Origin of the sequence: Amycolatopsis melonis (assembly GCF_040064235.1) — a bacterium.
Taxonomy (GTDB): Bacteria; Actinomycetota; Actinomycetes; order Mycobacteriales; family Pseudonocardiaceae; genus Amycolatopsis; species Amycolatopsis melonis.
The window spans coordinates 256073-310573 of record NZ_JBDZYD010000013.1 but is presented as its reverse complement, the minus strand read 5'-3'; the positions used below and the strand labels follow the sequence as shown (position 1 = coordinate 310573).

General features: G+C 71.8%; 61 protein-coding genes (1 of these 61 running past the window's edge). 22 read left to right on the top strand and 39 right to left on the bottom strand.

Annotation, left to right across the window (positions count from 1 at the left end; genetic code table 11):
- Both glpK and ABJI51_RS32860 read right to left on the bottom strand, forming a co-directional pair.
- Window positions 1–612 carry the 5' end (the start) of a glycerol kinase GlpK gene (glpK, locus tag ABJI51_RS32865; RefSeq protein ID WP_348954946.1) on the bottom strand. Its footprint begins 903 nt before the window's first position, so only the first 612 of its 1515 coding nucleotides appear in the window; the start codon lies at window positions 610–612; its stop codon lies off the left edge, out of view.
- A gap of 31 nt (window positions 613–643) precedes the next feature.
- Window positions 644–1393 carry an MIP/aquaporin family protein gene (locus ABJI51_RS32860; protein ID WP_348954945.1) on the bottom strand — a complete coding sequence of 250 codons (750 nt, stop codon included), beginning with the start codon at window positions 1391–1393 and terminating at the stop codon, window positions 644–646.
- A gap of 246 nt (window positions 1394–1639) precedes the next feature.
- Between ABJI51_RS32860 and ABJI51_RS32855 the strand changes: the two genes are divergently transcribed.
- Window positions 1640–3379: a glycerol-3-phosphate dehydrogenase/oxidase gene (locus tag ABJI51_RS32855; RefSeq protein WP_348954944.1), complete on the top strand. Its 1740-nt coding sequence runs from the start codon at window positions 1640–1642 to the stop codon at window positions 3377–3379.
- A gap of 300 nt (window positions 3380–3679) precedes the next feature.
- Here the strand turns inward: ABJI51_RS32855 and ABJI51_RS32850 are convergent, their stop codons facing one another.
- The 6 genes from ABJI51_RS32850 to ABJI51_RS32825 all read right to left on the bottom strand — a co-directional run bounded on the left by ABJI51_RS32850 (window position 3680) and on the right by ABJI51_RS32825 (window position 8525).
- The gene (locus tag ABJI51_RS32850) at window positions 3680–4210 is read right to left on the bottom strand and encodes a GNAT family N-acetyltransferase (protein ID WP_348954943.1); all 531 of its coding nucleotides are present in this window, start codon (window positions 4208–4210) and stop codon (window positions 3680–3682) included.
- 91 nt (window positions 4211–4301) lie between these two features.
- Window positions 4302–5321 (bottom strand): hypothetical protein, encoded by a 1020-nt coding sequence (locus tag ABJI51_RS32845; protein ID WP_348954942.1) that lies wholly within the window; start codon window positions 5319–5321, stop codon window positions 4302–4304.
- A gap of 76 nt (window positions 5322–5397) precedes the next feature.
- Complete coding sequence (locus ABJI51_RS32840; RefSeq protein WP_348954941.1) at window positions 5398–5778, bottom strand: DUF1707 SHOCT-like domain-containing protein; 381 nt, start codon at window positions 5776–5778, stop codon at window positions 5398–5400.
- A 6-nt stretch (window positions 5779–5784) separates the two neighbouring features.
- Window positions 5785–6294, bottom strand: a complete 510-nt coding sequence (locus tag ABJI51_RS32835; protein WP_348954940.1) for a DUF1707 SHOCT-like domain-containing protein — start codon at window positions 6292–6294, stop codon at window positions 5785–5787.
- Between the two features lie 58 nt (window positions 6295–6352).
- Window positions 6353–8143, bottom strand: coding sequence for an acetyl/propionyl/methylcrotonyl-CoA carboxylase subunit alpha (locus tag ABJI51_RS32830; RefSeq protein WP_348954939.1), 1791 nt, complete (start codon window positions 8141–8143; stop codon window positions 6353–6355).
- A 106-nt stretch (window positions 8144–8249) separates the two neighbouring features.
- Window positions 8250–8525 (bottom strand): SAV_915 family protein, encoded by a 276-nt coding sequence (locus tag ABJI51_RS32825; RefSeq protein WP_348954938.1) that lies wholly within the window; start codon window positions 8523–8525, stop codon window positions 8250–8252.
- A 129-nt stretch (window positions 8526–8654) separates the two neighbouring features.
- Here ABJI51_RS32825 and ABJI51_RS32820 point away from each other — a divergent pair, with 129 nt between their 5' ends.
- The gene (locus ABJI51_RS32820; RefSeq protein WP_348954937.1) at window positions 8655–9383 is read left to right on the top strand and encodes a hypothetical protein; all 729 of its coding nucleotides are present in this window, start codon (window positions 8655–8657) and stop codon (window positions 9381–9383) included.
- Between the two features lie 69 nt (window positions 9384–9452).
- On the opposite strand, the gene ABJI51_RS32815 is transcribed toward ABJI51_RS32820, so the two are convergent.
- Both ABJI51_RS32815 and ABJI51_RS32810 read right to left on the bottom strand, forming a co-directional pair.
- On the bottom strand, window positions 9453–10805 hold the full coding sequence (locus ABJI51_RS32815; protein WP_348954936.1) for a dicarboxylate/amino acid:cation symporter: 1353 nt from the start codon (window positions 10803–10805) through the stop codon (window positions 9453–9455).
- 103 nt (window positions 10806–10908) lie between these two features.
- Window positions 10909–11538, bottom strand: coding sequence for a Maf family protein (locus ABJI51_RS32810; protein ID WP_348954935.1), 630 nt, complete (start codon window positions 11536–11538; stop codon window positions 10909–10911).
- Between the two features lie 116 nt (window positions 11539–11654).
- On the opposite strand from ABJI51_RS32810, the gene ABJI51_RS32805 reads away from it, so the two are divergent.
- A complete protein-coding gene (locus ABJI51_RS32805; protein ID WP_348954934.1) occupies window positions 11655–13502 on the top strand; it encodes a glycoside hydrolase family 3 protein in 1848 nt (615 codons plus the stop codon).
- Window positions 13503–13563: 61 nt separating this feature from the next.
- Here the strand turns inward: ABJI51_RS32805 and ABJI51_RS32800 are convergent, their stop codons facing one another.
- The 3 genes from ABJI51_RS32800 to ABJI51_RS32790 all read right to left on the bottom strand — a co-directional run bounded on the left by ABJI51_RS32800 (window position 13564) and on the right by ABJI51_RS32790 (window position 17508).
- Window positions 13564–15171 (bottom strand): DHA2 family efflux MFS transporter permease subunit, encoded by a 1608-nt coding sequence (locus tag ABJI51_RS32800; RefSeq protein WP_348954933.1) that lies wholly within the window; start codon window positions 15169–15171, stop codon window positions 13564–13566.
- Window positions 15152–15778, bottom strand: a complete 627-nt coding sequence (locus ABJI51_RS32795; RefSeq protein WP_348954932.1) for a PadR family transcriptional regulator — start codon at window positions 15776–15778, stop codon at window positions 15152–15154. The genes ABJI51_RS32800 and ABJI51_RS32795 overlap by 20 nt, the downstream gene beginning before the upstream one ends.
- 143 nt (window positions 15779–15921) lie before the next feature.
- Window positions 15922–17508 carry a TROVE domain-containing protein gene (locus ABJI51_RS32790; RefSeq protein WP_348954931.1) on the bottom strand — a complete coding sequence of 529 codons (1587 nt, stop codon included), beginning with the start codon at window positions 17506–17508 and terminating at the stop codon, window positions 15922–15924.
- A 435-nt stretch (window positions 17509–17943) separates the two neighbouring features.
- Here ABJI51_RS32790 and ABJI51_RS32785 point away from each other — a divergent pair, with 435 nt between their 5' ends.
- Together ABJI51_RS32785 and ABJI51_RS32780 are read left to right on the top strand one after the other, a co-directional pair.
- Window positions 17944–18837 (top strand): LLM class flavin-dependent oxidoreductase, encoded by an 894-nt coding sequence (locus ABJI51_RS32785; RefSeq protein WP_348954930.1) that lies wholly within the window; start codon window positions 17944–17946, stop codon window positions 18835–18837.
- A 9-nt stretch (window positions 18838–18846) separates the two neighbouring features.
- Window positions 18847–19305, top strand: a complete 459-nt coding sequence (locus ABJI51_RS32780; protein WP_348954929.1) for a MarR family winged helix-turn-helix transcriptional regulator — start codon at window positions 18847–18849, stop codon at window positions 19303–19305.
- On the opposite strand, the gene ABJI51_RS32775 is transcribed toward ABJI51_RS32780, so the two are convergent.
- Window positions 19296–19514, bottom strand: coding sequence for an acyl-CoA carboxylase subunit epsilon (locus tag ABJI51_RS32775; RefSeq protein ID WP_348954928.1), 219 nt, complete (start codon window positions 19512–19514; stop codon window positions 19296–19298). The two genes, ABJI51_RS32780 and ABJI51_RS32775, sit on opposite strands and share 10 nt — an antisense overlap.
- Window positions 19511–21148 (bottom strand): acyl-CoA carboxylase subunit beta, encoded by a 1638-nt coding sequence (locus tag ABJI51_RS32770; RefSeq protein WP_348954927.1) that lies wholly within the window; start codon window positions 21146–21148, stop codon window positions 19511–19513. Before ABJI51_RS32770 ends, ABJI51_RS32775 begins: the two co-directional genes overlap by 4 nt.
- A 54-nt stretch (window positions 21149–21202) precedes the next feature.
- Here ABJI51_RS32770 and ABJI51_RS32765 point away from each other — a divergent pair, with 54 nt between their 5' ends.
- On the top strand, window positions 21203–21346 hold the full coding sequence (locus ABJI51_RS32765) for a hypothetical protein (protein ID WP_348954926.1): 144 nt from the start codon (window positions 21203–21205) through the stop codon (window positions 21344–21346).
- A gap of 204 nt (window positions 21347–21550) precedes the next feature.
- Here ABJI51_RS32765 and ABJI51_RS32760 read toward each other — a convergent pair whose 3' ends face one another.
- From ABJI51_RS32760 to ABJI51_RS32750, 3 genes are read right to left on the bottom strand one after another with little or no spacing between them, the layout of a single operon-like run.
- Entirely contained in the window at window positions 21551–22198 is a 648-nt protein-coding gene (locus tag ABJI51_RS32760; RefSeq protein WP_348954925.1) for a response regulator, read from the bottom strand.
- Window positions 22195–23301, bottom strand: coding sequence for a sensor histidine kinase (locus ABJI51_RS32755; RefSeq protein WP_348954924.1), 1107 nt, complete (start codon window positions 23299–23301; stop codon window positions 22195–22197). Before ABJI51_RS32755 ends, ABJI51_RS32760 begins: the two co-directional genes overlap by 4 nt.
- A gap of 55 nt (window positions 23302–23356) precedes the next feature.
- Complete coding sequence (locus ABJI51_RS32750) at window positions 23357–23773, bottom strand: MarR family winged helix-turn-helix transcriptional regulator (RefSeq protein WP_348954923.1); 417 nt, start codon at window positions 23771–23773, stop codon at window positions 23357–23359.
- Between the two features lie 80 nt (window positions 23774–23853).
- Here ABJI51_RS32750 and ABJI51_RS32745 point away from each other — a divergent pair, with 80 nt between their 5' ends.
- Window positions 23854–24417, top strand: coding sequence for a flavodoxin family protein (locus ABJI51_RS32745; protein ID WP_348954922.1), 564 nt, complete (start codon window positions 23854–23856; stop codon window positions 24415–24417).
- Window positions 24418–24460: 43 nt separating this feature from the next.
- On the opposite strand, the gene ABJI51_RS32740 is transcribed toward ABJI51_RS32745, so the two are convergent.
- Window positions 24461–24820: a winged helix-turn-helix transcriptional regulator gene (locus tag ABJI51_RS32740; protein WP_348954921.1), complete on the bottom strand. Its 360-nt coding sequence runs from the start codon at window positions 24818–24820 to the stop codon at window positions 24461–24463.
- Between the two features lie 82 nt (window positions 24821–24902).
- Here ABJI51_RS32740 and ABJI51_RS32735 point away from each other — a divergent pair, with 82 nt between their 5' ends.
- Complete coding sequence (locus tag ABJI51_RS32735) at window positions 24903–25760, top strand: NAD(P)-dependent oxidoreductase (protein WP_348954920.1); 858 nt, start codon at window positions 24903–24905, stop codon at window positions 25758–25760.
- A complete protein-coding gene (locus tag ABJI51_RS32730; protein WP_348954919.1) occupies window positions 25757–26506 on the top strand; it encodes an SDR family oxidoreductase in 750 nt (249 codons plus the stop codon). Before ABJI51_RS32735 ends, ABJI51_RS32730 begins: the two co-directional genes overlap by 4 nt.
- Here ABJI51_RS32730 and ABJI51_RS32725 read toward each other — a convergent pair.
- A complete protein-coding gene (locus ABJI51_RS32725; protein WP_348954918.1) occupies window positions 26490–27266 on the bottom strand; it encodes an NAD(P)H-dependent oxidoreductase in 777 nt (258 codons plus the stop codon). The two genes, ABJI51_RS32730 and ABJI51_RS32725, sit on opposite strands and share 17 nt — an antisense overlap.
- Window positions 27267–27337: 71 nt before the next feature.
- Here ABJI51_RS32725 and ABJI51_RS32720 point away from each other — a divergent pair, with 71 nt between their 5' ends.
- Together ABJI51_RS32720 and ABJI51_RS32715 are read left to right on the top strand one after the other, a co-directional pair.
- On the top strand, window positions 27338–28336 hold the full coding sequence (locus ABJI51_RS32720; protein WP_348954917.1) for a GlxA family transcriptional regulator: 999 nt from the start codon (window positions 27338–27340) through the stop codon (window positions 28334–28336).
- A 20-nt stretch (window positions 28337–28356) separates the two neighbouring features.
- Window positions 28357–29226, top strand: coding sequence for a transglutaminase-like domain-containing protein (locus tag ABJI51_RS32715; protein ID WP_348954916.1), 870 nt, complete (start codon window positions 28357–28359; stop codon window positions 29224–29226).
- On the opposite strand, the gene ABJI51_RS32710 is transcribed toward ABJI51_RS32715, so the two are convergent.
- The 4 genes from ABJI51_RS32710 to ABJI51_RS32695 all read right to left on the bottom strand — a co-directional run bounded on the left by ABJI51_RS32710 (window position 29183) and on the right by ABJI51_RS32695 (window position 32602).
- Complete coding sequence (locus tag ABJI51_RS32710) at window positions 29183–30082, bottom strand: LysR family transcriptional regulator (protein ID WP_348954915.1); 900 nt, start codon at window positions 30080–30082, stop codon at window positions 29183–29185. The genes ABJI51_RS32715 and ABJI51_RS32710 overlap by 44 nt on opposite strands.
- A gap of 121 nt (window positions 30083–30203) precedes the next feature.
- A complete protein-coding gene (locus tag ABJI51_RS32705) occupies window positions 30204–30806 on the bottom strand; it encodes a TetR/AcrR family transcriptional regulator (protein ID WP_348954914.1) in 603 nt (200 codons plus the stop codon).
- 25 nt (window positions 30807–30831) lie between these two features.
- Entirely contained in the window at window positions 30832–31650 is an 819-nt protein-coding gene (locus ABJI51_RS32700) for a class I SAM-dependent methyltransferase (protein ID WP_348954913.1), read from the bottom strand.
- Between the two features lie 103 nt (window positions 31651–31753).
- Complete coding sequence (locus ABJI51_RS32695; protein WP_348954912.1) at window positions 31754–32602, bottom strand: sigma-70 family RNA polymerase sigma factor; 849 nt, start codon at window positions 32600–32602, stop codon at window positions 31754–31756.
- Between the two features lie 63 nt (window positions 32603–32665).
- On the opposite strand from ABJI51_RS32695, the gene ABJI51_RS32690 reads away from it, so the two are divergent.
- On the top strand, window positions 32666–33715 hold the full coding sequence (locus ABJI51_RS32690) for an alkene reductase (RefSeq protein ID WP_348954911.1): 1050 nt from the start codon (window positions 32666–32668) through the stop codon (window positions 33713–33715).
- On the opposite strand, the gene ABJI51_RS32685 is transcribed toward ABJI51_RS32690, so the two are convergent.
- The 3 genes from ABJI51_RS32685 to ABJI51_RS32675 are packed head-to-tail and all read right to left on the bottom strand — an operon-like array spanning window position 33673 to window position 34796.
- Window positions 33673–34071 carry a nuclear transport factor 2 family protein gene (locus ABJI51_RS32685; RefSeq protein WP_348954910.1) on the bottom strand — a complete coding sequence of 133 codons (399 nt, stop codon included), beginning with the start codon at window positions 34069–34071 and terminating at the stop codon, window positions 33673–33675. The two genes, ABJI51_RS32690 and ABJI51_RS32685, sit on opposite strands and share 43 nt — an antisense overlap.
- 55 nt (window positions 34072–34126) lie before the next feature.
- Window positions 34127–34462, bottom strand: a complete 336-nt coding sequence (locus ABJI51_RS32680; RefSeq protein ID WP_348954909.1) for a VOC family protein — start codon at window positions 34460–34462, stop codon at window positions 34127–34129.
- A 10-nt stretch (window positions 34463–34472) separates the two neighbouring features.
- Complete coding sequence (locus ABJI51_RS32675; RefSeq protein WP_348954908.1) at window positions 34473–34796, bottom strand: DUF6223 family protein; 324 nt, start codon at window positions 34794–34796, stop codon at window positions 34473–34475.
- 150 nt (window positions 34797–34946) lie between these two features.
- Between ABJI51_RS32675 and ABJI51_RS32670 the strand changes: the two genes are divergently transcribed.
- Both ABJI51_RS32670 and ABJI51_RS32665 read left to right on the top strand, forming a co-directional pair.
- On the top strand, window positions 34947–36047 hold the full coding sequence (locus tag ABJI51_RS32670) for a sensor histidine kinase (protein ID WP_348954907.1): 1101 nt from the start codon (window positions 34947–34949) through the stop codon (window positions 36045–36047).
- Entirely contained in the window at window positions 36044–36685 is a 642-nt protein-coding gene (locus ABJI51_RS32665) for a response regulator (RefSeq protein ID WP_348954906.1), read from the top strand. Before ABJI51_RS32670 ends, ABJI51_RS32665 begins: the two co-directional genes overlap by 4 nt.
- Here the strand turns inward: ABJI51_RS32665 and ABJI51_RS32660 are convergent.
- From ABJI51_RS32660 to ABJI51_RS32650, 3 genes are read right to left on the bottom strand one after another with little or no spacing between them, the layout of a single operon-like run.
- Complete coding sequence (locus ABJI51_RS32660; protein WP_348954905.1) at window positions 36664–37233, bottom strand: GNAT family N-acetyltransferase; 570 nt, start codon at window positions 37231–37233, stop codon at window positions 36664–36666. The two genes, ABJI51_RS32665 and ABJI51_RS32660, sit on opposite strands and share 22 nt — an antisense overlap.
- 42 nt (window positions 37234–37275) lie before the next feature.
- On the bottom strand, window positions 37276–38004 hold the full coding sequence (locus ABJI51_RS32655; RefSeq protein ID WP_348954904.1) for a hypothetical protein: 729 nt from the start codon (window positions 38002–38004) through the stop codon (window positions 37276–37278).
- Window positions 37994–39019, bottom strand: coding sequence for a C40 family peptidase (locus ABJI51_RS32650; RefSeq protein WP_348954903.1), 1026 nt, complete (start codon window positions 39017–39019; stop codon window positions 37994–37996). Before ABJI51_RS32650 ends, ABJI51_RS32655 begins: the two co-directional genes overlap by 11 nt.
- 81 nt (window positions 39020–39100) lie before the next feature.
- Here ABJI51_RS32650 and ABJI51_RS32645 point away from each other — a divergent pair, with 81 nt between their 5' ends.
- The 5 genes from ABJI51_RS32645 (at window position 39101) to ABJI51_RS32625 (ending at window position 42744) form a co-directional block, all read left to right on the top strand.
- The gene (locus ABJI51_RS32645) at window positions 39101–39898 is read left to right on the top strand and encodes a biotin--[acetyl-CoA-carboxylase] ligase (RefSeq protein WP_348954902.1); all 798 of its coding nucleotides are present in this window, start codon (window positions 39101–39103) and stop codon (window positions 39896–39898) included.
- 84 nt (window positions 39899–39982) lie between these two features.
- Window positions 39983–40558, top strand: a complete 576-nt coding sequence (locus ABJI51_RS32640) for a PH domain-containing protein (RefSeq protein ID WP_348954901.1) — start codon at window positions 39983–39985, stop codon at window positions 40556–40558.
- Window positions 40558–41487, top strand: coding sequence for a hydroxymethylglutaryl-CoA lyase (locus tag ABJI51_RS32635; protein WP_348954900.1), 930 nt, complete (start codon window positions 40558–40560; stop codon window positions 41485–41487). The genes ABJI51_RS32640 and ABJI51_RS32635 overlap by 1 nt, the downstream gene beginning before the upstream one ends.
- 103 nt (window positions 41488–41590) lie before the next feature.
- Window positions 41591–42484: a TNT domain-containing protein gene (locus ABJI51_RS32630; protein WP_348954899.1), complete on the top strand. Its 894-nt coding sequence runs from the start codon at window positions 41591–41593 to the stop codon at window positions 42482–42484.
- On the top strand, window positions 42484–42744 hold the full coding sequence (locus tag ABJI51_RS32625) for a hypothetical protein (protein WP_043786532.1): 261 nt from the start codon (window positions 42484–42486) through the stop codon (window positions 42742–42744). Before ABJI51_RS32630 ends, ABJI51_RS32625 begins: the two co-directional genes overlap by 1 nt.
- Before the next feature lie 33 nt (window positions 42745–42777).
- Here ABJI51_RS32625 and hisN read toward each other — a convergent pair whose 3' ends face one another.
- Complete coding sequence (hisN, locus tag ABJI51_RS32620; protein ID WP_348954898.1) at window positions 42778–43563, bottom strand: histidinol-phosphatase; 786 nt, start codon at window positions 43561–43563, stop codon at window positions 42778–42780.
- Window positions 43564–43605: 42 nt separating this feature from the next.
- Between hisN and ABJI51_RS32615 the strand changes: the two genes are divergently transcribed.
- Together ABJI51_RS32615 and ABJI51_RS32610 are read left to right on the top strand one after the other, a co-directional pair.
- Window positions 43606–44301 carry a response regulator transcription factor gene (locus ABJI51_RS32615; protein ID WP_348955015.1) on the top strand — a complete coding sequence of 232 codons (696 nt, stop codon included), beginning with the start codon at window positions 43606–43608 and terminating at the stop codon, window positions 44299–44301.
- Window positions 44302–44304: 3 nt separating this feature from the next.
- Complete coding sequence (locus tag ABJI51_RS32610) at window positions 44305–45588, top strand: ATP-binding protein (protein ID WP_348954897.1); 1284 nt, start codon at window positions 44305–44307, stop codon at window positions 45586–45588.
- Here ABJI51_RS32610 and ABJI51_RS32605 read toward each other — a convergent pair.
- From ABJI51_RS32605 to ABJI51_RS32570, 8 genes are all read right to left on the bottom strand, one after another.
- Entirely contained in the window at window positions 45585–45977 is a 393-nt protein-coding gene (locus ABJI51_RS32605; RefSeq protein WP_348954896.1) for a Pvc16 family protein, read from the bottom strand. The two genes, ABJI51_RS32610 and ABJI51_RS32605, sit on opposite strands and share 4 nt — an antisense overlap.
- Before the next feature lie 3 nt (window positions 45978–45980).
- Entirely contained in the window at window positions 45981–46613 is a 633-nt protein-coding gene (locus ABJI51_RS32600) for a helix-turn-helix transcriptional regulator (protein WP_348954895.1), read from the bottom strand.
- 292 nt (window positions 46614–46905) lie between these two features.
- Window positions 46906–47556 (bottom strand): response regulator, encoded by a 651-nt coding sequence (locus ABJI51_RS32595; protein ID WP_348954894.1) that lies wholly within the window; start codon window positions 47554–47556, stop codon window positions 46906–46908.
- An 18-nt stretch (window positions 47557–47574) separates the two neighbouring features.
- Window positions 47575–48423, bottom strand: a complete 849-nt coding sequence (locus ABJI51_RS32590) for an NAD(P)H-binding protein (protein WP_348954893.1) — start codon at window positions 48421–48423, stop codon at window positions 47575–47577.
- A gap of 10 nt (window positions 48424–48433) precedes the next feature.
- On the bottom strand, window positions 48434–49720 hold the full coding sequence (locus tag ABJI51_RS32585) for an MFS transporter (protein ID WP_348954892.1): 1287 nt from the start codon (window positions 49718–49720) through the stop codon (window positions 48434–48436).
- Window positions 49721–49956: 236 nt separating this feature from the next.
- Window positions 49957–50484 carry a GtrA family protein gene (locus tag ABJI51_RS32580; RefSeq protein WP_348954891.1) on the bottom strand — a complete coding sequence of 176 codons (528 nt, stop codon included), beginning with the start codon at window positions 50482–50484 and terminating at the stop codon, window positions 49957–49959.
- 38 nt (window positions 50485–50522) lie between these two features.
- Window positions 50523–51023: a GtrA family protein gene (locus tag ABJI51_RS32575; protein ID WP_348954890.1), complete on the bottom strand. Its 501-nt coding sequence runs from the start codon at window positions 51021–51023 to the stop codon at window positions 50523–50525.
- Between the two features lie 10 nt (window positions 51024–51033).
- Entirely contained in the window at window positions 51034–53235 is a 2202-nt protein-coding gene (locus ABJI51_RS32570) for a sigma-70 family RNA polymerase sigma factor (protein ID WP_348954889.1), read from the bottom strand.
- Between the two features lie 270 nt (window positions 53236–53505).
- Between ABJI51_RS32570 and ABJI51_RS32565 the strand changes: the two genes are divergently transcribed.
- On the top strand, window positions 53506–54354 hold the full coding sequence (locus ABJI51_RS32565) for a GGDEF domain-containing protein (RefSeq protein ID WP_348954888.1): 849 nt from the start codon (window positions 53506–53508) through the stop codon (window positions 54352–54354).
- The last annotated feature ends 147 nt before the right edge of the window (window positions 54355–54501 follow it).

The following is a 54501-nucleotide window of genomic DNA, read 5'->3' as shown; positions in this document are numbered from 1 at the left end:
GGCGTCCCACTGCAGGGTGTCGAGGTCCATGAGCATGGTGCGGGACGCGTTGGTCGGGTCGGTGACGTGCACGCCGCCGTCCGGGCCGCCGGTCATGTTCCACAGCACCCAGGTGTCCATGTTGCCGAAGATCAGGTCACCGGCTTCGGCCTTCTCGCGCGCGCCTTCGACGTTGTCGAGGATCCACTTGATCTTCGGCCCGGAGAAGTACGTCGCGAGCGGGAGGCCGACCTTCGCGCGGTAGCGTTCCTGGCCGCCGCCGAGGTTGCCGAGGTCGGTGACGATCTTGTCGGTGCGGGTGTCCTGCCAGACGATCGCGTTGTAGACCGGCTTGCCGGTCCTGCGGTCCCAGACGAGCGCGGTCTCGCGCTGGTTGGTGATGCCGACCGCGGCGATGTCGCGGGCGGTCAGGTCGGCCTTGGCCAGCGCACCCGCGGCGACGCGGCGCGTGTTCTCCCAGATCTCCTCGGCGTTGTGCTCGACCCAGCCTGCCTTCGGGAAGATCTGCTCGTGCTCGCGCTGGTCGACCGAGACCACGCGGCCCTCGTGGTTGAAGATCATGCACCGGGTCGAGGTGGTGCCCTGGTCGATCGCGGCTACGTACGAAGTCATGTCTGCTCCAGGAATTCGGAAGGGAGGGCGATCAGGTCAGGTTGTGCACGCCGAGGTAGAGCAGCGCGGCGAGGGCGCCGCCGGCCAGCGGGCCGGCGACGGGGATCCAGGAGTAGCCCCAGTTGGCGTTCGCCTTGTTGCGGATCGGCAGCAGGAACGCGTACGCGATCCGCGGGCCGAGGTCGCGGGCCGGGTTGATGGCGTAGCCCGTCGGCCCGCCGAGCGAGGCACCGATCACGAGCACCACGAACGACACGCCCGCGTAGCCCAGCGCGGAGTTGCCGAAGTTCGGGATGCCGCCGTCGCCTGCCGCGTAGGTCGGGCTGAGCAGGATCCACGCGACCAGCACGAAGGTGCCGATGATCTCGGTGACGAGGTTCCACGCCGTGTTCTGGATCTGCGGCCCGGTGGAGAAGATGCCGAGGGTGTTCTCGGGCTCGGGGTGGTCGTCGAACTGCAGCTTGTAGGTCGCCCAGCAGAGCACCGCGCCGATGATGGCGCCCGCCATCTGCCCGATGAAGTAGAAGGGCACGTCGCCCCACGGCGTCTTGTCGGCGATGGCGAGCCCCAGCGTCACCGCCGGGTTGAGGTGCGCGCCGCTGGGCGCGGCGATGCTGGCGCCGGTGAACACCGCGAAGGCCCAGCCGAGGTTGATGAAGAGGAAGCCCGCGTTGTGGCCGTTGTTCTTGCGCAACACGTGGTTCGCCACCACGCCGTTGCCGAGCAGGATCAGCGCTGCCGTTCCCAGCAGTTCCCAGACGATTATTGCCCCAGCACTCACCGCTGCACCTCCACACTGGACACTCTGCGCAGGGTCGATCACGGCGTGCCACGGCACCGTTGCCGACCCACGTCCGCGCGACGTTACCGGGGCGTAGAAGCTCCTTCCAAGCACCGGGCAGCCGAATTCTTTCAAGATCGCGGTCAAGATCGCGGAGGGTTACGCCACAAGTGTCATCCGTGGACGGGCGGATGATCACCTGGTCGTGCGATGCTGGAAGCCTCGCAGCACGAGGAGGAGTGTCACGTGGCCAGCGCCCAGCACGCAGCGGAGACGAACCCGGCCCGACTCGGCCCGCGCAAGCGGGAGGAAACGTGGCAGCGGCTCGGCAGCGAAACGTTCGACCTCGTGGTCATCGGCGGCGGCGTGGTCGGCGCGGGCACCGCGCTCGACGCCGCGACCCGTGGCCTGCGGGTCGCGCTCGTCGAGGCCCGCGATCTCGCGTCGGGGACGTCGAGCCGGTCGAGCAAGCTCTTCCACGGCGGCCTGCGGTACCTGGAGCAGCTGGAGTTCGGGCTGGTCCGCGAGGCACTGCGCGAGCGCGAGCTGATGCTGACCACGATCGCGCCGCACCTGGTGAAGCCGGTCAGCTTCCTCTACCCGCTGACGCACCGCGTGTGGGAGCGGCCGTACACCGCGGCGGGCCTGCTGATGTACGACACGATGGGCGGCGCGCGCAGCGTCCCCGGCCAGAAGCACCTGACCCGCGCCGGCGCGCTGCGGATGGTGCCCGCGCTCAAGCGGTCCGCGCTGATCGGCGGGATCCGCTACTACGACGCGCAGGCCGACGACGCCCGCCACACGATGACCGTGGCGCGCACCGCCGCGCACTACGGCGCGGTCGTGCGGACCTCGACCCAGGTCGTCGGGTTCCTGCGCGAAGCCGACCGGGTTTCGGGCGTGCGCGTGCGCGACGTCGAAGACGGCCGCGAAACGGAGATCTCGGCGGCCGCGGTGATCAACTGCACCGGCGTGTGGACCGACGAGCTGCAGCGGCTGTCCGGCGGGCGCGGCCGGTTCCGGGTGCGCGCGAGCAAGGGCGTGCACATCGTCGTCCCGCGCGACCGGATCGTCTCGGAGTCGGGCCTGATCCTGCGCACGGAGAAGTCGGTGCTGTTCGTGATCCCGTGGCGCAACCACTGGATCGTCGGCACCACCGACACCGACTGGAACCTCGACCTGGCGCACCCGGCGGCGACGAAGCATGACATCGACTACATCCTCGAGCACGTCAACACGGTCCTCGCGACGCCGCTGACGCACGCCGACATCGAAGGCGTGTACGCGGGCCTTCGCCCGTTGCTGGCGGGGGAGAGCGAAGAGACGTCGAAGCTGTCGCGCGAGCACGCGGTCGCGCGGGTGGCCCCGGGCCTGGTGGCGATCGCGGGCGGCAAGTACACGACGTACCGGGTGATGGCGGCGGACGCGGTCGACGCGGCGGCGGTGGACCTGCCCGGCCGCTCGCAGCCGTCGATCACGGACAAGGTGCCCCTCCTCGGCGCGGACGGCTACCACGCACTGGTCAACCAGGCCGACCACCTGGCCGCCGAGCACGGCCTGCACCCGTACCGGGTCCGCCACCTCCTCGACCGCTACGGCTCACTGGTCCACGAAGTCCTGGCCGCGGCCGAGGGCCGCCCGGAGCTGCTGAAGCCGATCGAGCACGCCCCGGACTACCTGGGTGTCGAGGTGGTGTACGCGGCTTCGCACGAGGGGGCGCTGCACCTGGAGGACGTCCTGGCCCGCCGCACCCGCATTTCGATCGAGTACGCCCACCGTGGCGTCGAGTGCGCGGAGCAGGTGGCCACCCTGGTGGGTGAAGTCCTCGGCTGGTCACCCGAAACGGTGAAGCACGAGATCGAGGTCTACCGAGCCCGGGTCCAGGCGGAGCGAGAATCCCAGTCCCAGCCCAACGACGAAGCGGCCGACGCCCTCCGCTCGGCGGCCCCGGAGGCCCGGGCGGGCATCGTGGAGCCGGTGAGCTGACCTTGTCCACAGCCGGGCCGAGTTGTGGACAACCGCCGCCGGCGAGGGGCTGGAAACCCGGTTTCGCCGGTGGGCGCCGATAGACTGGCCTCGGGGCCGCCCCCCTGGGAGTGGCGGGGGCTGTGGTTGGGGGCTGGGGGCTGTGGTTGCGGGCGCAGCTGGCTGTTGGGTGGCTCGGTGGATGTCATGAACGACTCGTTCATGTCCTCAGACGAGGTGAACGAGTCGTTCATGACGTCGCGGCGCAAGGACGAAAGGGCGGTCCAGTACATCGCGGCGCGAGGACGAAAGGCGGTCCGGTCAGGAAGTCCGGTGCCAGCGGATCAGGCGCTCGCCCGTCGGGGCGGGCTCCGGCTCGGGGCCGATCAACGTGAATCCGCAGCGCTGGGCCACCGTTGCCGAGGCCGTGTTGCTCTCTTCGTACCGGTAGCTCACCTCGGTCAGGCCCAGGCCTCCGAAACCGAAGCGCAGGGCCGCGTTCAAGGCCGTTGTCGCTATTCCCTTGCCTCGCTCGGCCGGGTGGACCCACACCGTTGCCTCCGCGTACGCCGCGTCCAGGTCCAGTTCGCGGAGGCCCACTTCGCCCAGGAGCCTGCCCGATGTCGGCTCTGCTATCGCCCAGGAACAGCGCTCGTCGCCTGCCCACTGGGCCGCTCGCAGCGCTACGTACTCCGTTGCCTCGTCCAGGGTGCGTAGGCGGTAATTGAGCACGTACTTGCGGTGCGTCGGGTCGGCGAACGCCTCCATCAGCGCCGGGCGGTCGTCGATGTGCCGGTCGGCGCGCAGCTGGCGCAGGTAGTACGTGCCCGCGTTGATCTCCACCGGTTCCACTCCGCCCAGCCTAGCCAGGCCGGGAACGTGCCGCTCCCGGCCTGGCGATCAGAGCGCGATCAGAGCGCGATCAGAGCCTGATCAAGGCACGTCAGGCCGGGGACAGGCGCCAGATCACCGGTACCCCGCCCGCGTCTCCCGTTCCGTTGGTCGCGAAGCCGGCGAGGGTGCCGTCGTCGGCTGCCACGTGGGTTTCGTACCTCGTGTAGCCGCTGGGGCCGCGGACCACGCCCGGTGCCGTGCCGCGCCACACCACTCCGTTGCCGTAGATCACCGGGCCCGACGGGGTCGACTCCAGGCCTACCGTCAGGCCCGCCTTGTTGACGCTCAGCGCGATCCCGCCGCCTTCGAGGCCGGTCGGCGGCGAGTCCGGCGTCGACCACCGCGCCGCCTGGTTGCCGCCCCACGAACGGGCGCCGACCACGACGCCGTTGCGGATCGCGTAGCCGGCCGCCCAGGCGGACGAACCCGGTGACAGCGGGCGGATCACGCCGTCCTTCCACAACGTCGAGCTGTTGCCCGTCGTGAACAGGATCGTCCCGTCGTCGTCGAGGTCACGTGCGTAGTACGTGTCCGGTCCCTTCGGGATGACCACCGGCTCGCTGCCGTCCGCCCGCCACAGGACCGCCGCTTCCGGGGCGGTGCTGGACCCCCACGCCTTTCCGAGCACGTCGCCGCGGGTGTTGATCGCGATGCCCTCGACCACGGTGTAGCCCGCCGGGAGAGCCTTGAGGTGATATCCCGTCGCGTCCAGCGTGTACGTCTGGCTGCGCATCGAGTCGTAGTCGTGGATCGTGCCGACCACGACGCCGGACGAGTTCTCGTCGTTGGCGTCCACGCGCTCGTAGCCGCTCGGCACCCCGCGCAGGACCGGCTGCCCGTTGCGCCAGCTCACCACCTGCGTGACGTCGTTGACCCGGAACGTGCCCGTGTACTCGCCCTTGCCGTCCGACCCGGTCAGGAAACCCGTGGTCGCGCCGGGTGGCAGCGGCAGGACCGTCGGCCGCCACGCGATGCGGATCGCCGCCGCGTCCGCGGGCTGGACCAGCACCGCCACGGACAGCGCGGCGACGACCGGCGTCAGCACACGCCCCCAGAAACCAGTTCTCATCGAAACTCCTTCTTCCCGACCTGCGTGATCACCACGCCGCGGGACGCCGGCCGGTTGCCCGGCGAACGGAGCAATCTCAGCGGCGGCGGACCCGTGCGAGCGCCGCGACCACCAGCGGCAACGCGACCGAGATGATCAGCAGGCGGCCGCGGGAAAGGATCAGGACCGCGATCGCCAGGACGATCGCGATCGGCACCGCGCTCCTGGTCAGGAACGTCGCCAGCGCGTTGTCCCCGGACGGCGCCACGGGCGCGGACACGCTGCCGAGCAGCGCGCTCGGCCGCGGCGACGGCAGGTCGTCGAACAGCGGGACCAGCTCGCTGACACGCTTGGCGGCGGTCACCTTCGCCGAGCGGGCGCCGTACTCGTCGAGGTCGAGCCGCCCGGTGCGGACGTGCTCTTCGAGGACGTCCAGTGCGTCCTGGCGCTCGGCGTCGCTCAGCCGCATGTCGCCCACGGCAGGTCAGCGGCCCAGCTCGCGACGGCGTTCCCGGTCGCGCAGGTGGTGCTCGTGGCGGCGGCGGTGGTGCTCGTCGTGGTTCCAGTCGTGGCCCCACATCGACTTGCCCAGCACCGTCAGCCCGATCGGGACGAAGACGATCGGCCAGCCCAGGGTGCCGGTGGCGATCAGCGCGATCGCCGCGATCCACGCCAGCGGCACGATCGCGGCGAGGAACCGCTGCGGCGGCGACCACGAATCCGGCGTGCCCGGCCGCTTCGGCTCGGGAACCGGCGCCGGTCCGGGCGTCGCGACGGCCTTGGGAGCGTCGTCGTACTGCGGGTGCGGCGCGGGCAGGTCGGCGAAGATCTCGCTGAGCTCGCCGCGGGTCTTGGCCGCGGTGATCCGCGCCGAGCGCTCGCCGTACTCGTCGATGTCGAGACGTCCCGCGCTCATGTGCTCACCGAGCGCGGACAGCGCGGATTCGCGGTTCTGGTCGCTGATCCGCAGCTGCGGAGACGGGACTTCGGTCACGGAGTCGATGGTAGGCCGCCTCGGGGGCGGCCCACCACGACATCTGTAACGAACAGTGCTACTTGATCTCCAGAAGCTGCGTGCCCTGCGTCACGGCGGCGCCGACCTCGACCGAAAGGCCGGTGACGGTGCCCGCTTTGTGCGCGGTGACCGGGTTCTCCATCTTCATCGCTTCGAGGACGAGGATCAGCTCGCCCGCTTCGACCGTCTGGCCCTCTTCGACGGCGACCTTCACGATGGTGCCCTGCATCGGCGCCGTGACGGCGTCGCCGCTCACCGCGGCCTTGGTGCCGCCGGCCCGCTTGCGCGGCTTCGCCTTGACCGCCGTGCCGCCCCCGCCGCCTTCGAGCGCGAACCCGCCCGGCAGCGAGACCTCCAGGCGCCGCCCGCCGACCTCGACCACGACGTTCTGCCGCGGCGGCTCCTCGGCGTCCTCGGCGTCCGGCGCGACGAACGGCTCGATCGTGTTCTCGAACTCCGTCTCGATCCAGCGCGTGTGCACGCTGAACCCGTTCTCGTCGCCGACGAACGCCGGGTCGTTGACGATCACGCGGTCGAACGGCAGCACCGTCGCCATGCCTTCGACGACCATCTCGTCGAGCGCCCGGCGGCTGCGTTCGAGGGCGTTGTTCCGGTCCGACCCGGTGACGATCAGCTTCGCCAGCATCGAGTCGAACTGCCCGCCGATGACACTGCCTGACTCGACGCCGGAGTCGACGCGCACGCCCGGCCCGCTCGGCGCGACGAACTTCGTCACCGTGCCCGGCGCGGGCAGGAAGCCGCGGCCGGCGTCCTCGCCGTTGATGCGGAACTCGATCGAGTGGCCGCGCGGCTCGGGGTCTTCGGTGATCCGCAGCTTCTCGCCGCGCGCGATGCGGAACATCTCGCGGACGAGGTCGATGCCGGTGGTCTCCTCGGACACCGGGTGCTCGACCTGCAGCCGGGTGTTGACCTCCAGGAAGGAGATCGTGCCGTCGGTGGCGACCAGGTACTCGACCGTGCCGGCGCCGTAGTACCCGGCTTCCTTGCAGATCGCCTTCGCCGATTCGTGGATGCGCTTGCGCTGCTCGTCGCTCAGGAACGGCGCGGGCGCCTCCTCGACGAGCTTCTGGTGGCGGCGCTGCAGCGAGCAGTCGCGGGTGCCGACGACGATCGCGTTGCCGTGCATGTCGGCCAGCACCTGCGCCTCGACGTGCCGCGGCTTGTCCAGGTACCGCTCGACGAAGCACTCGCCGCGGCCGAACGCGGCGACGGCTTCGCGCGTGGCCGATTCGAACAGCTCGGGGATCTCTTCGCGGGTGCGCGCGACCTTGAGGCCGCGGCCACCGCCGCCGAACGCGGCCTTGATGGCCACCGGCAGGCCGTGCTCGTCGGCGAACGCGACGATCTCGGCGGCGTCCTTCACCGGCTCCTTCGTGCCCGGCACCAGCGGCGCGCCCGCGCGCATCGCGATGTGGCGGGCGGTGACCTTGTCGCCGAGGTCGCGGATCGACTGCGGGCTCGGCCCGATCCAGGTCAGCCCGGCGTCGAGGACGGCCTGGGCGAAGTCGGCGTTCTCGGACAGGAAGCCGTAGCCCGGGTGCACCGAGTCGGCGCCCGAGCGCTTCGCGGCTTCGAGCAGCTTGTCGAAGTTCAGGTAGCTTTCGGCCGCCGTCGTGCCGCCGAGGGCGAACGCCTCGTCGGCCAGGCGGACGTGCGGTGCGTCGCGGTCCGGGTCGGCATACACCGCGACACTGGCCAGACCGGCGTCCTTGGCCGCTCTGATCACGCGTACGGCGATCTCGCCCCGGTTGGCGACCAGGATCTTGGTCACCGGACCACCCGTGGATTCGCCGACCTGCTCGGCCACCCCGCACCTCCTGCGTCCGACAGCTGCATTGCTGACCGCCCACGCGGCATCTGGGAAGTCTACGGATATGACGTCGCGAGTCTCTTGAGTGAGAGGTGAACCACGCTCAGACGCGGTGGCGCAGTTCCTCCGGCAGCGGCGAGTCGAGCACGATCACGTCGTACGGGTTCGCCGCGTGGACCTTGGGCAGGTGCTCGGTGTTCACCAGCACCCACGGCTGGTGCTCGCCGCAGCAGTCGATCAGCCGGTCGAGCGCGGTGAAGGCGACCAGCGCGGTGCGGCCGTCCGGGGTGCGGCGCAGCTCGATCGACGCGCCTTCGGCGGCGGGGTTCACCGGCCCGGTCGGCAGGTACAGGGCGGGCGGGAGGTTCGGGTTCGTCACCGGAACCACCATAGGCGGACACGCTGCGCAAGGTGTCACCCCGTCGGCTCCGACACCGCCGGGGGATTTCAGCCACATCGCCCCGGGCGTCGCCCACACACCGTGGCGACGCGGCTTACGCTCTGCCTTATGCGGACTACGGCGGCGCGGACGCCTCGGTCGGCGCTGCTAACGGCGGTGCTGGCCGCGGTGGTGACCGTCGGCGCGATCGGCACGGTGTTCGCGCTGCGCCCGCGCCCGGAGCTGCCCACCGGCGCCGCCGAGCCCGCGGCCGCCCCGGTGACCCCGGCGGCGGTCGGCTGCGGGGCCGGGCCGTGCCGGGAACTCGCGGCGATGACGGTCGGCGGGACGCCGGTGGTACTGCTCACCGACGCCTCCGGCGGGGCGGCGCGGGTGCGCGTCGGGCCCGAGCCGGGCACGGTGTTCGAGCTGGCGATCGCCGAGCTCGGGGTGCGGCTGGACGGGAACTCGCTGCGCTGCATCGACGGCGCGGCACCGGCGTGCCTGATCCGCGGCGACGTCGGCGGCGACGGCACGGCCGCCTACGGCGAGCTGCTCACCGGCAGCGGCGGCGTGTGGCGCGACCCGGGCAAGCCGTACTACGCGGACGCCGGGACGCTGTCGCTCTACGACGTCACGACCGACGGCCGTCCCGACGTGATCGTGGTCCGCCACGACTGCCCGGCCACGGTGTCCGGCACCCCGAAGTGCGAGGCGGCGCCGGTGCTGGCCGAGGTGTACGACCTGGCGGGCCGCTCGGTCGGCTGCACGCGGCGCTACACGGCGCCCTCGGACCTGCGCGGCTGGCCGGACGTCCGCCTGACGCGCGCCGACCTCCGCTCCTGTCCCGCTTCCTGAAGGCGCCACTTTCACGTGAAAGTGACGTGGAGGACGGGCCTCCGGGTCACTTTCACGTGAAAGTGCCGGTCAGGCGGGAGCGGGGGCCGTGGGGCGGGCCGCCGAGCCGTCGTCGGTGTGCAGCGGGCGGTCGGTCGGGGCGTTGAGGACGTCGTCGTCGAGGAGACCCTCGCTGCGCGCCACGATCGTCGGGACCACGATCTGGCCCGCGACGTTCGTCGCCGTGCGCATCATGTCCATGATCGGGTTGACCGAGTAGATCAGCGCCAGGCCCAGCGCGACCTGCTTCGCGTCGAGGCCGATGAACGACGTCGTCAGCGTGAACGCCGTCAGCCAGCCCGTGGTGCCCGCCGTCGCCAGCGCGCCGACCACCGCGACCACCACGATGCCCGCGTACTGCCAGAAGTTCAGCGACACCCCGGCGAGGTTCGCCACGAAAATCGCCGCGATGGCGGGGAAAACCGCCGCGCAACCGTCCATTTTGGTCGCACTGCCGAGCGGGGTGGCGAAGGCCGCGTATGCCGGCTGGACGCCGAGGTTGACCGCGGACTGGCGGGTCAGCGGCAGCGTGGCGGCCGAGGACTGGGACGCGAACGCGAACTGGATCGCCGTGCCCGCCTTGGCGAAGAACTTCAGCGGGCTGACCTTCGCCACGAACTGCAGCAGGATCGGGTAGACGACGAACAGCACGAGCAGGCAGCCGACGTACACCGCGAGCGTGGTGGAGAACAGCGGCCGGAACAGCGCGTCGCCGTAGTTGGAGACCGCCGCGCCGATCAGGCCGACGATGCCGATCGGGGCGAGGCGGACGATCCAGCCGAGGTAGCGCTGGATGATCTCGAACACGCTCGTCGTGAAGTCCACGAACGGCTTCGCCCTGTCGCCGAGGCTGTAGGCGGCCGCGCCGATGATCAGGGCGAGGAACAGCACCTGCAGTGTCTCGCCGTCCGAGAACGCTTTCACGAAGTTCTCCGGCAGCAGGCCCTTGACGAAGGCGCTCCAGGAACCCCAGTGGTCGACGCTGGCCGCGGCCCGGTCGGCGTTCTTGGCGGTCGCCGTGACGCCGCCGAGCCCGCCCGCGCCGGGGTCGAAGATCCGGCCGATCGCGATGCCGATCAGCGACGCGATGAACGACGTGATCGCGAACCACAGCACCGTCTTGCCGCCGAGGCGGGCGGCGGTGCGGCCGCCGCCGAGTCCGCGGAGGCTGTTGATGCCGACCACGATCGCCGTGAAGACCAGCGGGATCACCGCGATCTGCAGCAGGGTCGTGAAGATGGTGCCGATCTGGTCGAGGAGATCGGTCAGCCAGCCGGCCCCGGTCTGCCGGGCGACGACGCCCAGCAGGGCGCCGACGACCAGCGAGCCGAGGACCGCGGCCGCGAACACCCGCGGCTTGGTGTAGGTCCGTACGAAGGACACGGGGCGACTCCGGTGCTCGAAAGTTTCAGTCTGGCTTGCCGGGTGAAGAGAACGTTAGGCAAGCGCAGACTCTTCCGGATCACCCGTTCGTGTGGCGCTCTTCTCAGGATGCGGGAGGCCGCCAGAGGTCCACGACGCTCACGCCGACCTCGCCCAGCAGCCGCCGGGTCAGCGGCAGGCTGATGCCGATGACGCTGGTGTGGCCGCCGTCGAGGCCTTCGACGAACCAGCCGCCGAGCCCGTCGATCGTGAAGCCGCCCGCCACGTGCAGCGGCTCGCCGCTGGCGACGTAGGCGTCGATCTCGTGCTGGCTCGGCGTGCCGAACCGGACGGTGGTCGACTCCCAGCCGGACGCCTCCTTCGAGCGGGTCCCGCCGTCGAGCCGGACGACCGCGTGCCCGGTGAGGAGTTCACCGGTTGCCCCGGCCATCGCGGCCCAGCGCTCGCGCGCGGCCTCCGGAGAACCGGGCTTGCCGACCATCTGCCCGTGAATCGAAAGCATCGAATCGCAGGCGACGACGACGGCGTCCGGATGGGCCGCGGCGACCTGGTCGAGGACGGCCTCGGCCTTGGCCGTCGCGAGGGCGCTGACCAGCTCGGACGGGGACGGATCGACCAGCGACGCGGCGACGGCGTCTTCGTCGACGCCGGAGACGAACACGGCCGGATCGACGCCGGCCGCACGCAGCGTCGCGAGGCGGGCGGGGGACTGGGAAGCGAGGACGAACTGCACCCCCGAAACGTACCCGGCCAGGCGGTCGTGACCGAATTGTGACCGACGTCACGCGAAGCGAGAGCTACTTTGTTGTGGCTCGCAACATATGGGTCCTGGATTTTCGGAGAGAACCAATGCCGCTCCTCCGCACCACCAGATCGCTGCGAACCACCGTCCTGGCCGGCCTCCTCCTGTCGGGCACCGTCCTCGTCCCCGCAGCGGCCGCGTCGGCGACGCCGCTCTACAAGAACCCCTACGCCCCGGTGCCGATCCGCGTCAACGACCTGATGGCGCGGATGACCCTGGACGACAAGATCGGGCAGATGACCGAGGGCGAGCGCGGGTCCGCCACGCCCGCGCAGGCCGCGGCCGCGCGCCTCGGCTCGGTCCTCTCCGGCGGCGGTTCGGTGCCGACGCCCAACACGCCTGCCGGATGGGCGGACATGATCGACGCCTACCAGAAGGCGGCCACGTCCACCGGGCTCGGCATCCCGATCATCTACGGCGCCGACGCCGTCCACGGCCACAACAACGTCTACGGCGCCACGGTCTTCCCGCACAACATCGGCCTCGGCGCGGCGAACGACCCCGGGCTCGTCAAGCGGATCGGCGAAGTCACCGCCGACGAAACCGCCTCGACCGGCGTGAAGTGGGCCTTCGCGCCCTGCCTGTGCGTCGCCCGCGACGACCGCTGGGGCCGCACCTACGAGTCTTACGGCGAGATCCCGCGCAACGCCGTCGAAAACTCTGTCATCGTCGAAGGCCTGCAGGGCCGCGACCTCGGCGCGCCGACGTCGGTACTGGCCACCGCCAAGCACTTCATCGGCGACGGCGGCACCACCGGCGGCGTCGACCAGGGCAACACCCAGATCAGCCTCGACGAGCTGCGCCGGATCCACCTGCCGCCGTTCCGCGCCGCGGTCGACCGCGGCGTCGGCTCGGTGATGATCAGCTTCAACAGCTGGAACGGCGTCAAGGACCACGGCAACAAGTTCCTCATCACCGACCTGCTCAAGGGCGAGCTGGGCTTCACCGGCTTCGTGATCTCCGACTGGAACGGCATCGACCAGATCGACGGCCAGCAAGGCTTCACCGCGGCCGAGGTCAAGCAGGCGGTCAACGCCGGCATGGACATGGTGATGGTGCCCTACGACTACCAGAAGTTCATCGACACCCTGCGCGCCGAAGTGCTCAACGGCGACATCCCGATGTCGCGCATCGACGACGCGAACCGGCGCATCCTGACGAAGAAGTTCGAGCTCGGCCTCTTCGAGCACCCGTACACCGACCGGTCGCTGCAGAAGGACTTCGGCAGCCCGGCCCACCACGCACTGGCGCGGCAGGCGGTGCGCGAGTCGCAGGTGCTGCTGAAGAACGACGGCGTGCTGCCGCTGGCCAAGAAGAACAGCAAGATCTTCGTGGCCGGGAAGAACGCGAACGACATGGGCAACCAGGCGGGCGGCTGGACGCTCACCTGGCAGGGCCAGAGCGGCGAGCGGGTCATCCCGGGCACGACGATCCTCGACGGCATCAAGGCCGGTGCCGGGAAGGGCACGGTGGTGACCTATGACCGTGAGGGTGACGGAATCGACGGCAGTTACCGGGTCGCGGTCGCCGTGGTGGGCGAAACGCCGTACGCCGAAGGGCAGGGAGACCGGCCGGGCGGAGTCGTCCTCGACGCCGAAGACACCGCACTCCTCGCCAAGCTGAAGGCCACGGGCGTCCCGCTGGTCGTGGTGACGGTCTCCGGGCGGCCGGTGGACATCTCCGCACAGCTGCCGTCGATCCGCGGCCTGGTGGCGGCCTGGCTGCCGGGCTCGGAGGGCGCGGGCGTCGCGGACGTGCTCTACGGCGACTACAACCCGACCGGCAGGCTGAGCTTCACCTGGCCGAAGAGCGCCTCGCAGCAGCCGATCAACGCCGGTGACGGCAAGCAGGGCCTGTTCCCGTACGGATACGGCCTGTCCTACCGGCGACGCTGAACCACCGCTCCCGCGGTCCAGGCGAGCCTCCGGTCCCCGACACCGGAGGCTCGCCCGGTTTTCAGGCCGCGGCCGCTTCGGTGACCCGGGCTTCCCGGCGCGGCTGGACCCGCCGCAGCACCGCGGCGGAAACGACGCCGAGCAGCAGGACGGCCATCGGCAGCAGCATCGTCACGCGGGCGGCGTCGGTCAGTCCGTTGTGGACGGCCTGGGTGGCCAGGTTCCCTGCCTGCGCCGCGATTTCCGCGGGCAGCCCCGGCATCGGCGACGGCCCGCCCGCGGAGCCGAACTCGCCGGTGCTCGCCGCGGCGTGCGCGATGCCCTTCGCGAACGGCGCCCGGTACTGCTCCGGCAGCTGCGCGGCCGCCTTCGCGGCTTCGTCCGCGATGGACGCGCTGATCCGGGCCTGCAGCAGCACGCCGATCGCCGCGCTGCCCAGGACACCACCCACCTGGCGTGCGGTGTTGAAGATGCCCGACGCCGTGCCCGCCAGCCGCGGCTCGACCGACCCCATCGTCAGGTTGCTCATCGGCGAGAAGATGCAGCCGATGCCGAGGCCGCACACCAGCAGCGCCGGGACGAACGCCCACGGGCTGCTCGACGGCGTGGCCTGCAGCGCAATGATGCCCAGCCCGGCCGCCAGCGCGGCGAGGCCGAACATGACCAGGTACTTGCCGTTCACCCGGTCCGACGCGCGCCCGACGAACGGCGCGATGATGCCCGACAGCAGCGACATCGGCGCGGTCAGCAGGCCGCCCATGGTCGGGCTCAGCCCCAGCACCGACTGGATGTAGATGACCAGCGGCAGGAACATGCCGGTCATCGCGAAGCCGACGGTGGTCGCGGTGAGCGTCCCTGCCGAGAAGTTCCGGTTCGCGAACACCTGCAGCGGCAGCAGCGGCTCGCGCTTGTTGAACCGCTGCCACACCAGGAACGCGACCAGCAGCACCACGCCGGCGGCGATGATCTCGAACACCGTGATCCCGCCGAAGACCGTGCCCCAGTCGTACTGCTGGCCGTTCTGGACGCCGAACACGATGCAGAGCAGCGCCGCGCCGGAGAGCAGGATGCCGAGCAGGTCGAACGAGTGCGAGTGCTTCGGCTGCCAGTCCGGCACCAGCAGCAGCGTCAGCACGACGGCGATCACGCCGATCGGCACGTTGACGAAGAAGATCCACTCCCAGCCGAAGTGGTCGACGAGCACGCCGCCGAGCAGCGGGCCGGCGATCGTCGCCAGCCCGGCGACCCCGCCCCACATGCCCATCGCCGGGCCGCGCTTGGCCGGCGGGAACAGGTGCGTGATGAACGCCAGCGTCTGCGGCGTCATCAGCGCGGCGCCGAGGCCCTGCACGGCCCGCGCGGCGATCAGCATCTCGGCGTTGCCGGACAGGCCGCACCACAGCGACGCGCCGGTGAACACGATCAGCCCGGCGAGAAACACGCGCTTCGGGCCGAACCGGTCGCCGAGCCTGCTGGTGAACAGCATCGGCACGGCGTAGGTGAGCAGGTAGACGCTGATCACCCAGACGATCGAGTTCAGCCCGGCGTCCAGCTCGCGCAGCATGGTCGGGATCGCGATCGACACGATGGTCGTGTCGAGCAGGATCATGAAGAAGCCCAGGCACAGCGCGCCGAGCGCGGCCCACGGGTTAGCTTGTCTTGCGTTCATCGTCGTCTTCCCTGGTGATGAGCGTGAGCTGGGGTTTGCCGTCGTCCTGGAACGGGATCCGCCCGGACCGGAGATCGTCGAGGAGCCGCTCGGTCCACTCCAGCTCGAACCTGCGGTGGTCGCACTGGTACTGCCAGTCCAGCCAGTAGATCCGCGGCGTCCCGTCGCTGAGCAGGTGGTCGAGGACGGCCTGGTCGGCGGCCACCTCGGAGCGCAGCCGGGTGACCCGGTGCTCGAGTTCGAGCAGTGACGCTTCGCGGCCCAGTTCGTCGATGACGGCGAGCCCGGACAGGTAGGCCGGAAACTCCGTGGCGAGGTCGCCGAGCAGTTCACGGCCGCGCTGGTTGAACTCGTCCAGCCCGGCCTGTGTCATGCCGTAGACGGTGCGTTCGGGCCGCCTGCCGTCGCGCTGCGTGTCCACTACCTCGATGAAGCCGTTGCGGTGCAGGCGTTCGACCGTGTGGTAGAGCGACCCGGCTTTGACGTTGACTCGCATGTGGACGTACCGCTCGCGCATGAGCTGGGCCATCTCGTACGGGTGCAGCGGCCTCTCGTGGAGCAGCTCCAGCACGGCGAGGCCGAGCGGGGTCAGCTTGGACGAGGCCATGGTGAGATCCCTCCAGATCGGTTATTCCACGTGGACTATACGACGTGGGCTACTGTGGGGGCTATCACCACTTCCGTCACGGTCCGTGCACCCTCCGAAGTGCGTGAAGGCCACCTAGAGGATCTTGAGGTGGCCTTCACGCCTCAGAACGGCCAGTCGGCGTGGCCGCCCCGCTCGATCAGCGGGATCATCCGGAACCCCTGGTCGGTGAGCCCGCCGAAGGTGTGCCGGTGCGCACCGCCGGACGGCGCGTGGCCTGCCCGGTAGCCCGCCAGGTTCCACGTGTACAGCGGCACGTGGGCGGGCACCGCCCGCCCGACGTCGCCGTACGCGGCCTGCTCGTCGGTGAGGATCACGACGCGGTCGTGCTTCGCGTAGTGCTTCTTCACCGCGCCCGCGGTGTCGGTGCCGCCGCCGATGAAGAAGCCGCCGGACTGCCAGCGCTCGACGTCACTCAGCAGCGACCCGCCGCGGCGCAGCTTGAACACCTTGGTGCCCGAGCCGCGGTCCCAGTAGCCGTCCGAGAACGACACGACGTCGGCCTTCGCGCAGCGCCGGGCGAGCGCGAGGCCGAAGATGGCGGCCGCGTCCCAGCGCATCAGGCTGCCGTCCCTGCTGAACGGTCCGTTCATCGACCCGGACGTGTCGACGAGGACGAGCGTCCGGCCGTCCAGCACGGGCACGTTGGCCAGCGCGTGCGCGATCGCCTGCTCCAGCGCCCACGCCCAGCGCAGCGACGGCGCCGCCCGGTAGGCCGCGAGGAACCGCATCGGCAGCTGCCGCGACTTCGCGACCTGCGCGGGATCGGCGAGCCGCTCGGCGACGCGCCGCGCGACGTCGTCCGAGACGCCGGCCTCGTCGAAGTTGCGCAGGTTACGCAGCAATGCCATGTAACCCATCGACGGGATCAGCGCCTCCCAGACGCGCGCGTCCAGCGGCCCCTGCAGCCACCCGGCGACGGACTCCCACGTCATGCCCGCGGCGCGGAGCACGTCCGCGGCGTCCGGCCGCGCGAACAGCTCGCGGCGGCGCTCGACGTCCCAGGACAGCAGCTCCGCGCGGGCGCGCAGGGTGCCGAGGACGTCCGGGATGGCGTTGCCGCGGTCGTGCCGCTCGTCGAGGATGTGCCGGAACAGCGCGCCCTGTGCGTCGTCGCGCGTTGCCGGGTGGGTCAGCTCGAGGACGTCGGCGAACCGGAACGCGTGCGCGGCGGAGTCCCACTTGGCGAACGACCGCTCGTCGTAGAGCTTCACCGCGGCGTCGGCGACACCGCGCTTGACCGGCTTCGGCACGGCACGGCCGTGCACGGAAGTCCAGTAGGCAAGCAGCTCCCCGGGCTCGTCGGCCCGCTGCAGCACGTCCGCGACAACCTGGCGGCTCAGCCCGTCGAGCCCGGCGTCGCGGCGCGCCTTGGCGAACTCGGCCGCGCCGACAAGCGACGCGGTGCGCAGGTTCGCGTCCGTGCGCAGCCAGCGCAGGAACCGGGCAGTCCAGTGTGGATCGTCCAACGTGGACTGCCGGACCAGCTCGGCAAACCGGGTGTCACGGGTGTCCGCGGACTCGTAGAAGGTGTGCTCACCGACCATGTTGGTGACGGCGAGCAGGAAAAGCTCGGACCGGGTGTCGCGCGCGTAGCCGGCGCCCCCCTCGTGCGTGACCATGGACGGCGTCGCCTCGCCGCGGACCGGAGAGGTCGCCGCGGGCGCGCGTGCGGTGTTGAACTTGCTCATGGTTTCCCCCTTGTGAAAGGGGAGTCACGGCTTCAGCGGGGCCCGAGATCGAAGTCGGTGAAGGTACATTAGCCGCTCTAGGCCACTGAGCTACCGGACCACAGGTGGTCCGGGAGGGATTCGAACCCCCGACCTGCCCATTGAAAGTGGAAGTAACCCTCGCCTGCGCACCGGGCACCGCTGAAGTTCTGACTCCCGAGTTCTCGGCTGGGGAAGGTGTCCACCGGCCACCGTGAGGTGACCGGGTTTGGATTCGAACCAAGGGATACCGGAAGTAACCTTCCCCGTCGCACCGGGCGAGAGCAACGGTAGCGCCGCCCGGCGCGGTGCTCAAACGGTTTTCCGGTGCCGCAGGCTGCCCTTGACGGCGGCAGTAGTTCGTACTAAGAACTATGTATGCTAAGTTCGTAGCACGAACTACTACTGGGAGGAATCATGGTGCACTTCGGGATCGGCGTCTCCACCGCGGTGCCGGCCGTGCCGGACACGCTGCGGCTCGCCGTCCAGGCCGACCGGGGCGGGCTGGACCTGCTCACCGTCTCCGATCACCCCTACTACGCCGACCGGCTCGACGCCTACGCCGAGCTCGGGGTCCTGCTGGGGCGGACCGAACGGATCTCCGGGCTGGTCAGCGTCTCGAACCTGCCGACGCGCCCGGCGTCGATGCTCGCGCGGACCGTCACGTCCCTGTCCGCGCTGACCGGGGGCCGGATCGTGCTCGGGATGGGCGTCGGCGGGCTGTGGGACGACATTGCGCGGCTCGGGTTCGACAAGCTCACGCCCGGGCAGGCCGTGCGGGCCTTCGAAGAAGGCATCCGGCTCGTGAAGCTGCTCGGCGGTGGCGGGGATCCCGTCACCTTCGACGGCGAGTTCTACCACGTCACGGACCTGGAACCGGCCGAAGCGCCCATGCCGCCGGTGTGGACCGGCTCGGTGGGGCCGAAGTCGCTGGCCGTCACCGGGCGGGTGGCCGACGGGTGGATGCCCGGGCACGCCGCCGACTGGCTCAGCGAGCGGTACCGCACCTCGCGGCCGGTGATCGACAAGGCCGCCGTCGACGCCGGGCGGGATCCGGCCGAGATCGCCACCGTCTACAACTTCCCCGGCCGGATCACCGCGGAGCCGCTCGCGAAGACCCGCGCCGAGGACGGACGCTGGATCGGCGGCTCGCCCGCGCAGTGGATCGAGGAGCTGACCGGCGCGGTGCTGGAGCACGGCGCGGCCGGGTTCGTGCTCTTCGGGCCCGGCGGCACCACGCCCGACGAGGTCGCCACCGCGCGCTGGGCCGAGGAGATCGTGCCCGCCGTGCGGGAGGCCGTGGCGAAGTAGGCTGGCGGGATGGGGAAGAGCGGGGAGGACCTCGGTGTGGTGGCCGGCCTCGTGCGGGCGTCGTTCCTGGTGAACGCCGTCTACGCCGAGTCGGCCCGGGAGTACGGGCTCACCGTGCAGCAGGGGCAGCTGCTGTGCGTGCTGATGGGCCGCCCGTACGGCATGAGCGACCTGGGCGGCACGCTGGGGCTGGAGAAATCCAGCCTCACCGGCCTGGTCGACCGCGCGGTCCGGCGCGGGCTCGTCCGCCGCGAGCCCGACCCGGACGACCGCCGCGCCGTCCAGGTGCTCCTGACGGCCGAGGGACACGAACTGGCGGAGGACTTCTACGCGGCGACCTGCCGCCGCGTCGACGACCTGGCCGCGGGCCTGGACAGCCAGGACCGCGACCGCCTCGCGGCGTTGCTCGGCGCGATCGTGCGGGACAACGAAGCCCCGACGGTCTTCCTCGACGCCCGTCAGCCCTGAGGGAAACCCGAAGCGCGCCAAGCGCCTTCGCCGGGATAAAGCGGCCGGCGCAGCGAAGCGGCGTGATCGCCCCACCACGACGTGCGCGGCTTCGGCTTCTCCGGTTCCTTCGCCGCCGACGCTGCGGCGACGACCGCCGTCAGCGCCGCCAGCTCGGCGTCGCTCGGGTTTCCGCGGACCACCCTCAGCAGGGGACGTTGCTCGCTCACAGCGGGATGTTCCCGTGCTTCTTGGGCGGCAGCGACTCCCGCTTGTTCCGCAGCAGCGACAGCGCCCGCGCGACGTGCCCGCGGGTGTGTGCCGGCACGATCACCGAGTCGACGTACCCCCGCTCGGCTGCCGCGTACGGGTTCAGCAGCGTGTCCTCGTACTCCTGGATCAGCTCCGCGCGCAGCGCGTCGACGTCCTGTCCCTCCGCAGCCGCCTTGGCGAGCGTCTTGCGGTGGACGATGTTCGCCGCGCCCTGGGCGCCCATCACCGCGACCTGCGCGGTCGGCCATGCCAGGTTGATGTCGGCGCCGAGGTGCTTGGAGCCCATGACGTCGTAGGCGCCGCCGAACGCCTTGCGCGTGATCACCGTGACCAGCGGGACCGTCGCTTCGGCGTACGCGTAGATCAGCTTCGCGCCGCGGCGGATGATGCCGTTCCACTCCTGGTCGGTGCCCGGGAGGAAGCCGGGGACGTCGACGAAGGTGAGCACCGGGATGTTGAACGCGTCGCAGGTGCGCACGAACCGCGCGGCCTTCTCCGACGCGTCGATGTCGAGACAGCCGGCGAACTGCGTCGGCTGGTTGGCCACCACGCCGACGCTGTGGCCGTCGACGCGGCCGAAGCCGACGATGATGTTCGGCGCGAACAGCTCGTGGACCTCGAGGAAGTCGCCGTCGTCGAGGACGCGGGTGATCACCTCGTGCATGTCGTACGGCGTGTTCGGCGAGTCCGGGATGATCGTGTCCAGCTCGCGGTCGGAGTCGGTCACGTCGTCGAAGAACCCGGGCCGGTCGGCAGGCGGCTCGAACGACGGCGGGTCCGACAGGTTGTTCTGCGGCAGGTAGGAGAGCAGTTCCTTGACGTAGGCGATGGCGTCCTCGTCGTCGGAACCGAGGTAGTGCGCGACGCCGGACTTCGTGTTGTGGGTGCGGCCGCCGCCGAGCTCCTCGAACGTGACGTCCTCGCCGGTGACCGTCTTGACGACGTCCGGGCCGGTGATGAACATCTGCGAGGTCTCGTCGACCATCACGATGAAGTCGGTCAGTGCGGGGGAGTAGACGTGCCCGCCGGCGTTCGCGCCCATGATCAGCGAGATCTGCGGGATCACGCCGGACGCCTTGACGTTGCGGTTGAAGATCTCGCCGTACAGGCCGAGCGAGACGACGCCCTCCTGGATGCGCGCGCCGCCGCCTTCGTTGATGCCGATGATCGGGCGGCCGGTCTTGATCGCCAGGTCCATGACCTTGACGATCTTCTCGCCGTAGACCTCGCCGAGGCTGCCGCCGAAGACGGTCACGTCCTGGCTGAACACGCACACCGGGCGGCCGTCGACGGTGCCGTAGCCGGTGACGACGCCGTCGCCGTAGGGCCGGTTCTTCTCCTGGCCGAAGTTGGTCGAGCGGTGCCGCGCCAGCTCGTCGAGCTCGACGAACGAGTTCTCGTCGAGCAGCAGCTCGATCCGCTCGCGCGCGGTCTTCTTGCCCTTGGCGTGCTGTTTCTCCACAGCGCGGGCCGAGCCCGCGTGCACTGCCTCGTCATAGCGGCGATACAGGTCGGCCAGCTTGCCGGCCGTGGTGTGGATGTCCGGTTCATCCTCGGGCGGCGTCCCGAGCGGCTCCGTCGCACTGCTCATTCCCGGGAGCTTAACTACTTGTCGGTCACTTGGCGTGTGGCGTAGGCAACGTCCATGGACTTCCCGCCGATCCGGGCACTGGGTCCCGCGGACCTGCCTGCTTGCTCCGACCTGGCCGAAGCCCGCGACTGGCCGCGCAAGTGGGCCTTGCTGCAGCAGGTCGGGCGCGTGTTTCGGCGTGGCCGCGCCGGATGGTGATGGGCTGGCTGCCGCCTGTGTGCTCGTGGCCTTCGGTGCCGTGGCGTCGATCTCGATGGGGGGCCGGTGATGACTTGGTACGCGCCGGAGGTGGCACGGAAGAGCTTCTGTTCCCCGGCGGCAGCAGTCCCACGGTCAGTGGTGCGCAGAAATCGGGGCGGTTACCTCGGTTACCGTGACGGCGCCCGAACGGAGATGGTCCCGTTACTGCGCCGACGGGCGGACCAATCCGGATTCGTAGGCCGCGATCACCAGATGGGCCCGGTCGCGGGCCGCGAGCTTGTGCAGCAGCCTGCCGATGTGGGTCTTCACCGTGGCGATGCCCAGGTGCAGCCGGGCCGCTATCTCGTCGTTCGACAGGCCGCGGGCGATCAGCGTCAGGACCTCCTGCTCGCGTGCCGTCACCCCGTCCAGGCGGGTCACCGGGCCCGTCGGCAGCCGCGCGAACTCCGCCACCAGGCGCCGCGTCACCGAGGGGGCCAGCAGTGCGTCGCCGGCGGCCACGACCTCGATGGCCGCCAGCAGGTCCGCCGGGCGGGTGTCCTTCAGCAGGAAGCCGCTCGCGCCCGCGCGCAGGGCCGCGTAGACGTACTCGTCGAGGTCGAACGTCGTCAGCATCAGCACCCGGACGTCGGTCTCCGCGCAGATCCGGCGCGTTGCCTCGATGCCGTCCATCTCCGGCATCCGCACGTCCATCAGCACGACGTCCGGCTGCTCCCGCCGGGTCAGGGCCACCGCTTCGACGCCGTCGGACGCCTCGCCGACGACCTCCAGCCCCGGCGCGCTGTCGACCAGCACCCGGAAGCTGCCGCGCAGCAGCGCCTGGTCGTCGGCGATCAGGACGCGGGTCATCGGGCCACCGCCGTTTCGTAGGGCAGCCGCGCGAAGACGCGGAAGCCGTGGTCGTCACCGGTTGCGGAGAACTCGCCGTCGTAGACCGCGACGCGCTCGCGCATGCCGATCAGGCCGTGGCCGGGCACCGCGTCGCCGCCGCGGCCGTCGTCGCGGACCTCGATGCGCACGGCGCCGTCGCCGCCGGTGACGCGGATGCGGCACGTCGTCGCGCCCGCGTGCTTGACCACATTGGTCAGTGCCTCCTGCACGATCCGGTACACCGACTGGCCGACGCCGCCCGGCAGCTCGTCGAGGCCTTCGACGGCGAGGTCGACGTCCAGCGCGCCGGCCTGCTCGGCGCGTTCGGCGAGGGCGCGCAGGTCGTCGAGCGTCGGGGCGGGCGCCAGGGCGGGGACGCCGGTGCCGTCGCGCAGCACGCCCAGCATCCGCCGCAGCTCGGCCAGGGTTTCGCGGCTGGTCTCTTCGATGACGCGCAGCGCGTCGCGGGCCTGGTCGGGCTGGTCGGGGGCGACGTGGTTGCCGACCGCCGCCTTCACCGCGATCAGGCTCATGCTGTGCGCGACGACGTCGTGCATCTCGCGCGCGATCCGCAGCCGCTCGGCCGAAACCGCTTGCCGCGCATGGTTTTCCCGCTCGCTCTCGGCGTACTCGCGGCGGCTGCGGACGGTGAGGCCGAGCGCGAACCCGACGATCAGCGCCGACGCGCCGATGTTCACCGCCGTGCTGGTGCTGGGGGTCGGCAGCAGGAACGCGAGCAGGCCGACCTCGATCAGCCCGGCCGCGAAGCCGATGCGCGTGACGCGGCTGCTGCGCTCCACCACCACGACGTACAGCGCGCAGCCCGCCGAAATCACGGCGACGGCGAGCACCGGCCCGCCGATCGGCATCGCCGCCGCGGTCAGCACGAGGGCGAGGACGAAAGAGGCAAGCGGCCACCGGCGCCGCAGCACCAGCGGGAGGATGCTCGCGAGCAGGATCGTCCAGCCCAGCCAGGCGGGCAGCCACGCCGGCAGCGACCAGGCGCCGGCGGCGAGGTTCCCGCCGGCCCCGACGCCCATGATGAGGGCGGCGAGGACGTCCAGTGCCGCGCGAATTCTCATGGGCCGAACGTAATGCGGACCTCCGCGCCGCGCGTCCACCCTGGGGCGGACCCGGTCAGGCGCCGCGGACGGCGGCGACCGCGGGGGCGAGTTCGGGGTCGCTCGCGGCCTTGTCGAGCGCGGTCCGCAGCACCGAGCAGTAGGTCGGCTCGGTCTCGGCGTAGCGCTTGCGCCCGGCGTCGGTGATCACCGAGTAGACGCCGCGGCGGTCGTCCTCGCACAGGTCGCGGATGGTCAGGCCGGCGTCTTCGAGGCGGGCGCACATCCGGCTGACCGAGCTCTGGTTGAGCCCGATCGCCTCGGCGAGCTCCTGCATCCGCAGGCCGCCCCGCGGACCGGCGACCAGCTTGCCCAGTGCGCGGTACTCGGACAGGCCGAGCCCGTGGCGCCGTTGCAGGGCTTTCGCGAGTTCCTGCTCGATCCGGGCGTGCAGGACCAGGACGCGTCCCCACGCCTGTTCGTCGACGGTCATCTTCCGGCCTCCTCTTGACACCCAGGATAGTCCAGGGCAAGTATTTATATGTACATGCAAATAACTGGAGGGCGTTGGACATGAGCGACCGCAGCTTCCTGTTCCTGGTCGGTTCCGCACGGGCCGGCGGCAACACCGAGATGCTGGCCCGGCGGGCGGCGAAGGAGCTGCCCCCGGACGTGGAACAGCGGTGGATCCGGCTGCCGGAGGTGCCGCTGCCGCCGTTCGAGGACCGCCGCCACGGCGTGGGCGAGCACCCCGAGCCGGGCGAGAACGAGCAGCTGCTGATGGACGCGACGTTCGCGGCGACCGACATCGTCGTCGTGTCGCCGGTGTACTGGTACTCGGTCGCGGCGAGCGTGAAGCTCTACCTCGACTACTGGTCCGGCTGGATGCGCCTGCCGGTGGAGTTCAAGCCGCGGATGCGCGGGAAGACGTTGTGGGGCGTCAGCGTCCTGAGCGAAACCGCGCGCGAGGCCCAGCCGCTGATCGGCACGCTGGAGCTGTGCGCGGAGTACCTGGGCATGAACTGGGGCGGCGTGCTGCTCGGCAACGGCAGCCGCCCGGGCGACGTGCTGCTGGACGCCGACGCGATGACGGCGGCGCAGACCTTCTTTGCTGGAGCGGACCTGGTCACCGTGTAGGCGTTCCCGGCGGGCCCCTGTGTGCCGGGGCCCGCCGTCACGCTCAAGCGGTATGCGACGGCGCGGGCGTGACGCCGCGGCGCCGCGCGATTCCCGCCATGTTCTCGTCGCCCCAGTCGCCCAGCGGCAGCAACGCCGTGTTCAGGCGCTGGCCGAGATCGGTCAGCGAATACTCGACCTTCGGCGGGACCTCGTGGAACACCTCGCGGTGCACGACCTCGTCCGCCTCCAGCTCGCGCAGCGCCTGGATCAGCATCTTCTCGCTGATCCCGGACACCTTCCGCTTGAGTTCGCCGAACCGCAGCGGTCCGGCGTGCAGGGCCCACAGGATCAGCGCCTTCCAGCGGCCGCCGATCACGTCGATGGCCGCGTCCAGGCCGCAGCGGTAGCTTCTCGCCAGCATCCAGGATCCTTACGTTTTGGTGGGTACCTGACTTATTAGTCGGTACTTGTCCAGTGTAAAGCGGGCCAGCAGCATGGAATCCATGGGAGAAAGCAAGAAACAGGTGGGCGTGCTCGGCCTGGGGCGGATGGGTGCCGCACTGGCCGGGGCGTTCCTGGGGGCGGGCCACGACGTCGTGGTGTGGAACCGGTCGCCGCTCAAGGCGGGGCCGCTGCTCGACCGTGGTGCCCGGCTCGCGGCAACGCCCGCGGAGGCGGCTTCGGCGGACGTCGTCGTCAGCTGTCTGTCCACATACGACACTCAGCAGCCGGTGCTGGAAGCCGCGTCCCTGTCCGGCCGGACGCTGGTCAACCTCACGTCGGGGACGCCGGAGCAGGCCCGCGTGGCGGCGAAGTGGGCGGCCTCGGCGGGCGTCGACTACGTCGACGGCGTGATCATGGCCGTGCCGCAGGGCATCGGGACGCCGTCCGCGCGGATTCTGTACAGCGGTTCGGAAGCGGCGTTCGGCGCGCAGCGCGCCGTGCTGGAAGTGCTGGGGGAGCCGATGTTCCTCGGCGCGGACGCCGGGCTGGCGGCGCTGTACGACCTGGCGCTGCTCGGCATGATGTGGTCGGCGATGGGCGGCTACCTGCACGCGCTCGCCCTGGTCGGCTCGGAAGGCGTGACGCCGGAGCAGTTCACGCCGATGGCGCTGGAGTGGCATTCGGCGGTCGGCGGGTTCCTGTCCGGCATCGGCGCGCAGGTCGCCAGTGGCGACTACGAAACCGACGTGTCCGCTTTGGACATCAACGCGGCCGGGCTCGCCATGCTCGTGGAGACCAGCCGCGCGCAGGGCATCGGCACGACGATCCCCGCCGCGCTGCGGGAGCTGTTCGACCGTGCGGTGGCCGCGGGGCACGGCACGCACGCCATCGCGAGCGTCATCGAGGAGATCCGGTGAAATACCTTGGCAAGAAGGCCGTCGTCACGGGCGGCACGCACGGCATGGGGATGGCGACGGTGCGCGCCCTGCTCGACGAGGGCGCGGAGGTGCTGCTGACCGGCCGCGACGTGACGCCGCTGCAGGGCACGCTACCCGGCAAGGCGCACCTGCTGTCGTCGGACGCGGCCAATCTGTCCGACATCGGGCAGCTGGCGGCCGTGGCCGCGGAGACGCTCGGCGAGCTGGACCTGGTGTTCGTCAACGTCGGGTTCTCGACGCTGACACCGTACGAAGAAGCGACCCCGGAGCTGTACGACCGCACCTTCGACGTCAACACCAAGGGCGCGTTCTTCACGGCCCAGCGGCTGGCCCCGCTGGTGAAGCCGGGTGGCTCGTTCGTGTTCACGACGTCGGTGGCGGCCGAGGCCGGGATCGCCGGGATGGGCCTGTATTCGGCGGTCAAGGCGGCGGTCCGGTCGTTCGCCCGCACGTACGCGGCGGAGCTGGCGCCCCGCGGCATCCGGGTCAACGTGGTCAGCCCCGGCTACACCGACACGCCGACGATGGGCGTCACCGGGGTGCCGGCCGAGCTGCTGGCGGAGTTCAAGGCGACCGGCGACGAGATCACGCCGCTGAAGCGCCACGCGACCGCGGAAGAGGTGGCGTCGGCGGTGCTGTTCCTCGCCTTCGAGGCGACGTTCACCACCGGCGCCGACCTCCCCGTGGACGGCGGACTCGGGCAGCGGCTCACCCTGCCTGCCTGAGGTGGACGGCGAGCCCGGCCGCGCCCGGCGCGCGGTCCGGGCGCAGGACCAGGTCCTCGTCGTAGTCGCCGCCGTTCTGCGTGCGGAACGGGATCGGCTCGTCGGTGGCCAGCCCGCGCAGGCGCGTGCGCAGGACGTCCCGGGCCGCGGCGAACTCCTCGTCCGGCAGCCGGTCGGCGCCGTGGACGGCCACCGGCGGCAGCACCGCCATCCCGGCGTAGAACAGGGTGCCGTGCTGCAGCGGGAACAGGACCTCGTTCAGCTCCCCGTTGACCCCTCGCGGCCCCATGGACGGCTTGCGGGCACCCGCGGTGAGCACCACCATCGCGCGCTTGCCCGCGAGCCTGCCCTCGCCGTAGCGCAGCGTCCGGCCGTCTCCGGCGCGGACGCCGTAGCCGAAACCCTTCACGAAAACGCGGTCGAACCAGCCCTTCAGGATCGCCGGCATGCCGTACCACCACAGCGGGAACTGCACGACGACGGCGTCCGCCCACTCGAGTTTTTCCTGCTCGGCCACGATGTCCGGGCTCAGCTCGCCGCGGGCGTGCGCCCGCGCCGACGTCGCCCCGACGACCAGCCGTTCGTCGCCGGCTTCGGCCCCGAAGTCGGCGGCGTCGACCACCGGGTTCCACTTCATGGCGTACAGGTCCGATTCCCGGACGTCGTGACCGAGCTCGCGGAGCGTCCGCAGCCCGTCGTCACGGAGGGCCCCGCTCAGCGAGCGAGGCTCGGGATGCGCGAAAACCCACAACACGTTCATGACCCCGATGATCACGCCGATGCCGGGCGCGATCGAGTGGCCTGATGGCCAACATGTGCAAGAATCGGGCCATGGCCGCATTCGTGCATCCGGACCGTCACCACGTCGCCGTGCTCGTGCGCCACGGCATGCTCGTGATGGAGCTGGGCATCGTCCACCGGCTGTTCGGGCAGGCCCGGTCGGCCTCGGGCGAGCCGCTGTACGAGGTCGTGACGTGCACGCTCGAGCCCGGCCCGGTACGCACCGACGCCGACTTCGTCGTCCCGATCGAGCGCGGCCCCGAGGTGCTGGCCGAGGCCGACACGGTGATCGTCCCGGCGTCCAGTGCCGAGTACGAGCCGATGGCCCGCGTCCTGACACCCCCGCTCAAGGCGGCGCTCGACCGCATCCGGCCGGACGCGCGGATCGCGTCGATCTGCACGGGCGCGTTCGTGCTCGCCGCGGCCGGTCTCCTCGACGGCCGCCCGGCGACCACCCACTGGCGCTCGGCCGAGGAACTGCAGGAGCGGTTCCCGCAGGTCGACGTCGACCCGTGCGTGCTCTACACCGACGACGGCGACGTGCTGACCTCGGCGGGCGTCGCGGCCGGCATCGACCTGGTGCTGCACATGATCCGCCGCGACCACGGCGCGGCGGTCGCCAACGAGGTCGCCCGCGGCACGGTGGTGTCCCCGCACCGCGAAGGTGGCCAGGCCCAGTTCGTCCTGCGGCCGGTGCCCGAGCCACGCACGTCGTCGACCAAGGCGGCCCGCGCGTGGGCGCTGGAAAACCTCCACCGCCCGCTGACCCTGCGCGACCTCGCCGCCCGCGAAGCCATGAGCACCAGGACCTTCACCCGCCGCTTCCGCGAAGAGGTCGGCATCTCGGCGCTGCAATGGCTGACCCAGCAACGGATCGAGCGCGCCCGCCAGCTCCTGGAGGAGAGCGACCTGCCGGTCGACCGCGTCGCCACCGAAGCCGGCTTCGGCACGGCGGCGTCGCTGCGCCAGCACTTCCAGGCCGCCCTCGGGGTGTCTCCGAGTGCCTACCGGTCGACCTTCCGCGGAGAACTGCTGGAAAATTCCGGATAAATTTCGCTAGCGTCGCCGGAATGGACGACTTCTACGTCAGTCACAGCCGGTTTTCCGACCCGGGCGCGCACGCGGAATGGCTCGACGCCACCCCGTCCGACATCGCGTCCTTGCGCGACGCGGCGTTCCAGCTGGTGTTCCACTACTGGGCCCACGGCGACATCACGCAGCACGGCTTCCCGCCCGGCCGCCACACCGAGATCACCCTCCGGTACGCCGAGGACATGTGGGCCCGCCTGCGCGAACTCGACCCCACGCCACCCGGCGGCCCGCGGCCGCCACTGCACCGGATCGTCGGCTGCTGCCGCGACTTCACCCTCCTGTTCGTCTCGATGGCACGTCACCACGGCATCCCGGCCCGCGTCCGGGTCGGGTTCGCCGGCTACCTGATGCCCGGCTGGTACCTCGACCACGTCGTCGCCGAAGTCCACGACGGCACCGGCTGGCGCCTGGTCGAGCCGGGCTACGGCGAGCCGGGTGCGGTCGGGTTCGACCTCCTCGACGTGCCCCGCGACCAGTTCCTGACCGGCCCGGACGCGTGGACGGCCGCCCGCACCGGCAAAGCCGACCCGGACCGGATGGTCGTCTCCCCGGACCTGGACGTGCCGTTCCTGCGGGGCATTCCGTACGCCCGGCACAACCTCGTGCTCGACCTCGCCGCGCTCAACAAGCACGAGATGCTCCAGTGGGACCTCTGGGGCGACCTCGACGACTCGGCCTTTCTCACCCCGGCCGCCCTCGCCCGCGCCGACGAGCTGGCCGGGCTGATGACCGGCGCGGACACCGACCGGCTGCGGGCCGCGTTCGACGCCGACGACGTCCGGGTCCCACCGGTCATCCGCACGCTCACCCCGCCGGCACAGCACCCGGCCGAGGTAGTGCTTCGCTGACGGCGACGGCGGTCCGCACGAACCGCGCGACCCGCGGATCGCGCGACCCGGCCGCCCAGGCGACGGCGAGCGAAAACGGCGTCGCGTCCACGACCGGCCGGTAGACGACGTCGTCCCGCGAACCCAGCTCGGCGAACGACGCAGGCAGCAGCCCGATCGCCTGCCCGAGCGCGATGGTCTCCATCAGCTGCGCACCGTCGCGCACGACCGGCCCCGGCGTCACCGGCAGCCGCGTCACGTCCTGCCCGGACCAGAACGCCCGATCCGCCGCGGACGCCCCTGGCCAGCAAGGCGTCGGCCGCCCGGCGAAGTCGGCGCAGGTGAGCGCGGCCCGCCGGGCCAGCTCGTGCCCCGACGGCAGCGCGGCCACCCGCGGCTCGCTGAGGAGCACCTCGACGTCCAGGCCGTCGTGGTCACCCGGGCAGCCGAGCAGCGCGACGTCGGCCCGGCCGTCACGCACGAGCTTCGCCTGCTCGCCGAACCCGCTGACCCGGATTTCGACCGGATCCGGGTGCGCTTCGGCAATCCGCCGCAGCAGATCGGTCGCGACCCCGGGTTTCGCGGTGACGACGAGCGCCGGAACCCGCTGTGCCGCCCGCCGCGTCCGCCGGACCGCCGCGGTGACCGCGTCGAGGGCCTTCGCGGACTCCGCGAACAGGACGTCCCCGGCCGGCGTCAGCGAGACGTGCCGGCTGGTGCGTTCGAAGAGCTGGACCCCGAGCCGCCGTTCCAGCAGCCGGATGGCACGGGACAGGGGTGGCTGAGCCATGCCCAGCCGCTCGGCGGCCCGCGAGAAGTTCAGCTCTTCGGCGACGGCGCGGAAATACCGCAGCTCACGGACTTCGACATCGTCCATACCGGGAGAGTATCGCGGTGGCGTCCACAGGTCTTTCCCTTTCTGTTTCGCGAATGGCGGAGTTGGTGTCGAGAACTCCACAAAGGACGGTGACGGCGGAAGCGCAGTGCGCCAATGGCTGCTAAGGCGCGATGCCGTGCAGGACCGCTTCGACGATCGCGTCCGCCGATGGGGGGTCGAGGGGGCCCGTGTGCGGGAAGACCTCCGCCATCACCGAGGCGTGGCAGTAGCCCACCAGGAGGGCTGCCGCCGCGTCCACTTCGGACTCCTGGCGGAGCCTGCCCAGCGCGCGCTCCTCCTTCAGGTAGGTCACCAGGCGGTCGCGCCAGTAGCCGGAACGCTCGCTGATCTCGCCGAAGCGCTCCAGAACGCCAGGCTGGGTGGCCAGGCTGCGGAAGGCCGGGGCGATCACCTTGTGCAGGGCCAGCCCGAACTCCAGGTGGCGGTGGAGGTTGCCCGCCACGGTGCCTTCGCCCGGCACCGGCAGCTCACCGAGTTCCGCCTCCGTCGTGCGCACGTGCTCCAGCAGGGCCCTGGCCACCAGCTCCTCCTTGTCGGAGAAGTGGTTGTAGAGCACGCCGTCGGCGACGCCCGCCATGCGCGCTATCTCCCGCACGGTCATGCCGGTCGTGCCGTGCGTGGCGATCATCTTCTGGGCGGTTTCGACCAGCAGGTCGTGCAGGGACTGCCCGTCCCGCTGGGCCGCGGCTTTCCTCGGTGACATCACCGCCATCGTACGGCGGCCCCGCTCAGGACCTCCTTCCCGTGACCAGCCACGCCGAGCCGCGCAGGCGCACCGCGTCCGGCTGGGCGAACTGCCCCAGGGCCGCCGTCAGCGCGTCGGTCGCCTTCGCTGCCGTCGCGCTGTCGACCAGGCCCAGGTGGTGGCGAACCGGGCCCCAATCGGCGATGAACCGGGCCGCGTCCGGGACGTCGCGGCCCCAGACCTGGCCGGCTTCCACGTGGGTGCACGCCACCTCTTCGAAGCCGGCTTCGGTCAGCACCGCCTTGGTGTGGTCCGGGTCCGCGAACGACGTCGGGCCGCTGCCGTCCGGGCCCGTCGGCTGGGGCAGGTACGCCGCCATCGCGCCGAACACCCGGCCCAGGTCGGTGCCGGACAAGGCCGTCATGCACAGGAACGCGAGCCGCCCGCCCGGGCTCAGCGCCCGCCGGACGTTCGCGAACGCGGCCACCGGGTCGGCGAAGAACATCACCCCGAACCGGCTGACCGCCAGGTCGAACCCGCCCTCGGGGAACGGGTGCACCTGCGCGTCACCCTGTTCGAAGGTCACGTTCGGTACCTCGGCCGCGCGGGCTCGCGCGGTCGCGAGCATTGGGCCGGACAGGTCGACCCCGGTGGCGGACCGGGCGCGCGCCGCGGCGAGCCGGGTCAGCTGGCCGTTGCCGCAGCCGATGTCGAGTACCCGGTCCTCCGGCCGGACCAGATCGAGCAGGTATCCGTTGAATCCGCTGTTCACCGCGTCGTAGCGGTCGGCGTGCGTGGCCCAATGCTCCCCCTCGTACCCGTTCCAAGCCGCTGCCTGCGCGGTGTTGACGATGCCGGTCATCCCCATCCCTCCTGTCATGAACACGCGTTCATGAACACGTGTTCATAGTCCCGCCGGAGAGGACTGGGCGTCAAGGGTTAGTCGCATCGATCACCTGTTCGAGTCAAATCAGGGAGATGTGCAGCGCCGCGAGACGGGCGGGGTCGGCGATCACCTCGTAGCCCGCCACCTGCTCGCCCGACACCGTCACGGCGAGGGCGAGCACCAGCCGTCCCCGCGGGGCCACGACCACCCCGACGGCGCCGTCCACCAGTGCCGGTTCGGCGAACCGGGCCCGCTTCCCGAACACCTGCGTCTCCCCGGCCACCGCCCGGGCCCCGCGGGTCTCGAGCGGGACTCCCGACGGCAGCGCGGCCGCGTCGGCGCGGCGGACGACGTCCGGGGCCAGCACGGTCAGGAGTGCCGTCAGGTCGCCGCCGCGGGCCGCGGCCAGGAAGGCGTCCACCACCCGGCGGTGCCGGGCCAGATCGGACGGCGGCAGCGGCGACGTGCCGCGCACCCGCTGCCGCGCGCGGCTCGCCAGCTTCTTCGCCGCCACCGGCGTGCGGTCCAGCACCGGCGCGATCCGGTCGAACGGCACCGCGAACAGGTCGTGCAGCACGAACGCGATCCGCTCGGCCGGGCCGAGTGCGTCGAGCACCACGAGCAGCGCGCGACCCACCGAGTCCGCCAGCTCGACTTCGCCCGCCGGATCAGCGGCGTCCACCGGCTCCGGCGCGACCTCGAAACTGTCCTCCCGACGCGTCTTGCGTGTGCGCAGGACGTCGAGGCAGACGCGGGAGACGACCGTGGTCAGCCAGGCGGCCAGGTTGTCGACGGAGTCCGCGCGGTTCAGCCGCAGCCAGGCCTCCTGGACGGCGTCGTCGGCTTCGGCCGCCGAGCCGAGCATCCGGTAGGCCAGCCCGCGCAGCCTGCCGCGCTCGGCCTCGAACTTCGCCGCCAGCTCTTCCATCGGTCACCTTTCGCCCGTCTCCACCGTCGCCTTTCCGACGTGTCCCGGCGACCCGAGGTGACCATGACCCTGCTTACCCCCGCCGACCTGGGCGGTTTCCGCCTGCCGAACCGCGTCGTGGTGGCGCCGGCGACCCGTGCGCGCGTCCCCGGTGGCGTGCCCGGCGATCTCCAGGCCGCCCACTACGCCCAGCGTGCCGGCGCCGGGCTCATCGTCACCGAAGGCACCTGGGTGAGCGAGCAGGCCGTCGGCTTCCTGGACGTCCCCGGCATCCACTCCGAGGCACAGGTCGACGGCTGGCGGCGGGTCACCGACCTCGTGCACGCGCTCGGCGGCCGGATCGTGCTGCAGCTCTGGCACACCGGCGCGGTGTCCCACCCGGACCTGCTCGGCGAGCAGCCGGCCGGCCCGTCGGCGGTGAACCCCGGCCGGCCGGTGCACACCCGCGCCGGACGGCGCCCGACGGTGACTCCGCGCGAGATGAGCGTGGCCGAGATCCGGGCCACCGTCGCCGCCTACGGTGCGGCGGCGGCGAACGCGCACCGCGCCGGGTTCGACGGCGTCGAAGTCGCCGCCAACGGCGTGTACCTGCTCGCGCAGTTCCTCCACCCGCGGCTCAACCACCGCACCGACGCCTACGGCGGCTCCCCGGCGAACCGCCGCCGGCTGCTGCTCGAAGTCGTCGGCGCGGTCGCCGAACACGGCCGCGCCGGCGTCCGGCTTTCGCCGTGGTGGACCGGCGGACTGTTCACTGTGGACGAATCCCTCCGTGCTGAGTACGACGCGCTGGTCGCCGAACTCGACGTCGGTTACCTCCATCTCCGCGGGCCCGACAGCGGGCCCGGCTTCGCCGCCTTCGCCCGCTACCGGCGTCTCTTCGACGGTCCGCTGATCGTGAACAACGGCTTCGACCGCGAAACGGGGAACGCGGTGATCGAAGCCGGGATTGCCGATGCTGTCTCCTTCGCTCGGTCCTTCATCGCGAATCCGGACCTGGTGACGCGGTTTGCGCTCGACCTGCCGCTCGCACCCGCCGACCCGGCGACGTACTACGGCGGTGGCGCGGCCGGTTACGTCGAGCAGGCGACCTCGATCGCTGCGGTGTCCCAGTAGAACGGGCGCACCTCGGTGATCCGGCCGCCGGCCACGGTGATCGCCTGGAGGATCGGGAAGGCGAGCTCCCGGCCGGTGGCGCGGGCCCGGGCGTGCACGTTCGTCAGCACGACGAGCGGAGACGTCGTGGCCAGGAACGCCTGGTCCACGAACTCGAACACCTCCCACGTCCGGCTCATCGCCGCGAAGAAGCGCTGCAGGCCGTCGTGGCCGCGCCAGACACCGCCGTACGGCAGGCCTCCGGCCTGGTGCAGCACGAAGTCCGGGGCGAAGAACCGCCGCAGGGGCGCGAAGTCGCCGGTGGCGAAGTACTCGGCTTCCGCGGCGTACATGCCTTCGAGAACTGAGACGCTCATGCCGATCACCGTGGCGCACCGGAAGACCCAGCACCGGCGGAATCCGGACGTCACGTCATTCCGGGCACCACACCGCCAGCTCGTTCCCGCCCGGTTCGCGGAAGTGGAACCGCCGCCCGCCGGGGAAGGCGAATGGTTCCCTGGTCAGTTCTCCGCCCGCCGCGATCACCGCTTCGCGGGCTGCCGCCAGGTCGTCCGTGCGGACCGTGACCAGCGGTGCGGATGGTCGTTCGGCCGGGTCCTCCTGGAAGCCCAGGGTGAGCCCGGCCGCGCGGACGTCGGTGTACTGCGGGCCGTACGGTGTCACCTTCCAGCCGAACGCGCGCTCGAAGAAGTCGCCGGACGCGCCGGCGGACGTGGACGGGAACTCGGCGAAGTCGATTTCGAACATGCCGCCGAAGTTAGCGGCGACCACCGACAAAACCGCGCGAGCGCGCCACGGCCGTTCCGCCGAGCGCCACCGCGACCAGCCCGATCACCAGGGCCGCGTAGCCGCCGACGATTCCGTAACCCGTCCCAGGACCGCCCTTCGCGGCGGCCACGACCCATCCGCCGACGACCGCGCCGGCGACACCTCCGGCCAGTGCCACGGGTGCGCCGCGGCGGCGGGTCAGCGCCAGCACGCCCGCGACCACGCCCACCAGACCCAGCAGGGCCGCGATCAGGGACCAGAGCCGCCCGGGTGTCAGGTCGTAGGCGCTGACCGCGGCGAGGTGGATGTTCATGAGGTGCTCCTTTGCTCTTACCGGACGCCGGAGAGCATCGCCGCCGGACCCCGCGTGCGTCGTCGTGCCGGAGCAGACACTGCGGTACTGCCGTTGCAGTAGCCGGAAATGTCTCTCCACGCAGCAGCCGTCCGCGGTTAGGGTGCGGGGGTGAGCCGCGCACGCATCCTCGACGGGGCGATCGCCCTCGGGGTGGCGGCCGCGCTGCTGGTCACCGGGCTGTCCGGGCACCACGAACCCGACCTGCTCGCGTACGCCCTGCTGGCCGCCGGTGGGCTGGCGCTGGCCGTGCGCCGCCGGTACCCGCTCGCCGTGCTGGTCGTGACCGCGGCCTGCGCGCTCGGCTATCAGGCGGCCGGCTTCGAAGTTCCCGTCGTGGCCTTCCTGTTCGCGGTGTACGCCGCGGTCCGGGCCGGCCACCGCGTCGCCGCCGTGGTCGCTTCGGTGGTCATGATCGGCGCCGTCCCGCTCGCGATCCTCGCCTCGGGACTGCACACCACCGGCGAAGCGTTCACGCAGTCCCGCGACGTCCTCCAGCTGGCCTGGCTGATTGCCGCCGGCGCGGCGGGAGAGGCGCTGCGCCAGGCCGAACGCCGTGCCGACGAAGCCGAGCGCACCCGCGAGGAGACCGCGCGGCGCCGGGCCGACGAGGAACGGCTGCACATCGCGCGGGAACTGCACGACTCGCTCACCCACCAGATCTCCGTCATCAAGGTCCAGGCCGAAGTCGCCGTCCACCTGGCGCAGAAACGCGGCGAAGAGGTGCCGGACGCCCTGCTGGCCATCCGGGACGCCGGCCGCGAGGCGGCGCGGGAACTGCGGGCGACCCTCGAAGCGCTGCGCGACGACGACAAGAACCCGCCGCACGGCCTCGACGACGTCCCCGGGCTCGTCGACCGGGCGCGGACCGCCGGTCTCGACGCGCGGCTGACGATCGAGGGCCGCCGCGACGACGTCCCGGCGGCGGTGGGCCGGACCGCCTACCGGATCGTCCAGGAGTCGCTGACCAACGTCGCCCGGCACGCCGCCGCGGCCACCGCGTCGGTCCGCATCGACGTCCGGCCCGGCACGCTGGTCGTCCGCGTCGACGACGACGGAACGGCCACTGTGGACACTCCGCCGGAGCCGGGCGTCGGCCTGCTCGGCATGCGCGAGCGTGTCACCGCGCTCGGCGGACAGCTGCACGCGGAACCGCGGCGCGAGGGCGGGTTCAGTGTCCGCGCCGAACTGCCCGTGGACCACCCGGCATGATCCGCGTCCTGCTGGCCGACGACCAGCCGCTCATCCGCAGCGGCTTCCGCGCGCTGCTCGACGCCGAGGCCGGCATCGAGGTGGTCGCCGAAGCCGGCGACGGCCGCGAAGCCGTGGAGCTGGCCAGGGAACACCTGCCGGACATCGCGCTCCTGGACGTCCGGATGCCCGGCGTCGACGGCATCGAAGCGACCCGGCGCATTGCCGCGGACCCGGCACTGGCCGCGGTGCACGTCGTCATCCTGACCAACTACGGCCTGGACGAGTACGTCTTCGACGCCCTGCGCGCCGGCGCGGCGGGCTTCCTCGTCAAGGACATCCGCCCGGAGGACTTCCTGCACGCGGTGCGCGTCGCCGCCCGGGGCGACGCGCTGCTCGCGCCGTCGATCACGCGCAAGCTGATCGACCGGTACGTCACGCAGCCGCCGTCGCCCGGCGCGGGGCTGGCGGAGCTGACCAACCGCGAACGCGAAGCCGTCGCCCTGGTCGCGCGGGGCCTGTCCAACGACGAGATCGCCGCGCGGATGGTGATCAGCCCGCTGACCGCGAAGACGCACGTCAACCGGGCCATGGTCAAGCTGCGGGCCCGCGACCGCGCGCAGCTGGTGGTGTTCGCCTACGAAGCGGGACTCGGCTGACGCGGGTCGGTGGACAGGATCGCCATGGCGATGGCGTCGTGCCACTCGCCGTCCCAGTACAGGGCGTCCCTAAGCACGCCTTCGCGGACGAAGCCGCACTTCTCGTAGACGCGCTGGGCACGCGGGTTGAAGTCGAAGACCTCCAGGTGGATGCGGTGGAGGCCGACGTCGAAGGCGTGGTCCACGACCAGCCGGGTGGCTTCGGTGCCGTAGCCGTGGCCGAACACGGCCGGGCCAGTGAGGGAGATCCGGAACGCGATCGAGGCGTTGCGTTCGTCGAGGTCGTTGAGGACCACCTCGCCGAGGACCTGGTCGTCGTCCCGGCGGACGATCACCCAGTCGGCACGGTCGTGCTGGTCCGCCCGCGTGGCCAGCCAGCGGCGGATATCGGCTTCGGTGAACTCCTGCTGGGTGCCGGTGAGGCGACGGCCTTCCGGATCGCTGGTCATCGGCCAGAGGCCGTCGAAGTGCTGCGGCCCCATGGGTTCCAGCCGGACGCGCGGGCCGGTCAGGGTCGGTTGGTCGCGGAAGACGTCGGCGCTGATCACCAAGCGAGTCAAACGCACGGCCGGGAATCGGGCCAGCGGATTTCACCGCTCCACGGTGAGCAGCAGCGGCACACCCGCGCCTTCGACGGCGGCGAGTTCGGCGAGGAACCCGCCCAGCCAGCCGATCGCGTCCGGCGACCACTCGCACAGCGTGCCCCGGAAGGTGACGCGGTGCCGTGGCGGGCCGGACCAGAACGTGTCGTGCATCGGCGGCGGCAGCGGTGTCCGCTGGGCCAGGGACTCGCAGCGGAAGACGTCCTGCCGGGCCAGCGACCGGTGGATCCGGGACGCCACCGCGGGGATGACCGGGTCCTGGCCACTGTCCACAGTGACGTACACCGGTGTCGCGGACCGGACGTCGTCGAACCACGCCGCGGTGGCCAGCGACGGCGGGTGAGCCGTCCGGGGCAGGCAGTGGGCGGGCAGCAGCACCTGGACCGCCCGGAGGTCCAGGTCGCCGAGCTGCTCCGCGACGTCCCCGGCGCAGCGGAGGAACGGCTGCACCGGCAACGGCCCGCCGACGACGCCCACCTGGAACCAGGCGACCAGCCCGGACCCCGGTGCGGCCAGTGGATGCTCGCGCCCGGCGTCGTTCATGCCCCACAGCGTGTCGAGCCAGCCCATCGCCTGCGCCCGGTCGTGGAACCGGATGTAGGGATCGCGTCCGGTTTCCGGGCGCGGCGTCAGCTTTCCGTAGAGCGCGGCGAACAGCGTTCCCGAGACGCCGGGGGAATCCGGGGCCAGCCCGGGGCGGGCCTCGTCACCGGGCATCGGGGCGGCCCGCACCCGCGTAGTCGTCGCCCTTCGAGTGGTACGTGTGGATCTGGATCGCCTGGCCCTCGGTCGGCGCGTTGACCATCAGGCCGTTGCCCAGGTACAGGCCGACGTGGTGGATGCGCGTCGCCGGATTGCCGTAGAACACCAGGTCGCCCAGGCGCGGCTCCTGGCCCGGTGGCACCGGCGGGAGCGCGCGGAACTGGCTGTCCGCCGTCCGCGGGAGGTCGACGCCCGCGCTGTCGTACGACGCCTTCGTCAGGCCCGAGCAGTCGAAGCCCGCCGCGCCCGCGTCCGGGCCGTTGCCGCCCCACACGTACGGGAGGCCGAGCTGGCCGAGCGCGAACCGCGTCGCCTTCACCCGCGGCGAACCGGCCGAAGCCGGGTCGAGGGAGAGCGTGGCGTACAGCTGGGCCATGCCGAGGACGCGCTGGCGGAACAGCTCCGAACCGTCGCCGGGGTGGTAGGCCGCGATCGCCTTCCACCAGCCGGGGCCCGCGCCGAGGTCCGTGCCGCCCGCGCAGAGCGCGCGCCCGGCCGCGACCGGGGCGTCGGCGCCGTACTTCCTGGCTTGCGCCGCGGTCAGGCCCAGCGGGTTGCCGCCCGCGCGGCCGTGGTCCGACGCCGCCGAGCCGACCCCCGCCAGCGTGACCCACGAAAGGTGGCACGACGGGTCTTCGCGGCGCAGCGCCAGTTCGCCGTTCGCGTAGCCGATCAGCGCGTCCGCGGGGATGTCCAGCGGGCCGGCCAGCTGCTCGGCCCACTGCTGCAGCGGGCTCTTGCCGCCCTGGCCGGACGCGCCCTGGCCCGGCTCCTGCGCCTTAACCGGCGCGCTCACCTCGAGGACCGACGGGCCCGCCGCGGCCACCGGGACCGGCGCCGGTGCGGGCGCGGGTTCCGGTTCGCGGCCTGCCAGCAGCCAGCCCGCGGCGACCAGGCCCGCGACGAGCGGCAGCGCGACGAGGCCGCGCAGCGCGGCGCCACGGGCCCAGGAGGTCGGCTTGGACGTCACGGGGTCCAACTTAGAAGAGCGCACCCCTCAGTGAACGAGCGAACGCCTTGCACGTTAGGGGGACTCCCATATGGTGGACACATGCCTGAGATGGACGCTGCCCGCCTGCAAGCGGCACTCGACGGCCGGTACGCGCGCGTGGACGTCGTCGAGCGCACCGGCTCCACCAACGCCGACCTGCGGAAAGCCGTCGAAGACGGTGCCGCCGACCGGACCGTCCTGCTCGCCGAGGAGCAGACCGCGGGGGTCGGGCGCCGGGCCCGGCCGTGGAGTTCGCCGAAGGGCGCCGGGCTCTACCTCAGCGTCGCGCTGCGGCCGGGCGTGCCGTTCGCGGCGCTCGGCTCGCTCTCCATCGTCGCGGGACTCGCCGTCCGGGCCGCCGCCGCGTCCGTCGGCGTCGACGCCGTCCTCAAGTGGCCCAACGACGTCCTCGTCGACGGCGCGAAGTGCGCCGGCATCCTCGCCGAGGCCGTCGCGGGCCCCGAGCCGTCGATCGTGCTCGGCATCGGCCTCAACGTCCTGCCGCTCGGCGACGTCCCGCCCGGGCCGGGCGGGCTGCCCGCGACGTCGCTCGCCGAGCACGGCGCCACGAACACCGACCGCACCGACGTCGCGATCGCGCTGCTCACCGAGTTCGACGCGCTGGAGCGGCGCTGGCGCCTGGCCGGTGGCGACCTCACCGAGGCCGGGCTGCTCGGCGACTACCGCGCGCACTGCGCCACCCTCGGCCAGGACGTCGAGGTCCAGCTGCCGGACGGGACGTCGCTGACCGGCCGCGCGGCCGAAATCGACGCCACCGGGCAGCTGGCGGTCGACCTGCCCGGCGGGCAGCGGCACACCGTGTTCGCGGGTGACGTGGTCCACGTCCGGCCCGCCTGATTCTTCGGGGCGTTGCCCCACCACAGCGCCGCCTCGCCGGTACGGTGGGACGACACCGCAGCACCGACCTTGGGAGCGTCCGCCGTGGCTTATCCGGACGATTTGCTCAGCGAGCAAGAGCACGTCGTGGTGCACAGTCACCCGCACTTCAAGATGCTGATCTTCCCGACGCTCGCGCTGCTGCTCACCCTGGGTGCGGGCACCTGGCTCGCGATACTGGCCAAGGACGCCGGCTCGCCGTGGAACACGGTCGGGCTGATCGCCATCGGGGTGGTGGCGCTCGTGCTGGTGGTGTGGCTGTTCCTGGCGCCCTTCGTGCGGTGGCGGACAACCCACTTCATCGTGACGACCGACCGGCTCATCGCGCGCGAGGGCGTGCTCAAGCGCACCGGCATCGACATCCCGATGGGCCGGATCAACAGCGTCCAGTTCGAGCACGGCCTGCTCGACCGGGTCTTCGGCTGCGGCACGCTGATCATCGAGTCGGCCTCCGACGAGCCGCTGCGGTTCGAGGACATCCCGCACGTGGAGAAGGTGCACACGGTGATCTACCGCGAAGTCAACGACAACCCGTACGACGACTACCGCCCGCGGGCGCAGCGGACCGAGCCGCTGCCGCCCCAGAGCGGCCACCCGCCGCGCGGCGAACGACGCCGCTGATGGGCACGCGCGAACTGGGCCTGCCGGAGCGGGTGCCCTCGGCGGGCGAGCTGCCGGAGCGGGTCACGATCTGGGAGGTCGGCCCGCGCGACGGGCTGCAGAACGAGAAGGCGATCGTCCCGGTCGAGGTCAAGCTGGAGTTCCTCGACCGGCTCGCGGGCGCCGGGCTGACCACGCTGGAGGCGACCAGCTTCGTGCACCCCAAGTGGGTGCCGCAGCTGGCCGACGCCGAGCAGCTGCTCGCCCGGCTCGACCGCCGCGAAGGCGTCCGGTACCCGGTGCTGGTGCCGAACGAGAAGGGCCTGAACCGGGCGCTGGACGCCGGGGTCGAGCACATCGCGATCTTCGCCAGCGCGACGGAGACGTTCGCGCGCAAGAACCTCAACTCCTCGCTGGACGAGCAGTTCGCGATGTTCGAGCCGGTCGTCACCCGGGCCAGGGAGGCGGGCCTGGACGTGCGCGGCTACCTCTCGATGTGCTTCGGCGACCCGTGGGAAGGTGCCGTGCCCGCCAAGCAGGTCGCCGCCGCCGGCCGCCGTCTGCTGGACATGGGGTGCTCGCAGCTGTCGCTGGGTGACACCATCGGCGTCGCGACCGCGGGCCAGGTGGAAAACCTGATCGGGTTGTTCTCCGATACCGGTAATTTGGCCGTGCACTTCCACGACACCTACGGCCAGGCTCTGGCCAACACGCTGGCGGCGCTCCGATGTGGAGTGTCGACTGTGGACTCTTCGGCAGGCGGGCTCGGCGGCTGCCCGTACGCCGAGTCGGCCACGGGCAACCTGGCGACCGAGGACCTGGTGTGGATGCTGGACGGACTGGGGATCCGGCACGGCGTCGACCTCGGCGCGCTGGTGGCGGCCAGCGCGTGGATGGCGGGACAGCTCGGCCGCCCGAGCCCGTCCCGCGTCGTCACCGCGCTGAGCTGACCTCGCCGCACCCCCGTGGGAGGGGTGCGGTATCAAGGGGGACCGGCCGCGGCCGCGTCGAACTGCGTGTGCCCGCGGGCACCGACCGAGCCGGAGGATGGGTGTGACCGAGCCTTCCGAGGCGGGCTCCGAACCGGTCGAGGCCGACCTCGACACCGGGCCGCTGCGGCTGCCCGACGACGTCCCGACCCCGCCCTCGGGCAACCCGGCCGCGTGGCCGCACGCGGTGTCGCCGCTGCTGCCGCCGTTCCCGCTGCCGCCGCCCCCGCCGATGCCCGCGGCCCCGCCGCCCCCGGTGTCGCCGTCGCCGCTGCCGCCGCTCGGGTCGCCGCGCACCGAACGGGAGAGCGTCGTCGCCCTGTTCCTGGTGCACATGTTCCCGATCGGGCACCTGCCGGTGGCCATGGACAAGCCGGCGCGGCAGCTCCCGCTGCCCGCCGACCCGGAGGGCTTCCCGCCGAACGACCACCCGGACGCCCGGCTGATCTTCGACGACCAGGCGCTCACGAACGTCACGGCGGGCTTCCGCCGGTCACCGACCGGCCCGCCGCGGCCGGTGCCGCGGCACCTGACCGAGGGGTACGTGCCGTACGCCCGCGCGACGCAGGCGGTGTGGATCCGCCGGTTCGTCGTCGGGCACAGCGAGCTGGGCCCGGAGTACGCGTGGCCGCCGGGCGACCTGTTCCCCGAGGGCAGCCTCGACCCGCCCGAGCCGGTGATGGTCCCGGCCGACACGGTCCTCGACCGCTTCGGCCCGGCGTACGGGCGGGTGTTCTTCGCCGACGGCACGCCGTTCGCGGAACGCTCGCTGCCGCCGGGGATGCTGGACGCCGAGTACCGCCGGTACGTCGTGGTGCGCGCGGTGCCGATGTGGCGCTCGGAGACGGCGAACTGGTTCGGCCAGGTCGGCGGGGGTACCCGGTACCGTGCCCTGCTGGCCGCCGACGAACTCGTGACGCTCGGCTACCTCGCCGAAGCCAAGGGGGAAGACGATTGATGAACACCCAGTCGATCCAGCGCTGGCTCGGCGTGCTGGGCGTGCCGCCGGAGGTCGTCTCGCTGGGCGCCGAGGTGGACAACGCGTGGTGCCTGATGCAGGGCGAGGACGAGGCGTGGGAGGTGTTCTGGCGGGAGCAGGGCAACCGCTACGACTGGGCGCGGTTCACCAGTGAGCAGGTCGCCTGCCACTACCTCTTCGGGCGGCTGGCCTGGGCCCAGGTGGCCCGGGGAGCCGTCGGCCTGCTCCCCGGTGCCTGATCGGCAGCGCCACTTTCACGTGAAAGTGGCGCGTCAGCGCTTCAGGATGCGCAGTGCCTCGTCGTGGAGACGGCCGTTCGTCGACAGCGCGCTGCCGTTGTCGTAGCGCCCGACGCCGTCCAGGTCGGTGAACCGGCCGCCCGCCTCGGTGACGATCACCTGGGCCGCCGCGACGTCCCACGGGTTGACGATGCACTCCGCCGCCACGTCGAGCGCGCCCTCGGCCACCAGGACGTGGTGCCAGAAGTCGCCGAACGCGCGGGACTCCCAGCACGCGTTCACCAGGTCCAGGTACTTCTCGCGCGAGTGGTACTCGGTCCACGAGTTCAGGTCCGTAGTGGACAGATAAGCGTCCGAAAGCGACGAAACGCCGGAGACCGACAGCCGCCGCGTGCCGGCGCTGTCGGAGGAGAACGCCCCCGAGCCCGTGGCCGCCCACCAGCGGCGGCCCAGCATCGGCGCGCTGATCAGGCCGACCACCGGGTCGCCGTCGGACACCAGCGCGATCAGCGTCGCCCAGACGGGGACTCCGCGCAGGAAGTTCTTGGTTCCGTCGATCGGGTCGAGCACCCACGCGCGGCCGGTCGCGGCCGAGCCGCCGCGCTCTTCGCCGAGGACCGCGTCGTCCGGGCGCTCCGCCGCCAGCAGCGCGCGGATCGCGTCCTCGACCGCCGTGTCGGCGTCGGTCACCGGGGTGCGGTCGGGTTTGCGCTCGACCGTCAGGTCCAGGGCGCGGAACCGCGCCGTCGTGATCGCGTCGGCGGCGTCAGCCAGCCGGGTGGCGAGGGCCAGATCATCTCCGTAGCCAGGCACGGTCACGATGGTTTCACGCCCGCGAGCCGTAGAGTTGGCCAGGTGAGCATGGTCCTACTTGCCGAAGACGATCCGGCCATCGCCGAACCGCTCTCCCGGGCCCTCGAACGCGAGGGATACGAGATCCACGTCGTCACCGACGGCCCTTCGGTGCTCGACGCCACCGCCGCCCAGCGCGTCGACCTGCTCGTGCTGGATCTGGGCCTGCCCGGGATGGACGGCCTGGAGGTGTGCCGCCGGCTCCGCGCGGCGGGCACCGAGCTGCCCGTGCTGATGCTCACCGCCCGCACCGACGAGGTCGACTTCGTCGTGGGCCTGGACGCGGGCGCCGACGACTACGTCGCCAAGCCGTTCCGGCTCGCCGAGCTGCTCGCCCGGATCCGCGCGCTGCTGCGCCGCCGGGTGCCCGAGGTGCTGGAGGCGGGCGGCGTCCGGATGGACCTCGGCGCGCGGCTGGTCACCGTGGACAACCACGAGGTCCAGCTGGCGAACAAGGAGTTCGAGCTGCTGCGCGTGCTGATGAGCCGGGCAGGCCAGGTCGTCAGCCGCGACGAGATCCTCGCCGAGGTCTGGAACGACCTCGAGTCGAAGACGTCCAAGACGCTCGACATGCACATGTCGTGGCTGCGGCGGAAGCTCGCCATCGCCGCCGACGAGGCCGCCGGCCGCACCAGCAAGGCCCACGACGGCGAACGGCGGATCGCCACCGTCCGCGGCGTCGGCTTCCGCTTCAACAGCGAATAAGCCGTGCGCCGCCGCATCCTGCTGGCCATCCTGCTGGCCGTCGCCGTCACCGCGGCGGTGCTCGGCATCCCGCTGGGCATCGTGGCGAGCTGGCAGATCGAGTCGAGCTACCGCGAGACGCTGGCCGAGAACGCCCGCGCGGCGGCGGCGATCCTCGACACCGAGATCGCCAACGGCCAGGAGATCGACCTCGACCAGGTGCGCGCGGCGGTCCCGGCGAACGGCCTGCTCACCGTGCGCGCCAGCGGCCAGATCGAGAAGCGCTACGGCAGCGACCCCGGCCCGTCCACGGTCACCGAGACGGCCGACCTCGCGCGGGAAGGCAAGGTCGAGATCGCCGTCCCGGCCGGCCCGATGCACGAACGCCAGACGACGGTGACGCTGGTCGTGGTGCTGCTGGTGCTGCTGTCGGTCGGCACCGGCGCGGTGGTGGCGATCGCGACGGCCCGGCGGCTCGCGAAGCCGCTGCGGCACGTCGCCGAGCGCGCGGCCCGGCTCGGCGGCGGCGACTTCCGGCCCGACCCGAGCCGCTACGGCGTCGGCGAGCTCGACATGGTCGCCGAGGCACTGGACGCGTCCGGCACCGCGCTCGCCCAGCTCGTCCAGCGGGAACGCCAGCTCGTCGGCGACGTCTCGCACCAGCTGCGCAGCAGGCTGACGGCGTTGCAGCTGCGGCTGGAGCCGCTCACCGTGCACCCGGACGACGAAGTGGCCGACGAGTCGAAGGCCGCCCAGGAACAGGCTGACCGGCTCGCCGAGGCCCTCGACGAGCTGCTGGCGGCCGCCCGGGCGGCCCGCGAGGTCGGCGCCGAACCGGTGGACCTGCCCACCCAGCTGCCGGAGATGGCCCAGGAGTGGCGCCACCTGCTGCGTTCGGAGGGCCGCAACCTGCGCACGCGCGTGGCCGACGGCCTGATGGCGCGGGCAACACCCGGCAGGCTCCGCGAGGTCATCGGGGTCCTGCTGGACAACGCGCTGCGCCACGGCGCCGGCACGGTCACCCTCGCCGCCCGCCGCGGCGACGCCGACGGCACGGTGGTGATCGAGGTCAGCGACACCGGCCCTGGCGTGCCCGACGAGCTGGCCCCGCACATCTTCGAACGCGGGTTCTCCGGCGGCGGTTCGACCGGGGTCGGCCTGGCGCTGGCGCGGGCACTCGTCGAGGCGGACGGGGGACGGCTGGAGCTGTCCAACCGCCGCCCGGCCGTGTTCAGCCTGTTCCTGAAGGTGCCGCGGCCCAGCGACGTCCCGGAGGTGCGCTGGCCCGCCGAGCGCGTGCCGCGTTAGCCGGCGTCGGCGGTGACGAGCAGGACGAACCCGGCCCGCGCGGGCATGCCGAGGCTGCACCACAGCTGCGCGGGATCGGTCTTCGCCAGCCGCATCCGCAGCGGTGTGCCGTCCGCGTCGAGCACCGCCCGCAAGGCGGCGTCGAGCAGGTCGTGCTCTTCGCGGACGGCTCCGGCCCGCGCGGTCACCAGGTAGGAGAGCGCGCAGCGGCCGGTCCCCTCTTCTCCTTCGCCCACGGCGTCGCTCAGTGCGAAGAGGAACAGCTCCACGCTCCGCACCGGCGACTCCGTCTGCCAGGCCGGCTTCGGCGGATCGAGACGGATCTGCGTCCCCGCGGGCAGGCGGGGCCGCAGCAGCCGGCACAGTGCCTCGTCGACCTGGGCGATCATCGGTCAGATCAGCCCTTCACGCAGGGCGTACGCGACCGCGTGCGACCGGTTGCGCAGCTGGAACCGGTTGGTGACGTCGTGGAGGATGCTCTTCACCGTGCGCTGCGAGTAGCACAGCTGGTCGGCGATCTCCTGCGTCGAATACCCGGACGCGACCAGCCGCAGCACCTCGGTTTCCCGGTTGCTCATGCCGCCCAGGTGCAGGCCGCGTGGCTGCAGCACCTGGCGCTGCAGCCGGGAAACCCGGTTCAGCAGCCGCCCGAGCACATCCGGCGGCAGCGCGCCCTCCCCGGCGGCGGCCGCCTTGATGAGCCGCACGAGCACCTCCGGCCCGGCGTCGGCGCGGCGGGCGACCGCGCACACGCCGTGCTCGACGGCGTTGAGGATCTCGTTGTCGTCGACCTCGCCCGCGACGAGCACGATGCGGGTGAAACCCTGGTGGTGCAGCGCGGACAGCAGCCGGCTCATGGCCTCGTCGAGCCGGTCGGCGACCAGCAGCGCGACCAGGTCCGGATCGGCCGGGTCCCCGTCCACCACCCGGACGTCGTCACGCGTACGCAGCGCCATGCAGACGCCGTTGTGCAGGATCGGATCGGTGGCGCGGACCACCACCGGCGTCCGGTCGGATTCGAACATCGCTTCCCATTCCCCTCGAACGGTGCGAGGGCCCCACCCCTCACGGAGACCACAGTGCCTCCCGAGGTGTCCCGGGCACATGGGACCGGCGTCCCGAAGTTGCCCGGACGGCCGCCCGTTCGCCGGACGGCCGCGACCGTCAGGACCGCCCGAGGCCCGCGTCCCTCGCTCGCACGATCGCCTCGGCGCGGTCGGCGAGCGGAGCGCGGGTTTCGGGGTCTGCCGTGGCTTGTCGTGAGTGGTGATGAGGGTTCTAACGCGAATTGCCACTCACGACCGCGGACCGGCGACGTCAGGACCGGCCGAGGCCCGCGTCCCTGGCCCGGACGATCGCCTCGGCGCGGTCGGCGACGTGCAGCTTGGCGAAGACGTTCGAAATGTGGTTCCGCACCGTCTTCGGGCTCAGGCACAGCGTGTTCGCGATGACGCCGTTGCTGTGCCCCGCCGCGATCAGCGCGAGCACCTCGCGCTCGCGGGAGGTCAGCTCCGGGAACACCGGCTCGCTGGCCGGCGGCGGCTGGTTGAAGAAACCCAGGACGCGGTTCGCGACGTCGGGGCCGAAGATCGCCTCGCGCCGCGCGACCGCCTGGACCGCGCGGATGATCTCGTCCGGCTCGGCGTCCTTGAGCAGGTAGCCGCGGGCACCGGCGCGCATCGCCGCGAAGACCGACTCGCTCTCGTCGGCCATCGTCAGCATCAGCACGCCGGTGTCCGGGCTCGCGGTCACGATGTGCCGCGCCGCTTCGATCCCCGACACGTCGGGCAGGTGCAGGTCGAGCACCACGACGTCCGGGCGGAGGGCCGCGGCGGCCTCCGCCGCGCTCGCGCCGCTGGCGGCCTCGCCGACGACCTCGATCCCGGGTTCGGCCGCGAGCAGCGTGCACACGCCGAACCGGAACAGGGGGTGGTCGTCGACGACGAGGACGCGCAGACGTTCGCTCACCCGGTCACCTCCGCAGCATCACTCGTGGCGATGGTACGCGGACGCGTTCTCCCGCGCCCAGGCCGCGAAGGTCAGCGGCGGACGGCCGAGCAGCCGCTCGACGGTGTCGAAGACGACGTGCTCGTTCGGGGCGGACTCGCGCTTCAGCGCGAAGAGACCGTCGATGGCCTGTGCGGGCCAGCCGAACTTCCGGATCAGGCGGTCCTTCGCGGCGCTTTCGGATTCTTCGACGTACTTCAGCGGACGGCCGAGCGCCTCGGCCAGGATGTCGACCTGCTGCCGCGTGGTGAGTGCTTCACCGCCGGTGAGCTCGTAGGTCGCGCCTTCGTGGCCGGACGTCGTCAGCACGAGTGCCGCGACCGCGGCGATGTCGCGGACGTGGATCAGCGCGGACGGCGGATCGGTGTCGGGCACGTACACCGCGTCCTCCTCCTGGATCGACGGCAGCCACGCGAACCGGTTGTCCATGAAGGCGCCGGGGCGCAGGATCGTCCACGCCGGACCGGCTTCGCGGACCGCCTGCTCGCCTTCGGCGTGTGCGACGCTGATCGGGTCCTTCTGTCCGAAGTAGACACCCGTGGTGGACAGCTTGACGAGATGGGTGACGCCGGCCTGGGCGGCGGCGCCGGCGACCGCCACCTCCTGCTCGGCGTTGTGGCCCGGCGTCAGGACGAACACGCGGTCCGCGCCGTCGAGCAGGGCGGGCAGGTCCGCCGTGCCGAGGTCGCCGCGGACGGCTTCGGCACGCGGGTCGATCCGGGCCTTGGCGGGGTCGCGGGTCAGCGCCCGGACCTCGGCACCGGCGTCGAGCAGGGCGGGGACGAGGTGGCGGCCGACCTTGCCGGTGGCGCCGAGGACGAAGATCATCGTGGTTCTCCTATCGGTTGAGCGGAACGTGCGGGAGCGCGAAGGCCGTGACGAGGCCCAGCGCGAGGACGGGAAGCAGGGCGAGGAAGACGCCGTGGGTGCCCGCGGCGTAGGCGAAGCCGAGCGCGACCGGGCCGAGGGACGAGCCGAGCGCGCGGGCGAGGTTGACGCCGGCGGCGACCGCGCCGCGGTCCGCGGCGGGGGCGGTGTTCTGGGTCGCCATGACCAGGACCTGGAGGTTGAGCCCGGCCGCGAGGCCGAAGACGACCAGGCAGCCGAGGACGGACGGCAGGCCGTCCAGGGTGAGCAGGCCGAGCATCGCGAGCAGGCCGAGTGCCATGCTCAGCCGCGGTGCCCAGGGGTAGGAGCCGGTGCGGGCGATGATCTTGCTCGCGATGGCGGAGGACACCGCGACGGCGATGGTCATCGGGATCAGCCGCAGCCCGCCTTCGGCCGGGCCGGCGTCGGCCTGCAGCAGGGCCGCGATGTAGTTGACCGAACCGAGGAACGCGAACCCGGCGAGCACGCTGAGCAGCACGGACACGGTGAACGTCCGGTCGCGGAAGAGCCGCAGCGGCAGCACGGGCGCCGCGGCCCGGCGTTCGACGCGGACGAAGGCGGCGGCCGCGACGGCACCGAGCGCGATCGACCACGGCGTCAGCAGGGTGAACCCGGTGATCGCGGCGCCGAGCAGGACGACCCCGGCGAAGTCGAACGGCGCTTCCTTGCGCCGCCGCGGCAGGTCGAGGGTGGCGAGCAGGGCGAGCGCGAGCAGCCCGAGTGGCAGGTTGACCAGGAAGATCGACCGCCATCCGGCCACGCCGGTCAGCAGGCCGCCGGCGACGGGACCCGCGAGCGAAGCGACGGCGAAGCAGATCGAGAACCACCCGAAGTACTTCGCGCCTTCGCGGGGCGTGAACATTTCGCCGAGCGAAGCGCCGACGGAGACGAAGAGGCCACCGGAACCGGCGCCCTGCAGGACGCGTCCGGCGATCAGGAACGACGCCGAAGGCGCCAGGCCGCAGGCGAGCGAGCCGAGCAGGAAGAGCGCGAGCGCGCCCAGGAGCACGCGTTTGCGCCCGAAGACGTCACCGAGCTTGCCGTGCAGGGGAGCGGTGACGCTCCCGGCAAGCAGGTAGGCGGTGGTGACCCAGGCATAGGTCCCGGTCCCGCCGAACTCGGCGGCGATCCGGGGCAGCGCGGTGGCGACGATCTGGGCGTCGAGCATCGCGAGGAAGACGGACAGGAACAGGCCGGACACGGCCAAGCGAGCGCGCGAAGGCGCAAGTGTGGTCAAGGAAAGTCCTCGTGAAGAAAGGGACGAGAGATGCGGACGCGCGTGGACGCGTCCCGTCGAGCCGGGAAAAGGCCTGGAAAGGCTCCATCGTCATCCGCGGACGGATGCGACCTCTTCGCGCTCGGAAACCACCTCGAATCGTCCCGCTCGCCCGGCCGAACCCGGACGGCGTCCTCACGAAGGAACACTGACGAAGATGACTATAGACAACTACATGTCAGAAGACAAGAAGTTTCTCAGCGCAGCGGGGTGACCTCGTCGTTGTCCCGCCGCCGCTTGCCCAGCTCGTCCGGGAACACCCACTTCTTGAAGCCCCAGAAGCGGAAGAACATCGCCAGCAGCATGCCGATGATCGACCCGCTCGCGAAGTCCGCGACCTCCTGCACCAGCCGCGTCACGTGCGGGACCTCGAGGTCGAGGACGTACCGCGAGACGTACAGCGGGACCAGGTTCACCACCACCGCGATGCCGCTGATCACGAAGAACAGCGCCGCCTCGTGGTGGCGTTCGCGGCCGCCGCGGGTGCGGAACGACCACTCGCGGTTGAGGATGTACGACACGATCGTCGCGACGATGATCGCGATCGCCTTGGCGGTGGTCGGTTTCTGCTCCAGCACCGACAGCTTCAGCAGGTACCAGACGCCGTTGTCGACCAGGAACGTCGTGCCGCCCACGATCGCGAACTTCAGCAGCTCCCGGTGCTTGATCAGCACCGAACGCAGTGGCTCCGGCGTGCGCTTGAGCACGGTTTCCACAACGGTCACACCAGGCAGTCTAGGAGTACACCGCGTTGACCAGTGGTTCAGGCGGCTTTGCGGTCCTGAATGTCCGGATCCGGCGCGGCCGCCGCGCGGGGCCGGGCGTCCTCTTCCGGGAAAACCCATTTCTTGAACGCCCACCAGCGGAACAGCGTGCCCAGCAGGGTCCCGATGACGATTCCGCTGACGAAGTCCGCCATTTCCACGCCGAACGGGGAAAGGCGGGGTGCCTGCAGGTGCAAAACGTAGCGGGAGATCCACTGCGGCAGCGCGTTCAGTCCCAGCGCGACGCCGCTGAAGAGGAAGAACAACGCCGCTTCGTGGGCTCGCTCACGTCCGCCGCGGGTGCGGAAGGACCACTCGCGGTTGGCGACGTACGAGAAGACCGTCGCGACGAGGACGCCGACGATCAGCGCCGTCACCGGGTGGGTCCGCAGCACGGTGAACTTCAGGCCGTAGTTCACCGACATCGTGATCACGAAGCTGATCCCGCCGACGACGGCGAAGCGGAGGAGCTCGCGATGCTTCTTCAGCAGCTCGCGCACCGGGCGGACGCTACCCGGTGAGCCAGCCGAAAACCTTCTCGGGGGTGACCGTGGGCTGTTTCGGGCCCGGGTTCGGGCCCGGCCGCGGCGGCGCGCCGGTCGTGGCCGACGTCGACGTCGGGGGCTCGCTCGTCGGCTCGGTCGTCGTCGAAGGCGGGGTGGACGACGGCTTCGACGGGACCGGCTTCGAAGGCTTCGACGGCGTGGTCGAGGGAGGCGTCGAGGAGGGCAGCGGGTCCTTGCCGCACCAGTGATGCCAGCAGCCGAAGTCCACCGTCACCGGCGGCGCCGCCGCCTTGCCGAGCTGCGCGGTGATCGTCACGCGGCCGTCGTCGGGACGGCCCTTGAGCCGCACCCACAGGTTGACGTGCTGGCCGGGGGCCAGCGCGCTCTTCGTCGTGCAGCTCGCGCCTGCGGACGTCGTCGTGCACGGGAAGCCGCGCAGGCTCCACCACTGCCAGAGCGGGTGGTCGAAGGTGACCGTGACCGGCTTGGTCGTCTCGCCGGTGTTGCGGACCCGCACGTAGACCAGCGGGTAGCGGTTCCACGGGAACGCCGAGAGCCCGTCGCCCTGCGCCTCGAGGACCACGCCGTCCGGCGGCTGCTTCACGGTGATGGCGACGTTCACCTGGACGTTGATCTGCACGCCGGCGGTGACCGACGCCTTGACCGTGCCGCCCTCGGCGTCCTCGTCGGCACGCAGCCGGAAGTTCAGGGTCGCGCTCTGGCCCGGCTGCAGCCCGCTGCCGGTCCGGCAGGTGACCGTGCCGTCCCCGCCGGGGCAGTTGACCGTGATCGGCCCGGCCTGCGCGAAGGCCATCGGCGTGCCGCCACCGGCCGCGTCGACCGCGTGCACGCCCCGCGGCAGGGACAGCGCCACGGCGACCGGCTCGGACGTGCTGCCCCCGTCGTTGCGGACGGTGATCGGCAGGTTCGCCGCGGTGCCGGGACTCAGCTCGACACCGCCCGGCGGGGACGTCGCCGACATCGACGGCGGCGCCGGAGCCGGAGGAGCGGGGGGTGCCGGCGGGGCGGGCGGGGCCGGTGGCGCGGGCGGCACCACCGCGGGCGGCGGGGGCTCGACGGGCGGAGCCGCGGGGGGCGGCGGCACGACGGGCGCGGGCGGTGCGGGCGGCTGCGGCTTCGGCGCGGGCGGCTGGACGGGCTGCTCGACGGTCGGCGGGGGCACCTGGGCGGCGACCGGGATCTCCTGCGCGCCACCTCCGGCGGTGAGCGCGATGACGACGGCCGCGACGACCGCCGTGCCCGAGGCCGCGACCCCGGCGAACTGGCGGGGACCCGCGGCGGCCGCGCCGGCGGCGGCACCGGCCTTGCCCCCGGCGGCCGCGGCACCGGCGGCCGCCGCGCCCGCTGTCGCCGCGGTGGCCGCGCTGGCCTTCGCCGCGCCGATCGTGGCGAGGTAGCCGAGGGCGGCGCCGCCGAGGACGATCGGGGCGATGATCGCGCGCAGCCCGCCGTTGACGTCGGCGAGTTCGGCGGCCAGCGCGCGGCACTGCTCGCACTCGTCGAGGTGGCTTTCGACCTGGGCGCGTTCGCGTTTGGACAGTCCGTCGCGCGTCCAGGCGCCGAGCCGGTCGGCGCAGGCACGGCAGCGTTCTTCGGCGTTTTCCTGCAGGTGGACCTGCAGATAGGCCTGCCGCAGCCCCTCGCGGGCGCGGTAGGCGAGCGCGGAGACGCCGTTGGCGGTCAGCCCCAGCAGGGGTGCAACCTCGGCCGGGCTCTGCTGCTCGATCTCGGTGTGCCAGAGCACCGCCTGCCAGCGTTCGGGCAGCCGCGCGAACGCCTTCGCGGCCATCGTGCGCTCGAGCCCGGCGACGGCGGTGTCGGAGAACGGCACGGTCAGCGCCTCGGCCGCGGCGCCGCCGACGGTCGTCATGTCCTCGTTGAGGTCGACCTTGCGTTCCCGGCGCGTGCGGTCGTACGCAGTGTGACGCAGCGCGGTCAGCAGATAGGCCCGGAAGGCTGTGTCCGGTCCCTTCCCGCCACGGAGCGTGTCGAGCACTTTCGCGAACGCCTCGGCGACGAGATCGTCGGCCTCGGAGCTCGACCGGGCCAGCTGACGGGCCAGATTGTGGGCCGCTCCGGTGTGCCGTTCGTAGAGCGTCCCGTACGACGCGATCTTCCCGGCGCGGACCTCCGCGATCAGTTCGGCGTCACTCTTTCCGCTGAGATCGGCGGGAACGGTGGACACGGCACTCCTCGGTCGGCTAGGGCCAGGACCTGCCATTACAGGCGGATCCGGGACGCCAGACAAGTGTGACTGACCCACCCCGGGTGGTCACGCCGTGGTCGGCGTGTTGACTCCGACGGCGGAGCAAAATCACCCACCCCTCGGCCATCGCGGGGAAAAGCTTCTTAACAAAAACTCGCCAGTACGCGTCACGGCGTCCCCCGGGGCACGTCCTCACGGTGAAACCCCGCACAAGATCGACAAGCACCGGACGGAAGGAGCAGATGGCCTGTGGACGTTCCGGCTACCCGCTCCGGCCCCGGTGACGTCCCGTCCACCGCACGAGCCGAGCGTGACAGCGGCCTGCTCGCCCTGCGGGCGCGCTGGCGCACGGCCAGCCTCGCCGCAGGCTGGCGCTTCCCGAGCGACTGGGCCCTGCCCGAGGTCGACGCGGTCTGCGCGGCCGTCATGGCCAAGGGCCGCGTCGAGGCCGCCGAGACGGCGCTGGCCGGGCTGGCCCGCGCGCGGGCGGCGGCCGGCGCGGGACTCGCGGAAACGCTCGCCGACCTGGCCGCGCTGCACGCGGTGCTCGACCACGGCGACGACGGGTTCGTCTCACCCGACGTCGACGCCACCCCGGCCCGGCTGCTCCGGACCACGGCACTGGCCTGGGCCGACGTCGCCACCGACCAGCTGGTGCACACGGAGGTCACCGACCCGCTGACCGGCCTGCCCTCGGCCGCCTACCTGCGCACGCGGCTGGAGGAGGTCTACCGCGCCGCCGCGGCCCACGAGCGCCCGGCGGCCGAGGACCACGTACTGCTGGTGGTCTCGCTCGACCTCAGCGCCGTCGCCGGGTTCCCGCGCCTGACCGGCATGATCCTGGTGGCGGACGCGCTGCGCACGGTGTTCGACAGCGGGCAGAGCGTGGCATCGCTCGGACCGTCGGTCGTCGCGGCGCTGGTCCCCAAGGACGAGCGGGTCGCTTCCCACGGCGTCGCGCTGCGCAGGGCGTTGCACGAACGGCTGTCGGTCGACGCCCAGCTGGCGGACGCCGGACGCCCCCGCGTGTCGGCAGTGCGGCTGCCCGCGACCCACGAGCTGGCCTGCGACCTGCTGGCCCACCTCGCCCGCGCCTAGGACGGGGCGGGCTGAAGGGGACGTTCGTCGCAGGTGGCGAGACGAAAGGCCCGTTCGTGGCAGGTGCCTCTCGCAGGTCCGCGGTCGTGGGGGGGGTAAAACGGGCGACACACGGTGTTGACACAACAAAACACCCCCCCGCCCCCC

Coding starts and splice junctions, on each gene's coding strand:
- ABJI51_RS32740 (WP_348954921.1), bottom strand. CDS start 24,820: ATGCTGGCGAGAAGCTACCGCTGCGGCCTGGACGCGGCCATCGACGTG.
- ABJI51_RS32655 (WP_348954904.1), bottom strand. CDS start 38,004: ATGCCCGGTGACGAGGCCCGCCCCGGGCTGGCCCCGGATTCCCCCGGC.
- ABJI51_RS32645 (WP_348954902.1), top strand. CDS start 39,101: ATGCCTGAGATGGACGCTGCCCGCCTGCAAGCGGCACTCGACGGCCGG.
- ABJI51_RS32780 (WP_348954929.1), top strand. CDS start 18,847: ATGGGGAAGAGCGGGGAGGACCTCGGTGTGGTGGCCGGCCTCGTGCGG.
- ABJI51_RS32700 (WP_348954913.1), bottom strand. CDS start 31,650: ATGACCGGCATCGTCAACACCGCGCAGGCAGCGGCTTGGAACGGGTAC.
- ABJI51_RS32760 (WP_348954925.1), bottom strand. CDS start 22,198: ATGACCCGCGTCCTGATCGCCGACGACCAGGCGCTGCTGCGCGGCAGC.
- ABJI51_RS32750 (WP_348954923.1), bottom strand. CDS start 23,773: ATGACCGTCGACGAACAGGCGTGGGGACGCGTCCTGGTCCTGCACGCC.
- ABJI51_RS32765 (WP_348954926.1), top strand. CDS start 21,203: ATGGACTTCCCGCCGATCCGGGCACTGGGTCCCGCGGACCTGCCTGCT.
- ABJI51_RS32745 (WP_348954922.1), top strand. CDS start 23,854: ATGAGCGACCGCAGCTTCCTGTTCCTGGTCGGTTCCGCACGGGCCGGC.
- ABJI51_RS32725 (WP_348954918.1), bottom strand. CDS start 27,266: ATGAACGTGTTGTGGGTTTTCGCGCATCCCGAGCCTCGCTCGCTGAGC.
- ABJI51_RS32665 (WP_348954906.1), top strand. CDS start 36,044: ATGATCCGCGTCCTGCTGGCCGACGACCAGCCGCTCATCCGCAGCGGC.
- ABJI51_RS32770 (WP_348954927.1), bottom strand. CDS start 21,148: ATGAGCAGTGCGACGGAGCCGCTCGGGACGCCGCCCGAGGATGAACCG.
- ABJI51_RS32690 (WP_348954911.1), top strand. CDS start 32,666: ATGACCCTGCTTACCCCCGCCGACCTGGGCGGTTTCCGCCTGCCGAAC.
- ABJI51_RS32625 (WP_043786532.1), top strand. CDS start 42,484: ATGAACACCCAGTCGATCCAGCGCTGGCTCGGCGTGCTGGGCGTGCCG.
- ABJI51_RS32705 (WP_348954914.1), bottom strand. CDS start 30,806: ATGTCACCGAGGAAAGCCGCGGCCCAGCGGGACGGGCAGTCCCTGCAC.
- ABJI51_RS32820 (WP_348954937.1), top strand. CDS start 8,655: ATGCGGACTACGGCGGCGCGGACGCCTCGGTCGGCGCTGCTAACGGCG.
- ABJI51_RS32695 (WP_348954912.1), bottom strand. CDS start 32,602: ATGGAAGAGCTGGCGGCGAAGTTCGAGGCCGAGCGCGGCAGGCTGCGC.
- ABJI51_RS32735 (WP_348954920.1), top strand. CDS start 24,903: ATGGGAGAAAGCAAGAAACAGGTGGGCGTGCTCGGCCTGGGGCGGATG.
- ABJI51_RS32790 (WP_348954931.1), bottom strand. CDS start 17,508: ATGAGCAAGTTCAACACCGCACGCGCGCCCGCGGCGACCTCTCCGGTC.
- ABJI51_RS32605 (WP_348954896.1), bottom strand. CDS start 45,977: ATGATCGCCCAGGTCGACGAGGCACTGTGCCGGCTGCTGCGGCCCCGC.
- ABJI51_RS32800 (WP_348954933.1), bottom strand. CDS start 15,171: ATGAACGCAAGACAAGCTAACCCGTGGGCCGCGCTCGGCGCGCTGTGC.
- ABJI51_RS32755 (WP_348954924.1), bottom strand. CDS start 23,301: ATGAGAATTCGCGCGGCACTGGACGTCCTCGCCGCCCTCATCATGGGC.
- ABJI51_RS32710 (WP_348954915.1), bottom strand. CDS start 30,082: ATGGACGATGTCGAAGTCCGTGAGCTGCGGTATTTCCGCGCCGTCGCC.
- ABJI51_RS32805 (WP_348954934.1), top strand. CDS start 11,655: ATGCCGCTCCTCCGCACCACCAGATCGCTGCGAACCACCGTCCTGGCC.
- ABJI51_RS32675 (WP_348954908.1), bottom strand. CDS start 34,796: ATGAACATCCACCTCGCCGCGGTCAGCGCCTACGACCTGACACCCGGG.
- ABJI51_RS32615 (WP_348955015.1), top strand. CDS start 43,606: ATGGTCCTACTTGCCGAAGACGATCCGGCCATCGCCGAACCGCTCTCC.
- ABJI51_RS32590 (WP_348954893.1), bottom strand. CDS start 48,423: ATGATCTTCGTCCTCGGCGCCACCGGCAAGGTCGGCCGCCACCTCGTC.
- ABJI51_RS32635 (WP_348954900.1), top strand. CDS start 40,558: ATGGGCACGCGCGAACTGGGCCTGCCGGAGCGGGTGCCCTCGGCGGGC.
- ABJI51_RS32715 (WP_348954916.1), top strand. CDS start 28,357: ATGGACGACTTCTACGTCAGTCACAGCCGGTTTTCCGACCCGGGCGCG.
- ABJI51_RS32685 (WP_348954910.1), bottom strand. CDS start 34,071: ATGAGCGTCTCAGTTCTCGAAGGCATGTACGCCGCGGAAGCCGAGTAC.
- ABJI51_RS32785 (WP_348954930.1), top strand. CDS start 17,944: ATGGTGCACTTCGGGATCGGCGTCTCCACCGCGGTGCCGGCCGTGCCG.
- ABJI51_RS32795 (WP_348954932.1), bottom strand. CDS start 15,778: ATGGCCTCGTCCAAGCTGACCCCGCTCGGCCTCGCCGTGCTGGAGCTG.
- ABJI51_RS32845 (WP_348954942.1), bottom strand. CDS start 5,321: ATGAGAACTGGTTTCTGGGGGCGTGTGCTGACGCCGGTCGTCGCCGCG.
- ABJI51_RS32680 (WP_348954909.1), bottom strand. CDS start 34,462: ATGTTCGAAATCGACTTCGCCGAGTTCCCGTCCACGTCCGCCGGCGCG.
- ABJI51_RS32720 (WP_348954917.1), top strand. CDS start 27,338: ATGGCCGCATTCGTGCATCCGGACCGTCACCACGTCGCCGTGCTCGTG.
- ABJI51_RS32600 (WP_348954895.1), bottom strand. CDS start 46,613: ATGTTCGAATCCGACCGGACGCCGGTGGTGGTCCGCGCCACCGATCCG.